Origin of the sequence: Cryobacterium sp. Y29, from assembly GCF_002929825.1 — a bacterium.
Taxonomy (GTDB): Bacteria; Actinomycetota; Actinomycetes; order Actinomycetales; family Microbacteriaceae; genus Cryobacterium.
In genome coordinates, this window is sequence record NZ_PJJN01000025.1 from 57,039 (window position 1) to 114,529 (window position 57,491).

General features: G+C 63.6%; 52 protein-coding genes and 3 tRNA genes (2 of these 55 cut by a window edge). 15 read left to right on the forward strand and 40 right to left on the reverse strand.

What is annotated here, in order from left to right:
• From CXY74_RS02460 to tilS, 20 genes are all read right to left on the reverse strand, one after another.
• Window positions 1-904: the beginning of an ExeM/NucH family extracellular endonuclease gene (locus CXY74_RS02460; protein ID WP_104198969.1), read on the reverse strand. It extends 3,824 nt beyond the left edge of the window; only the first 904 of its 4,728 coding nucleotides appear in the window; its start codon is at window positions 902-904; the stop codon falls past the left edge of the window.
• A 188-nt stretch (window positions 905-1,092) separates the two neighbouring features.
• Complete coding sequence (locus CXY74_RS02465; protein ID WP_104198970.1) at window positions 1,093-1,608, reverse strand: amino-acid N-acetyltransferase; 516 nt, start codon at window positions 1,606-1,608, stop codon at window positions 1,093-1,095.
• A gap of 204 nt (window positions 1,609-1,812) precedes the next feature.
• Complete coding sequence (locus tag CXY74_RS02470) at window positions 1,813-4,338, reverse strand: ATP-dependent Clp protease ATP-binding subunit (protein WP_104198971.1); 2,526 nt, start codon at window positions 4,336-4,338, stop codon at window positions 1,813-1,815.
• A 164-nt stretch (window positions 4,339-4,502) separates the two neighbouring features.
• Complete coding sequence (locus CXY74_RS02475; protein ID WP_104198972.1) at window positions 4,503-5,849, reverse strand: DUF2254 domain-containing protein; 1,347 nt, start codon at window positions 5,847-5,849, stop codon at window positions 4,503-4,505.
• Between the two features lie 114 nt (window positions 5,850-5,963).
• Window positions 5,964-7,427 (reverse strand): cardiolipin synthase, encoded by a 1,464-nt coding sequence (gene cls, locus CXY74_RS02480; RefSeq protein ID WP_104198973.1) that lies wholly within the window; start codon window positions 7,425-7,427, stop codon window positions 5,964-5,966.
• 6 nt (window positions 7,428-7,433) lie between these two features.
• Window positions 7,434-7,613, reverse strand: a complete 180-nt coding sequence (locus CXY74_RS02485; protein WP_104198974.1) for a hypothetical protein — start codon at window positions 7,611-7,613, stop codon at window positions 7,434-7,436.
• 34 nt (window positions 7,614-7,647) lie between these two features.
• Window positions 7,648-7,794 carry a hypothetical protein gene (locus CXY74_RS17470; protein WP_158252281.1) on the reverse strand — a complete coding sequence of 49 codons (147 nt, stop codon included), beginning with the start codon at window positions 7,792-7,794 and terminating at the stop codon, window positions 7,648-7,650.
• Window positions 7,794-9,317 carry a lysine--tRNA ligase gene (gene lysS / locus CXY74_RS02490; protein ID WP_104198975.1) on the reverse strand — a complete coding sequence of 508 codons (1,524 nt, stop codon included), beginning with the start codon at window positions 9,315-9,317 and terminating at the stop codon, window positions 7,794-7,796. The genes CXY74_RS17470 and lysS overlap by 1 nt, the downstream gene beginning before the upstream one ends.
• A 50-nt stretch (window positions 9,318-9,367) precedes the next feature.
• The gene (panC, locus tag CXY74_RS02495; RefSeq protein ID WP_104198976.1) at window positions 9,368-10,240 is read right to left on the reverse strand and encodes a pantoate--beta-alanine ligase; all 873 of its coding nucleotides are present in this window, start codon (window positions 10,238-10,240) and stop codon (window positions 9,368-9,370) included.
• Window positions 10,237-10,998 (reverse strand): Rossmann-like and DUF2520 domain-containing protein, encoded by a 762-nt coding sequence (locus CXY74_RS02500; protein WP_104198977.1) that lies wholly within the window; start codon window positions 10,996-10,998, stop codon window positions 10,237-10,239. The genes panC and CXY74_RS02500 overlap by 4 nt, the downstream gene beginning before the upstream one ends.
• Window positions 10,995-12,626, reverse strand: coding sequence for a PH domain-containing protein (locus tag CXY74_RS02505; protein ID WP_104198978.1), 1,632 nt, complete (start codon window positions 12,624-12,626; stop codon window positions 10,995-10,997). Before CXY74_RS02505 ends, CXY74_RS02500 begins: the two co-directional genes overlap by 4 nt.
• Complete coding sequence (locus tag CXY74_RS02510) at window positions 12,623-13,168, reverse strand: PH domain-containing protein (protein WP_104198979.1); 546 nt, start codon at window positions 13,166-13,168, stop codon at window positions 12,623-12,625. The genes CXY74_RS02505 and CXY74_RS02510 overlap by 4 nt, the downstream gene beginning before the upstream one ends.
• Window positions 13,161-13,631 carry a DUF3180 domain-containing protein gene (locus tag CXY74_RS02515; RefSeq protein ID WP_104198980.1) on the reverse strand — a complete coding sequence of 157 codons (471 nt, stop codon included), beginning with the start codon at window positions 13,629-13,631 and terminating at the stop codon, window positions 13,161-13,163. Before CXY74_RS02515 ends, CXY74_RS02510 begins: the two co-directional genes overlap by 8 nt.
• On the reverse strand, window positions 13,628-14,167 hold the full coding sequence (gene folK, locus CXY74_RS02520; RefSeq protein WP_104198981.1) for a 2-amino-4-hydroxy-6-hydroxymethyldihydropteridine diphosphokinase: 540 nt from the start codon (window positions 14,165-14,167) through the stop codon (window positions 13,628-13,630). The genes CXY74_RS02515 and folK overlap by 4 nt, the downstream gene beginning before the upstream one ends.
• Entirely contained in the window at window positions 14,164-14,526 is a 363-nt protein-coding gene (gene folB / locus CXY74_RS02525; RefSeq protein ID WP_104126057.1) for a dihydroneopterin aldolase, read from the reverse strand. The genes folK and folB overlap by 4 nt, the downstream gene beginning before the upstream one ends.
• Complete coding sequence (gene folP, locus CXY74_RS02530; RefSeq protein WP_104198982.1) at window positions 14,523-15,371, reverse strand: dihydropteroate synthase; 849 nt, start codon at window positions 15,369-15,371, stop codon at window positions 14,523-14,525. Before folP ends, folB begins: the two co-directional genes overlap by 4 nt.
• On the reverse strand, window positions 15,368-15,937 hold the full coding sequence (folE, locus tag CXY74_RS02535) for a GTP cyclohydrolase I FolE (RefSeq protein ID WP_104198983.1): 570 nt from the start codon (window positions 15,935-15,937) through the stop codon (window positions 15,368-15,370). The genes folP and folE overlap by 4 nt, the downstream gene beginning before the upstream one ends.
• A gap of 6 nt (window positions 15,938-15,943) precedes the next feature.
• Window positions 15,944-17,953 carry an ATP-dependent zinc metalloprotease FtsH gene (gene ftsH / locus CXY74_RS02540; RefSeq protein ID WP_104198984.1) on the reverse strand — a complete coding sequence of 670 codons (2,010 nt, stop codon included), beginning with the start codon at window positions 17,951-17,953 and terminating at the stop codon, window positions 15,944-15,946.
• An 84-nt stretch (window positions 17,954-18,037) separates the two neighbouring features.
• Window positions 18,038-18,610, reverse strand: coding sequence for a hypoxanthine phosphoribosyltransferase (gene hpt / locus CXY74_RS02545; protein WP_104126061.1), 573 nt, complete (start codon window positions 18,608-18,610; stop codon window positions 18,038-18,040).
• 22 nt (window positions 18,611-18,632) lie between these two features.
• On the reverse strand, window positions 18,633-19,613 hold the full coding sequence (gene tilS, locus CXY74_RS02550; RefSeq protein WP_104198985.1) for a tRNA lysidine(34) synthetase TilS: 981 nt from the start codon (window positions 19,611-19,613) through the stop codon (window positions 18,633-18,635).
• A 44-nt stretch (window positions 19,614-19,657) separates the two neighbouring features.
• Between tilS and ppa the strand changes: the two genes are divergently transcribed.
• Window positions 19,658-20,149: an inorganic diphosphatase gene (gene ppa, locus CXY74_RS02555; protein WP_104126063.1), complete on the forward strand. Its 492-nt coding sequence runs from the start codon at window positions 19,658-19,660 to the stop codon at window positions 20,147-20,149.
• Between the two features lie 179 nt (window positions 20,150-20,328).
• On the opposite strand, the gene CXY74_RS02560 is transcribed toward ppa, so the two are convergent.
• Both CXY74_RS02560 and CXY74_RS02565 read right to left on the reverse strand, forming a co-directional pair.
• Window positions 20,329-21,804, reverse strand: a complete 1,476-nt coding sequence (locus CXY74_RS02560; RefSeq protein ID WP_104198986.1) for an NlpC/P60 family protein — start codon at window positions 21,802-21,804, stop codon at window positions 20,329-20,331.
• Entirely contained in the window at window positions 21,797-23,194 is a 1,398-nt protein-coding gene (locus CXY74_RS02565) for a peptidoglycan DD-metalloendopeptidase family protein (protein WP_233193176.1), read from the reverse strand. The genes CXY74_RS02560 and CXY74_RS02565 overlap by 8 nt, the downstream gene beginning before the upstream one ends.
• Window positions 23,195-23,460: 266 nt before the next feature.
• Between CXY74_RS02565 and CXY74_RS02570 the strand changes: the two genes are divergently transcribed.
• The 3 genes from CXY74_RS02570 (at window position 23,461) to CXY74_RS02580 (ending at window position 23,834) form a co-directional block, all read left to right on the forward strand.
• A tRNA-Glu gene (locus tag CXY74_RS02570) sits at window positions 23,461-23,533 on the forward strand.
• 85 nt (window positions 23,534-23,618) lie between these two features.
• Window positions 23,619-23,692: transfer RNA gene (locus CXY74_RS02575), tRNA-Asp, on the forward strand.
• A 69-nt stretch (window positions 23,693-23,761) separates the two neighbouring features.
• A tRNA-Phe gene (locus CXY74_RS02580) sits at window positions 23,762-23,834 on the forward strand.
• A gap of 86 nt (window positions 23,835-23,920) precedes the next feature.
• On the opposite strand, the gene CXY74_RS02585 is transcribed toward CXY74_RS02580, so the two are convergent.
• From CXY74_RS02585 to CXY74_RS02595, 3 genes are all read right to left on the reverse strand, one after another.
• On the reverse strand, window positions 23,921-24,205 hold the full coding sequence (locus CXY74_RS02585; protein ID WP_146070035.1) for a hypothetical protein: 285 nt from the start codon (window positions 24,203-24,205) through the stop codon (window positions 23,921-23,923).
• A 173-nt stretch (window positions 24,206-24,378) separates the two neighbouring features.
• A complete protein-coding gene (locus CXY74_RS02590) occupies window positions 24,379-24,954 on the reverse strand; it encodes a hypothetical protein (protein WP_104198988.1) in 576 nt (191 codons plus the stop codon).
• A 535-nt stretch (window positions 24,955-25,489) separates the two neighbouring features.
• On the reverse strand, window positions 25,490-26,539 hold the full coding sequence (locus CXY74_RS02595) for a dipeptidase (protein ID WP_104198989.1): 1,050 nt from the start codon (window positions 26,537-26,539) through the stop codon (window positions 25,490-25,492).
• Window positions 26,540-27,012: 473 nt separating this feature from the next.
• Between CXY74_RS02595 and CXY74_RS02600 the strand changes: the two genes are divergently transcribed.
• The 5 genes from CXY74_RS02600 (at window position 27,013) to CXY74_RS02620 (ending at window position 33,189) form a co-directional block, all read left to right on the forward strand.
• Window positions 27,013-28,560 (forward strand): sugar transferase, encoded by a 1,548-nt coding sequence (locus CXY74_RS02600; RefSeq protein WP_199183126.1) that lies wholly within the window; start codon window positions 27,013-27,015, stop codon window positions 28,558-28,560.
• Between the two features lies 1 nt (window position 28,561).
• Complete coding sequence (locus tag CXY74_RS02605) at window positions 28,562-29,815, forward strand: DUF1972 domain-containing protein (protein WP_104198990.1); 1,254 nt, start codon at window positions 28,562-28,564, stop codon at window positions 29,813-29,815.
• Window positions 29,812-30,585 carry a CDP-alcohol phosphatidyltransferase family protein gene (locus tag CXY74_RS02610; protein ID WP_104198991.1) on the forward strand — a complete coding sequence of 258 codons (774 nt, stop codon included), beginning with the start codon at window positions 29,812-29,814 and terminating at the stop codon, window positions 30,583-30,585. Before CXY74_RS02605 ends, CXY74_RS02610 begins: the two co-directional genes overlap by 4 nt.
• Before the next feature lie 115 nt (window positions 30,586-30,700).
• Window positions 30,701-32,179: a polysaccharide biosynthesis tyrosine autokinase gene (locus CXY74_RS02615; RefSeq protein WP_104198992.1), complete on the forward strand. Its 1,479-nt coding sequence runs from the start codon at window positions 30,701-30,703 to the stop codon at window positions 32,177-32,179.
• Window positions 32,179-33,189 (forward strand): glycosyltransferase, encoded by a 1,011-nt coding sequence (locus tag CXY74_RS02620; RefSeq protein ID WP_104198993.1) that lies wholly within the window; start codon window positions 32,179-32,181, stop codon window positions 33,187-33,189. Before CXY74_RS02615 ends, CXY74_RS02620 begins: the two co-directional genes overlap by 1 nt.
• Before the next feature lie 41 nt (window positions 33,190-33,230).
• On the opposite strand, the gene CXY74_RS02625 is transcribed toward CXY74_RS02620, so the two are convergent.
• The 4 genes from CXY74_RS02625 to CXY74_RS02640 all read right to left on the reverse strand — a co-directional run bounded on the left by CXY74_RS02625 (window position 33,231) and on the right by CXY74_RS02640 (window position 39,791).
• Window positions 33,231-34,310 (reverse strand): glycosyltransferase family 4 protein, encoded by a 1,080-nt coding sequence (locus tag CXY74_RS02625; protein ID WP_104198994.1) that lies wholly within the window; start codon window positions 34,308-34,310, stop codon window positions 33,231-33,233.
• The gene (locus CXY74_RS02630) at window positions 34,303-35,277 is read right to left on the reverse strand and encodes a glycosyltransferase family 2 protein (protein ID WP_104198995.1); all 975 of its coding nucleotides are present in this window, start codon (window positions 35,275-35,277) and stop codon (window positions 34,303-34,305) included. The genes CXY74_RS02625 and CXY74_RS02630 overlap by 8 nt, the downstream gene beginning before the upstream one ends.
• A gap of 78 nt (window positions 35,278-35,355) precedes the next feature.
• Window positions 35,356-38,934 carry a PKD domain-containing protein gene (locus CXY74_RS02635; RefSeq protein ID WP_233193177.1) on the reverse strand — a complete coding sequence of 1,193 codons (3,579 nt, stop codon included), beginning with the start codon at window positions 38,932-38,934 and terminating at the stop codon, window positions 35,356-35,358.
• 119 nt (window positions 38,935-39,053) lie between these two features.
• On the reverse strand, window positions 39,054-39,791 hold the full coding sequence (locus CXY74_RS02640) for a hypothetical protein (protein ID WP_104198996.1): 738 nt from the start codon (window positions 39,789-39,791) through the stop codon (window positions 39,054-39,056).
• A gap of 225 nt (window positions 39,792-40,016) precedes the next feature.
• On the opposite strand from CXY74_RS02640, the gene CXY74_RS02645 reads away from it, so the two are divergent.
• Window positions 40,017-41,090 (forward strand): glycosyltransferase family 4 protein, encoded by a 1,074-nt coding sequence (locus CXY74_RS02645; protein WP_104198997.1) that lies wholly within the window; start codon window positions 40,017-40,019, stop codon window positions 41,088-41,090.
• Window positions 41,091-41,172: 82 nt separating this feature from the next.
• On the opposite strand, the gene CXY74_RS02650 is transcribed toward CXY74_RS02645, so the two are convergent.
• A complete protein-coding gene (locus CXY74_RS02650) occupies window positions 41,173-43,032 on the reverse strand; it encodes a hypothetical protein (RefSeq protein WP_104198998.1) in 1,860 nt (619 codons plus the stop codon).
• Window positions 43,033-43,284: 252 nt separating this feature from the next.
• Between CXY74_RS02650 and CXY74_RS02655 the strand changes: the two genes are divergently transcribed.
• Window positions 43,285-43,803, forward strand: a complete 519-nt coding sequence (locus CXY74_RS02655; protein ID WP_104198999.1) for an adenylyltransferase/cytidyltransferase family protein — start codon at window positions 43,285-43,287, stop codon at window positions 43,801-43,803.
• Between the two features lie 91 nt (window positions 43,804-43,894).
• On the opposite strand, the gene CXY74_RS17475 is transcribed toward CXY74_RS02655, so the two are convergent.
• On the reverse strand, window positions 43,895-44,551 hold the full coding sequence (locus CXY74_RS17475) for a right-handed parallel beta-helix repeat-containing protein (RefSeq protein WP_158252282.1): 657 nt from the start codon (window positions 44,549-44,551) through the stop codon (window positions 43,895-43,897).
• A gap of 22 nt (window positions 44,552-44,573) precedes the next feature.
• Here CXY74_RS17475 and CXY74_RS17480 point away from each other — a divergent pair, with 22 nt between their 5' ends.
• Entirely contained in the window at window positions 44,574-44,846 is a 273-nt protein-coding gene (locus CXY74_RS17480) for a hypothetical protein (protein ID WP_158252283.1), read from the forward strand.
• Window positions 44,847-45,331: 485 nt separating this feature from the next.
• On the opposite strand, the gene CXY74_RS02665 is transcribed toward CXY74_RS17480, so the two are convergent.
• The 4 genes from CXY74_RS02665 to CXY74_RS02680 form a co-directional block, all read right to left on the reverse strand.
• Entirely contained in the window at window positions 45,332-46,192 is an 861-nt protein-coding gene (locus CXY74_RS02665; protein ID WP_104199001.1) for a hypothetical protein, read from the reverse strand.
• A gap of 303 nt (window positions 46,193-46,495) precedes the next feature.
• On the reverse strand, window positions 46,496-47,557 hold the full coding sequence (locus CXY74_RS02670; RefSeq protein WP_104199002.1) for an acyltransferase family protein: 1,062 nt from the start codon (window positions 47,555-47,557) through the stop codon (window positions 46,496-46,498).
• Window positions 47,554-48,624: an acyltransferase family protein gene (locus CXY74_RS02675; protein WP_104199003.1), complete on the reverse strand. Its 1,071-nt coding sequence runs from the start codon at window positions 48,622-48,624 to the stop codon at window positions 47,554-47,556. Before CXY74_RS02675 ends, CXY74_RS02670 begins: the two co-directional genes overlap by 4 nt.
• Window positions 48,621-49,877, reverse strand: coding sequence for an O-antigen ligase family protein (locus CXY74_RS02680; protein WP_146070037.1), 1,257 nt, complete (start codon window positions 49,875-49,877; stop codon window positions 48,621-48,623). The genes CXY74_RS02675 and CXY74_RS02680 overlap by 4 nt, the downstream gene beginning before the upstream one ends.
• A 283-nt stretch (window positions 49,878-50,160) precedes the next feature.
• On the opposite strand from CXY74_RS02680, the gene CXY74_RS02685 reads away from it, so the two are divergent.
• Entirely contained in the window at window positions 50,161-51,138 is a 978-nt protein-coding gene (locus CXY74_RS02685) for a hypothetical protein (protein WP_146070038.1), read from the forward strand.
• 109 nt (window positions 51,139-51,247) lie between these two features.
• A complete protein-coding gene (locus CXY74_RS02690; RefSeq protein WP_158252284.1) occupies window positions 51,248-52,525 on the forward strand; it encodes an oligosaccharide flippase family protein in 1,278 nt (425 codons plus the stop codon).
• Here the strand turns inward: CXY74_RS02690 and CXY74_RS02695 are convergent.
• Window positions 52,522-53,475: a glycosyltransferase family 2 protein gene (locus tag CXY74_RS02695; protein ID WP_104199007.1), complete on the reverse strand. Its 954-nt coding sequence runs from the start codon at window positions 53,473-53,475 to the stop codon at window positions 52,522-52,524. The genes CXY74_RS02690 and CXY74_RS02695 overlap by 4 nt on opposite strands.
• 50 nt (window positions 53,476-53,525) lie before the next feature.
• A complete protein-coding gene (pip, locus tag CXY74_RS02700) occupies window positions 53,526-54,482 on the reverse strand; it encodes a prolyl aminopeptidase (protein WP_104199008.1) in 957 nt (318 codons plus the stop codon).
• A gap of 88 nt (window positions 54,483-54,570) precedes the next feature.
• Here pip and CXY74_RS02705 point away from each other — a divergent pair, with 88 nt between their 5' ends.
• The gene (locus tag CXY74_RS02705) at window positions 54,571-54,957 is read left to right on the forward strand and encodes a TraR/DksA family transcriptional regulator (RefSeq protein WP_104199009.1); all 387 of its coding nucleotides are present in this window, start codon (window positions 54,571-54,573) and stop codon (window positions 54,955-54,957) included.
• Between the two features lie 16 nt (window positions 54,958-54,973).
• On the opposite strand, the gene CXY74_RS02710 is transcribed toward CXY74_RS02705, so the two are convergent.
• The 3 genes in view from CXY74_RS02710 to CXY74_RS02720 are tightly spaced (at most 16 nt apart) and all read right to left on the reverse strand, a layout consistent with a single transcriptional unit that may run on beyond the window.
• Window positions 54,974-55,669, reverse strand: coding sequence for a response regulator transcription factor (locus CXY74_RS02710; RefSeq protein WP_104199010.1), 696 nt, complete (start codon window positions 55,667-55,669; stop codon window positions 54,974-54,976).
• A complete protein-coding gene (locus tag CXY74_RS02715) occupies window positions 55,666-56,928 on the reverse strand; it encodes a sensor histidine kinase (RefSeq protein WP_104199011.1) in 1,263 nt (420 codons plus the stop codon). The genes CXY74_RS02710 and CXY74_RS02715 overlap by 4 nt, the downstream gene beginning before the upstream one ends.
• Window positions 56,929-56,944: 16 nt before the next feature.
• Window positions 56,945-57,491 carry the 3' portion of an ABC transporter permease subunit gene (locus CXY74_RS02720; RefSeq protein ID WP_104199012.1) on the reverse strand. The gene runs 308 nt beyond the window's last position, so the window shows 547 of its 855 coding nt (coding positions 309-855); the start codon falls outside the window, past its right edge — the gene reads right to left on this strand; the stop codon is at window positions 56,945-56,947.

Here is a 57,491-nt window from a genome sequence, read left to right on the forward strand (position 1 = left end):
GTGCCGATTTGGAGTACGCGAAGACACCGTGCGAAGCAGTGTGGCTGGCGAGGTCCAGATCACCACCGGTACCAGCGGTCTGCAGGTAGAACCCGTTGAAGCCTCCGGTCGGGTAGGCGGCTGTGACCACACCGGAGGTCTTGACGACGGTTCCAGCGAGCGGGCTCGTGTCGGTCGTGCCCTGGATCGCGTCGATCGCTGTCAGGTCGTCGGGCACCGGGGTCGGGTCGGGGTCTGGCCCCGGTTCAACCGGGGTTCCCGTGTCACCGGCCGTGTTCGTCGGCGTGGGCACGTTCGAGCGGAAATCAGCGGCGTTCACGTCGGTGTCGACAAACGTTGTGCGATTCACCGAGGTGGTGACGGATGCCGCGGCTGCGGCCGTTCCCTCAAACGTGTTTGAGGTTCCGTAGCCGATCAGGTCGAGAATTTGCGCCTGACCGGTGAGTGAACCCGTGGCGGGGGCATTCAGCGCCGTGGGCTGGTTGGCGAAGAAGATCGTGCCGGCGGCGGCGGCGAAGGAGGCGCCGATGGAGGCATCCGGCGTCGGCAGTACGGCACCGTTGGCGGCGTTCGAGCTGCCCTGCACGAGATAGTAGCCGCCGGCCGCGATCGTGCCGGTCAGGGCAACGACCCCGGTTGGGTTCGATGATCCGCCGGCCGATCGGTATTGAATCGAGGTTCCGACGAGGGACACATCGGCGTCAGTCGGATTGTAAAGCTCGACGAACTTGTTCAGGTAGGTCGCGCCCGAGCTTCCCCCGTTCAGGTACGCCTCATTGATGACGACTCCGGTACCGGCGGTATTGGCGTTGGCCGGTATGGCAATGATCGGAGCGGCCGCGAGGCTCACCCCGAGCAGCGTGGCGAAAACCAACCTGGAGCGGCGGCGAACGGCGGATGACATGGATCTCCTCATTCATAGGTCGTGTCATCGCACCCGGGGCCGTGCGATCGAAAGACCTCCCGGCCCATGGAGTGGCGGGTGCAATTAAGCGCAGCCTAGCGACGGCCCATGTCCGGGGGGTAAACACCGCCTACTTTGCTCGTATGAGCACCGTTTAATGCCCGATTCGACCGCTCCGGCCCAATTCGTCAGTTCAGTCGCTTCACCATACGGGTGTTGCCGAGAGTGTTCGGCTTCACCCGGGCCAGGTCGAGAAACTCGGCCACACCCTCATCGGGCGAGCGCACGAGCTCGGCGTAGACGGCCGGGTCGACGGTTTCGGTGCCCATGTCACTAAACCCGTTGCGAGCGAAGAAGCCCACCTCGAAAGTGAGGCAGAACAGTCGGCTGAGGCCGAGGCCCTGGGCATCCGCTTCGAGGCGTTGCATGATCGCGTAGCCGACGCCGCGACCGAGCCATTTCGCGTCGACGGCAAGGGTGCGCACCTCGCCGAGATCCTCCCATATGACGTGGAGGGCGCCGCAGCCGATCAGAGCGCCGGAAGCATCAACGGCCACCCGAAATTCCTGCACCGCTTCGTAGAACACGACACGATCCTTGCCGAGCAGAATGCGCTGCTGCACGAGCGGTTCGACGAGCGCTTCGATGCCGGGCACGTCATTCGTGCGAGCGCGGCGCACCGTGTATCCCGTTTCCAAATTCACTCTCCCAGTCTATTGATCCCCCTTCCACCGACTCTCCCCGCGCGTAACTCCTGCAATTCGTGTTCGCTTCGACCGGCAGCCCTTGGAAAGACGCGGAAGTTGACTCGATGCTCCAAAATTTGCAGGAGTTGTGCGCACGCAGGGCCGCCCCGGGTACAGAAAAGGCCCGGCAGACGAATCTGCCGGGCCCTTTCAACGAAACTTCTAGTCGCTGGTGATGGCCAGGTCGGGGGTGGCCGGACCGGTGCCGATCGCGGCGGACGTGTTCACTCCGACGCCGACCGGGTCAACCCTGGTCGTCGTGGTGAAGACGTACGCGCCATCGACGTAATCCACGTGCACGTGGTCACCGGCATTGAGCTCGCCCTGCAGGATCTTCTCCGACAGTCGATCCTCCACCTCGCGCTGGATCGCGCGACGCAGCGGCCGAGCACCGAGCGTTGGGTCGAAACCGACCTCGATCAGGTGTTCTTTCGCCGAAACGGTAACCTCGACGGTCATGTCACGGTCGAGCAGACGCACACCAAGACGTTTGATGAACAGGTCGACGATCTGCAGCAACTCGGGCTTGGTCAGCTGCGGGAACACGATGATCTCGTCCACGCGGTTCAGGAACTCGGGCTTGAAGTGCTTCTTCAGCTCATCCTTCACCTTGCCGGCCATGCGCTCATACCCGGTGGTGCTGTCGCCTTCCAGCTGGAAGCCGACCGGTCCGCCCGAGATGTCCTTGGTACCGAGGTTGGTGGTCATGATGATGACGGTGTTCTTGAAGTCGACCACGCGGCCCTGGCCATCCGTCAACCGACCCTCTTCCAGAATCTGGAGCAGGGAGTTGAAGATGTCGGGGTGAGCCTTCTCGATCTCGTCGAACAGCACCACGGAGAACGGCTTGCGGCGCACCTTCTCGGTGAGCTGACCGCCCTCTTCGAAGCCGACGAACCCGGGAGGCGCACCGAACAGGCGCGACACGGTGTGCTTCTCGCCATACTCACTCATGTCGAGCGAGATCATGGCGGCCTCGTCGTCGAACAGGAACTCGGCAAGCGCCTTGGCGAGCTCGGTCTTGCCGACGCCGGTGGGGCCGGCGAAGACGAACGAACCGGAGGGACGCTTCGGGTCCTTCAGGCCGGCCCGGGTGCGACGAATGGTTTTGGCGAGCGCCGAGATAGCCTCTTCCTGACCGATGACGCGCTGGTGCAATGCCTTTTCCATGAAGACCAGCCGCGAGGATTCTTCCTCGGTGAGCTTGAACACGGGAATACCGGTGGCCTGGGCCAGAACTTCGGCGATCAGGCCTTCGTCGACGACCGCGGTGGTCTTGACGTCGCCGGACTTCCACTTCTTCTCGAGGCGCAGACGCTCGCCGAGGAGGTTCTTCTCCTCGTCGCGCAGGCCGGCAGCCTTCTCGAAGTCCTGCTCTTCAATGGCGAGTTCCTTGGCGGCGCGCACGACGGCGATCTTTTCGTCGAATTCGCGCAGCTCGGGCGGGCTCGAGAGGATCGACAGGCGCAGGCGGGCGCCGGCTTCGTCGATCAGGTCGATGGCCTTGTCGGGCAGGAACCGGTCGGAGACGTACCGGTCGGCGAGGTTCGCCGCAGCCACGAGTGCACCGTCGGTGATAGACACCTTGTGGTGCGCCTCGTAACGGTCCCGCAGTCCCTTGAGGATGTTGATGGTGTGCGGCAGCGACGGCTCATCCACCTGAATCGACTGGAAGCGGCGTTCGAGGGCGGCATCCTTCTCGAAGTGCTTGCGGTACTCATCGAGGGTGGTCGCACCGATGGTCTGCAGCTCACCACGGGCGAGGAGCGGCTTCAAGATCGACGCAGCGTCAATGGCGCCCTCGGCGGCACCCGCACCGACCAGGGTGTGGATCTCGTCAATGAAGACGATGATGTCGCCACGGGTGCGGATCTCCTTGGTGACCTTTTTCAGGCGCTCTTCGAAGTCACCGCGGTAGCGGCTGCCGGCGATGAGCGAGCCGAGGTCGAGCGAGTAGAGCTGCTTGTCCTTGAGCGTCTCGGGCACATCGCCCTTGACAATCGCCTGGGCGAGGCCCTCGACGACGGCGGTCTTGCCAACGCCAGGCTCACCGATCAGCACGGGGTTGTTCTTGGTGCGACGCGAGAGGATCTGCATGACCCGCTCGATTTCTTTCTCGCGCCCGATGACCGGGTCGAGTTTGTTGTCGCGGGCCATCTGGGTGAGGTTGCGACCGAACTGGTCGAGCACCTGGCTGCCGGCCGTGTTGGCCGCCTGCTCATTGGCACCGACCTGCACCTGCTCCTTCCCCTGGTAACCGGAGAGGAGCTGGATGACCTGCTGGCGCACGCGGTTGAGATCGGCGCCGAGCTTTACGAGAACCTGAGCGGCGACGCCCTCACCCTCGCGAATGAGGCCGAGCAGAATGTGCTCGGTTCCGATGTAGTTGTGGCCGAGCTGCAGCGCTTCGCGCAGGCTCAACTCGAGAACCTTCTTCGCCCGCGGCGTGAAGGGGATGTGGCCGGTGGGCTGCTGCTGCCCCTGGCCGATGATGTCCTGAACCTGCTCGCGCACGGCGTCCAGCGAGATACCGAGGCTCTCCAGAGCCTTGGCGGCGACGCCTTCACCCTCGTGAATCAGCCCGAGCAGAATGTGCTCGGTACCGATGTAGTTGTGGTTGAGCATCTTGGCCTCTTCCTGGGCCAAAACGACGACGCGACGAGCTCGGTCGGTAAATCTTTCAAACATGTGATCGCTCCCTTGGCGCCAGGGCAGTTGGTGCCGTTACATTGAGAGTAGCCAGCCTGCGCCGCTTCCGGGCGTTTGTTCGCCCTAGGCGTGACGGATGATGCGCGCGGCCCCCACCCACGGGCTCCGTCGCCAGCACGCGACGCCGGCGCACACCCTCTGTCTCAGGGCACAGGCCAGATACCGTTGCCCGCTGCTGCCACTGCGTCACACTCGCTCCGCAGCCGCCGTTTCTCGTCATCCGAGAGATCGGCGGCCCCGATGGCGATCTGCACCGCGGCGACACTGTCCTGGATCACGCTGCTGTGTGGTCCGGGTCCGGCCACCCAGCTGAGTTCACGCAACATCCGCACGACGCGCTCCGCGGATCGAGGGTCATTCAGCGCGTACCGAATCATTTGGCGCATCACCTGGTCCAACAAGTGTTCGAACGTTGGAAAGTTCAGGATGACTCGGGGTTGGTCTTGCTCGTCGACGTGGAGCTTCGGACCGGTGTGGCGGGCGGCAAGCGTGCAGAGCACTGCCGAGATATGCCCAACGGCGTGTACGGCCGTCGTCGGGTCGTTGATTCCCGGCGAGAGGGCACGACTGGCGACGTCGAGCAGCTGTTGGAGGCCGAAGCCGGCGTCCCAGGTGGATGTTCGCTCGAATCCCTTCGACAGGCTGTTAGTGATCCCCTCGCTCAAATCGGTCAACCGCTGGCCGTCCAGGGCGCGCCCGTCAGCCGGCCACGCCCTCGCGAACGGCACGCCGGAGATGAGGGAATCCCCGGGCATGGCGTCGATGACGACGAAGGAGTCTGCTTTCATCGCAGCCGCACGGACGGCGTTGGCATCGACGCCCAGCAGAAAGCCGGAGACGTCGCTTTCAATCAGCGTCCCTCCGGGCCTTGAACCGGCCAAGCCGGTCGGCCGGGCGTTCCCGTGCCGGGGAAAGATTCGCTCGATGGCCTGGCCCGCTTCGTCGTGGACGTCCCGCAACATGGTCTCAACACGAATCTGGATTGCCAGATGGGCCAGGAAGAACACCAGGGCGATCACACTCGCCAGAGTCAGCCCGAAGCCGACCGTGATGGAGATCCTTGGAACGAAACCGTCTCCCTCGCTCGTCTCCACGCGGATGCTCCGGAGCACCGTGAGCGAGAACACGAACGTCGCGAGAAAAAGCGCCAACGTGTTGTGCACGAAGACGTCGCGGGAGAAGGTTCGCAGCAGTCGGGGCGAGAATTGGCTGCTCGCCAGCTGCAGAGTCACAACCGTGAGCGAAAACGTGAGCGACGTGACCGTGACCAAGGAGCCGGCAATGGTTTGCATCACGGCCTGGGCCGCCTCAGGCCCTCCACCGAACAGAAACCCCGCCACGACGACCGGAAGGTGGTCCTGGAACTGGCGGTCGAGGTAGGGCACCAACTGGCCCAGACATATGGCAGCCAGGGCCGCAACCAGGGGCACGGGCCACAGTTGCGTTCGCAGGGAATCCCTCAGATTGCCGACGCCGGTCGATGGGCTCATGTCAGGCGTTCCGGGGCAGTGACACGTTCAAAGCGAGGGTGCGAATCATGCCCTGAACCCTAGCGCTCCCCGAGCCGAACGGGGGGCATGAAATATCACGGCCAGCCGCCGCCACTACTGAACCGCGGAGGTCAGCCTGGCGAGGTTGTCGAGAATGGTGGAGCGCAGCGGCTGCTTGCGCCATTCTTCAAGGGTCAGCTCGCGGCTGTTCACGCGGTTCTCGTCTTCCATGACACGCAGGTTGCGCACAAACGACCGCCCGCGCACCATGAGCGATACCTCCATGTTCAGGCTGAACGAGCGCTGGTCCATATTGCTCGACCCGACGACGGCGACTTCATCGTCGATGGTGAAATGCTTGGCGTGCAGAATATAGGGCGCCTTGTACATGTAGATGTGCACTCCCGCGGTCAGCAACTCCTCGTAGTAGGAGCGTTGGGCGTGATAGACGACGGCCTGATCACCGATCTCCGACACGATTAACTCCACGTGAAGACCCCGCTGCACGGCGGTCGTGATGGCGTACATGATCGATTCGTCCGGCACGAAGTACGGGCTCGTGATGATGATGCGATCCTGCGCGTAATAGAGCAGTGCGAGGAACAGTCGCAGGTTGTTCTCGCCCTTGAACCCAGGGCCGCTCGGCACGACCTGACAGTCGAGCGCATCCGTGACCGGTCGCGGATGCACCGGCTCGATGTCGCGGGTGAGCAGCTCGTTGGTCTCGCTATACCAGTCGGTGATGAAGATGGCATTGAGCCCTGACACGATCGGACCCTCCAAGCGGGTCATGAAGTCCTTCCACTGCAAACCGCGACGAATATTGCCTCTCATGTTGTAGCTGCGATCGATGATGTTCTGCGATCCCATGAACCCGACCAGGCCATCGACGATGAGCAGCTTGCGGTGGTTGCGCAGGTCGGGCCGTTGCCATTTACCCTTGAACGGTTGCACCGGCAGCATGAGCTCCCACTTGATTCCGGCATCCGTCAATCGTTTCTTGGTTTGGCGAAAACCGGGCTTGCGCATGGACTGGATATGGTCCATGAGCACGCGCACGCTCACACCGCGCTTGTGCGCATTCTCGAGGGCATCGAAGAAGGGGGCGGTGGTGTGGTCGAGCGAGAGAATGTAGAACTCGACATGCACGTATTTTTGGGCCCGGTCGATGTCGGCGATCATGGTGTCGAAGGCCACTTGGTATTCACCGATCAGGCTCGCCGTATTGTCGCCGACCAGGGGCATCGCTCCGAGGTTGCGATTAAGCTCGACGACGGACTCCAACCAGCTCGGCCACGGGTGGTCGTGCTGGACGCGTTCCATGCCCTCGGTGCTGTCCAGGATGAACTGGTTGATCTCTTCCTGCATGGCGAGGCGTTTTCGGGGCAGAACGCGGTAGCCGATCAGCAAAAAAAGCAGTACGCCTACGTACGGAATGAAAAAGATGGTCAGCAACCACGCCATGCCCGACATGGGACGGCGATTGCGCGGAACCACGATGATAGCCACGACACGAACGGAAAAGTCAACGATCAAGGCCAACAGAACGGTGATGGTCAGGCCGTCGATGCCGAGCATCGGTACTTAGGTGACCGGTTTGTCGAGACCGAGTCGGGCGCGTTCTTCGGCTTCGATTTGGGCGTACACCTTACGTTCGGTGCGATCGGCGCGCAGGATTGAGCGCAGCATCAACCAGAACATCAGGCCAAGCGCAATGGTGGGCACGACCGAAAATACCGCGTTACCCCAAAAGTTCTCAATCACGTATTTAGTTTACGCGCAAAGGCTGGGAGGGCAGCTACTTGCTGAGCAGTCCGATGATGCCGCTACCTAAGTAGTAGACCCCGACGCCGCCGATGATTACCCAGATGGCGATGCGATTCATGGATGGAGACTTGCGCCCACCCTTGTCGGGTGTCAACTGATCGTCCGGCAGATAGCTCATTATTTCACCAGGGGGAAGAGAATCGTCTCACGAATACCGAGACCGGTCAGTGCCATGAGCATGCGGTCAATGCCCATACCCATACCCCCGGTTGGCGGCATGCCGTATTCGAGCGCGCGCAGAAATTCTTCGTCGAGGCGCATCGCCTCCGGGTCTCCCCCGGCGGCGAGACTCGCCTGTTCGATGAAGCGTTCACGCTGCACAACCGGGTCCACCAGTTCGGAGTAGCCGGTTGCCAGTTCAAATCCGCGCACGTAGAGGTCCCACTTCTCGACCACGCCGGCCACAGAGCGGTGCCCGCGCACGAGCGGGCTGGTGTCGATGGGAAAGTCCATGACGAAGGTCGGGCGTACCAGATCGCCCTTGACGAAGTGCTCCCAGAGCTCTTCGACGTACTTGCCGTGAATGGGGTGGTCGATCTCGATGCCTTCGCGTGCGGCGAGCCGGGCCAGGTCGGCGAGGGGCGTCTCGGGCGTGATCATGATGCCTGCGGCTGCCGACAGGCTGTCGTACATGCCAATGCGGTCCCAGTCGCCGCCGAGGTCGAACAGGGTGCCGTCGGCCCAGGTCACCACGTGCGAACCGGCGATCGCGAACGCGGCATCCTGAATCAGCTTCTGGGTGAGATCGGCGATGGAATTGTAATCGCCGTACGCCTCATACGCTTCGAGCATCGCGAACTCGGGCGAGTGAGTGGAGTCGGCGCCCTCGTTACGGAAGTTGCGGTTGATCTCGTAGACCCGGTCGATGCCGCCGACGACCGCGCGCTTCAAGAACAGTTCGGGGGCGATCCGTAAAAAAAGTTCGGTGTCGAAGGCGTTGCTGTGAGTTTGGAATGGCCGAGCGGATGCCCCGCCATGCATCGTTTGCAGCATCGGAGTCTCGATCTCGATGAAGCCTCGATCGGTGAACGTCGTGCGCAGGCTCGCCACCGCCTTGGATCGGGACAGCACGTTGGTGCGGGCCTGTTCCCGGCTGATCAGATCGAGGTAGCGGCTGCGCACCCGGGTCTCTTCGCTGAGTTCAGAGTGCAGGTTGGGCAGCGGCAACAGGGCCTTCGCGGCGACCTTCCAGTCGGTGACCATGATCGACAGCTCACCGCGGCGGCTGGAGATGACCTCGCCCGCCACGAACACATGGTCGCCGAGGTCGACGAGGTCTTTCCAGGCCGTGAGGGATTCATCGCCGACGGCGGCGAGAGAGACCATGGCCTGGATGCGGGTGCCGTCGCCGCTTTGCAGGCTCGCGAAGCACAGTTTGCCGGTGTTGCGTAGGTGCACGATGCGGCCGGCCAGTCCCACGGTGACGCCGCTGGTGGCATCCGCTTCGAGCTGGTCGAATTCGGCGCGCACGGCCGGAATGGTGTGGGTGACCGGAACCGACACCGGGTATGCGCCGCCGGCCGGGCTCGCAGCGGCCGCGTTCAGGCGGTCCCGTTTGCCGAGGCGCACGGCCTTCTGCTCGTTCATCTCCGCGTCGGAGAAGCCTTCGTCGTTCGAGGCTGGCGTGGGGTTCTGGCTCATGCGGTTCTCCGTTGGTGCTGTTGTTTCACAAAAAAAGCGGATGCTGCGACTCACCCGAGGTTGAGCGACACGTTGTCGATCAACCGGGTCCTGCCGACGCGTGCGGCCACGAGCAACCGCGCCGGCCCGCGATAATCGTCGTGCACGGCCAGCAGGGTTTCCGGGTGCACGATCACGAGATAGTCCAGTTTAACCAACGGCTGGGCGGCAATACGTGCATGCGCAGCAGCGCGGGCAGCGGCGGGGCCGGCCTCTGCCGCTTCCACAGCCGCGGTGAGAGCGGCAAACAGGGCCTGCGCGGCCGTGTGCTGCGCCTCGTCAAGGTAGCGATTACGACTGGACAGTGCCAGCCCGCCCGGCTCCCGCACGGTCTCGACGACCTCGATGGCGCTGCGCACGCTGAGCTCGTCTACCAAGCGCTGCACGAGAAAAGCCTGCTGGCCATCTTTCTGGCCGAAAACTGCGACATCCGGGGTCACGATGCCGAGCAATTTCGCCACAACGGTGAGCATGCCGTCGAAGTGCCCTGGTCGCGCAGCGCCCTCATAGAGTGCGCCGACTGGACCGGCGATGACGCGGATGCCGCTCCCCCCGCCCGGAAACATCTCCCGGGCACTCGGCGCGAACACGAACGAGACGTTCTCGGCTCCAAGAGCGGCGAGGTCAGCGTCGAGCGTGCGCGGGTAACTGTCGAGGTCTTCACCGGCGCCGAACTGCAGCGGGTTGACGAAAATCGACACCACCACGATGCCGCCCAGTGCGTGCGCTCGTCGCACCAACGCGAGATGGCCGGCGTGCAGGGCGCCCATTGTCGGCACGAGCACGATGCGCGTATCGCCACCGGTCAGCGCAGCACTGTCGCGGGCCCGCCCCAGACGGTCCTGCAGCTCGGCGATGGTATTCACTACTTGGATGGTGCTCATTCGACCTCCCGGTCGTCGTCAAGCGGATGCTGCCGCTGCTCTATTTCGTCGAACCCGGCGAGGTCCAGCCGTTTTGGGCTTGTGCGCGCGAGAGCGTTTTCCATCGCGGAGCGCAGCAGCGGACCAAGAATAGCCCCCGGATGTTCCAGACCGATCCCCGCGAGCAGGTGCGTGGCCTGCTCGACGATCGAGGTGGAGAAGGCGGTAGCGATCTGGATGGCTTCGGCGTAGCTGGCCCGGTCGGCCTCCGCGACGATGAGCGGTTCGCCGCCCATCTCCACGGCGAGCGCCTGCCCGATCGGCAGTACCGGGCCGGGGGCGGTCACGGCGAAGTAGCTGTCGGCAAGTCGGGCCAGGTCGAGGCTGGTACCAGTGAACGCCATGGCCGGGTGGATGGCCAGCGGAATAGCGCCGGCGGCCTGCGCTGGCGCGAGCACCGTGGTGCCGTAGCGAGCGGAGGTGTGCAGCACCAGCTGGCCGGGCTGCCAGGTGTGTGTTGCCGCGAGTCCCTTCACGAGGCTATCCAGCTGGGCGTCGGGCACCGCAATAATGACCAGTTCGCTGCGTTCGACGACCTCGGGCACCGTCAGGATCGGCACGAGCGGCAAGATGGCTTCGGCCCGATCACGGCTGGCCTGCGAGATCGCGGAGATGCCGACGATCGCGTGGCCTGCACCGGCGAGCGCGGCGCCGAGAATGGGGCCGACGTGGCCGGCGCCGATGATACCGACGCCGAGGCGTCCCGGTTTGGCGTTCATTGCGTTGCTTTCTGCGTTGGTGGGGTGGTGCGGCTCCAGTGGTGGCTGGTGTCGGCGAGCGCCGACCGTACCGCCCCGGTGGACATCCACTCGAACAGCACGAGGGCTTCGTCGACGTCGATGACGCTGAGTGAGGCGGTGACCGGGCCGGCGACCGTGTGCAGGGCAGCCGACGCGAGGCGCAGGCGACGACGAATCGCGCCCTGGCTGATACGCACTCCCTGCATTCGGGCCAGGGGCACCAGAATCAGGTCGCGAGAGAGTACGCCGCGCCGGATCAGGGCGACGCTGCCCGAGACCGCCCAGCCGGTGCGCCACCAGGAGAACGGACGCAGCCACACGGCCCGGGCGGGCGCATTGCTGTAGAAATCGGCGACGCCGGCGTCACGCTTGCGGCCGCCGAGCATGCCGTTTTCGATCAGGGCACGATGGGTGTCCGTGTCAAAGCCGGGCAGCGCGAGTTGCAGTACCTTTTCCACGTCGGCCAGGGTCCCGACCGGCAGCAACGTGGTTCCCGTCACCGCGGTCGAGCTGCGACCGGAGGCCTGCCCGGCCGTGTTGATGCTGATCTGCCACCAGCCGAACCGACGCCAGAGAATGGGCTGCGACACCTCGATAGCGTGGATACGCCCGGGAGGCAGGGTCTGGCTGCTGGTCGAGAGCAGCCCGTAGCCGACTCGTACGCCATCAGGGGTGCCCGCAATGCTGAAACGCAGCGTCTTGGTGATGCGGGAAAAGTAATACCCGACACTACCGATGAGGCCGGGCAGCACGGCCACGAGCACCCAGCCGCTGCTTCCGGCGACGACGCTGATAATCAGGCCGATGCCGGCCAGCAGCAGGAAGACGGTGAAGCCGCTGAGCACGACCGACCCGATCAGGCGGCGCGGTAGAATGCGCACCACCGAGTCCGGCCAAGCGGCATCCGGGTCCAGTTCCGGTGCCCGAAACTCCTGGAATCGCGCGCTCGCGAAGTCGCCGAGGGCGGAATGAGCAGCGGGCAGTCCGTCTACGGCCGACGCTTGGTCAACCGGCGCATCGGGCGCGGCGGGCTGTTTGGCCTGCCGCAGGCCGGAGGCGAGATGCAGGATGTCGCGGCGCAGGTCATCCGCATGTTTCGAGCCGAGGTAGGCGAGTTGCACGTTGCCGTCCTGCCCCGCGACGGTGATTTCGAGCCGGGCAGCGCCAAACAGCCGGGGAATCAACGGCCGGGTCAGGTTGACGCCCTGCACTCGGTCGAGGCGGGCTTTACGATTACTGCGAAAAATAAGGCCGCTGCGCACTTCGACGATTTCTCCGGTCACGCGAAAGGTATGCGTGCGCCAGGACAGGTAGAAGACCACCAGAATCACCAACAGCACGCCAGCGATGATGAGCAAAGCCCACCCAGTTGCTCCGCGCTCGTAGATGGTATCGATCGGATCGCCGCCGTAATTCTCTTCGCCGATGAACAGGTCGATGAGGCGTTCGCGCAGGTTGGCAATGATGAAACCGATGATGGCCACCATGAAAATGCCGCCGCGCAGCAGCGGTGTCGCCGGGTGGAGGCGGTGCCATTCGCCATCGGTGAGATCGGTGCGCGGTGCGGCGAGGTGCGGCCGTGCGCGAGCAACCGGTTCCTCGTTCACAGCCCCGCCCGGCGGCTCTCGGCCAGCTCCACCAGCCGGTCACGCAGGCTCTCCGCATCGGCCTCGGCCAGGCCGGGAATAGACACGCTGGCACTCGCAGCGGCCGTCACGAACTTGAGGTCGGCCAGTCCGAGCCAGCGGGCGACTGGGCCGCGAGTGATGTCGATGAGTTGCATGCGCCCGTAGGGCACCGCCACGAAACGTTGAAAGAGGATACCCCGGCGAAAGAGCAGGTCATCCGCGCGCAGCAGGTAGCCGATGGAGCGCACCCGGCGCGGTTCGAACACGAGGTTGATGATGGACACGGCGAGGACCACGATTCCGACCCACATCGCCCAGGTCTGATCGAGCAACAGCCAAAGCAGTGCCGCTGCGCCGCAGACCACGACGGCGTTGACGATGGTGCCGACGATCTCCACCACCACATACTTCGGAGAAACCCGCTTCCATTCGCCGGTCTCGGCCAGTTCGAGCCGATCGGACGATTCAGGTGCCGGTTCAGCCTGCTGCCCGGCGGACGGGTTGAGTTCGCGATCAGGCACGGGTGCCTCCCGAGTCGTCGGTGTCGTCGTCGGGAGGGAGGGTGCAGAAGTATTCGGCCACGAGACCGGCCGTGAGCATGAGGGCCGCGCCAATGGCCGTGCCGACCGCGAGCCACAATGACGTGACGGCGGGAACGACCGATCGGGTGAGAATGTACAGCACGATGCCGAGGGCTGCGCCAAAAAGCAGCGACGCCGAAAGCGAGGTCGCCTTCGACAATACGGCGACCCGCATAGCCCAGAACGGGTCGATGCGGCGCAGCGCCTTACGACGGCTGCCCTGGCGCACCTGCCATGCCAGGCTGACGATCACGACGCCCAGCAGAATCAGAGTCAGCGGCAGGGTGACGGGCGGGACCACGATCGGGGCACCGGAAGCCGCGAAGGCGATCTCGACGAGAAAGCCGACGACGAGACCGATGAGCAGAACGGCCAGCAACCCGGTCGCCTGTGAGCGCTTCATTGCCGTGTTCCGAGAGTCGGTGCGAGGGCGCCGGTATCCGGCGCGCGTCGCACCGTGTTGCCGGTTGCGGCCAGCAGGTCGCGCACCACCCCACGGCCGGGGATGGCGGCCCCGGGGTCGAGATCGAGCCAGGGTACGAGTACGAAATCACGTTCCGCCGCGCGTGGGTGCGGCAGGGTCAGACGGTCGTCGTCGATCCTCAGCTCCCCAAACACGATGAGGTCGATATCGAGCGTGCGGTCGCCCCAGCGGTCAGCGCGCACCCGGCCGTGCTCCGCCTCGATAGCATTGACAGCGTCGAGCAGGGTGTACGGGTCACCGCTGTAGTCGATGGTCAGCACCGCGTTGAGGTACTGCGGAGCGGTCTCGTCCACGCCATCGAGTTTCACCGCGGCGGATTCGTAGACGGGTGAGACGCCAACCAGCGTGGCACCGGCCAGGCCGGCAAGATCGTGCACGGCGTCCGCCAGCGTGGCCGTCCGGTCACCGAGATTGCTGCCGAGGGCGAGTACAACGCGTTCGCTGCGACCGGTCATGGCCGCGACCGGGTGATCTGCACGGCGACGTCGGTGAACGGAACCGAAATCGGAGCCTGTGGTTTGTGCACCGTGACCTGCACGCGCAGCGCCGGCGGGTGGGCCAGCACGACCTTCGCGATGCGTTCGGCGACGGTTTCGATGAGGTCGACCGGGTTGTGCGCCGCCGCCGCGGTGACCTCCTCCGCGAGGGTGCCGTAGTGGATGGTCTGGGTCACGTCATCGCTCGCGGCCGCCTGGAGCAGGTCGAGCCAGACCGTCACGTCGATGACGAAGTCCTGCCCGTTTTCTTTCTCAAAATCGTAGACGCCGTGGTGGGCGTTCACCCGCAGGCCGGTGAGGGTGATCGAATCAGTCATAGGTCTATTGTGACGGACGCAGCGCCCGGCACCTGCCTCGTACCCGGGGGCGTCCACTGGCGCACGCTGGCGAGCACGTTGAGGGCCGTGCGCGTCGCGGCGACGTCGTGCACGCGCACGGCCCAGGCTCCGGCCTGGGCAGCCAGCACGCTGATCACCGCCGTCGGCAGGTCACGATCCAGCACGGGCGCGTCCACCGGCAGCACACCGGCGAGAAAGCGTTTGCGCGACGCCCCGACCATAACCGGAAATCCCAGTTCTGCGAAGGCGTCGAGCCGGTTGATGAGTTGCCAGTTGTGTTCGGTCGTTTTGGAGAATCCGAGCCCGGGATCGAGCACGATGTTCTCCCGAGCCACTCCGGCGGCAGTCAAGGCATCGACGCGGGCGCTCAGTTCGGCGATGACATCGGTGACGACATCTCCGTAGTCGGAACGAGCGTCCATCTGCTGGGCATGAGCGCGCCAGTGCATGGCCACATAGGTCAGGCCGGTGTCGGCGGCGACGGCAGCCATGCCGGGGTCCGCGAGCCCGCCCGACACATCGTTGATGATGCTCGCCCCCGCTTTCGCGGCGGCGAGTGCTGTGGCGGCATTGAGTGTGTCGATGCTCAGGCGCAGTCCCTGACTGACGAGCTCCGTGACCACCGGAAGGATTCGGCGCTGCTCGTGTTCCGGCGCGACACGGGTGGCGCCGGGCCGGGTGGACTCGCCGCCCACATCGATCAGGTCGGCGCCCTGGGCGTGCAGCAGCAGTCCGTGCTCGATGGCGGCATCCGTTGACGCCCACTGGCCACCATCACTGAAGGAGTCGGGGGTGACATTGAGCACCCCCATGATGAGCGTCACCCGCCAGCCGAAATCAGCGCAATGATTTCGGCGCGGGCTATCGGTTCCATCAGGGTGCCGCGGGAGGCCATGGTCACGGTGGAACTCGCGGCTTGGCGCGAGCCACGGGTGCCGACGCAGCCGTGCACGGCGTCGAGCACGACCAACACGCCGACCGGGTCGAGCCCTTCCTGCAGTGCGTCAGCGATCTCCTCGGTCAGACGTTCCTGCAACTGCGGCCGGGCGGCAATGGTCTCCACCACGGCGGGCAGCCGTCCGAGGCCGACGACGCGATCCCGTGGTAGATACGCCACGTGGGCGGTGCCGAGAAACGGCAGCAGGTGGTGTTCACACATCGAGCGGAAGGCGATATCGCGCAGCAGCACGAGTTCACCGGTACTGCCTTCGACCGGAACGAAGTCTTGCAGCAGGTCTTGCGGATTCTGATCGAGCCCCGCGAAGAACTCGGCGTAAGCATCCGCTACCCGTCGTGGCGTGCTCTCCAGCCCGGCCCGCTCGGGGTCCTCACCGATTGCGGCGAGTATCTCCGAGACGGCCACCCGGATGCGCGCCCTGTCCACTGCCACGAGCGCCTAGGCGGTCGCGGGGCGGGGGTTGAGAGCCGGCGCCCGTTTTGGTTTGACGTGGGGTGCGTCACCGCTGGAGATGCCGCCGTCAACGGCGTCGCCTTCGATGGGGGCCTTCGGGGCGGGCATTGCGATCGGCGGCACGTCCGAGACGGGACGTTTGTCGCTGGAGAGCCACTGCGGGCGGGGCGGCAGCTGCTCGACATTGGCGAAGATCTCGGCGAGGGCGGTCTGGTCAAGCGTTTCATGCTCAAGCAGGGCCGTGGCGAGCTCGTCCAGGATCACGCGGTTCTTGATGAGCACCTCGTAGGCCTCGTCGTGGGCGTCTTCGAGCAGTTGGCGCACCTCGCGGTCGACGCTCTCGGCGACCCGCTCCGAGTAGTCGCGTTGGTGACCCATGTCGCGGCCGAGAAAAACCTCGCCTGAACCCTGACCGAGCTTGAGCGGACCGACGACGCTGCTCATGCCGAACTCGGTCACCATCTTGCGGGCGGTCGCCGTGGCTTTCTCAATGTCGTTGGAGGCACCACTGGTTGGGTCGTGAAAAATGATTTCTTCGGCGACACGGCCGCCCATGGCATAGGCCAGCTGGTCGAGCAGTTCGTTACGCGTGACCGAGTACCGGTCTTCGAGCGGCATGACCATCGTGTAGCCGAGGGCCCGGCCGCGCGGAAGAATCGTGATCTTGGTCACCGGGTCCGTAAAGTTCATCGCGGTCGCGACGAGGGCGTGACCTCCCTCGTGGTACGCGGTGATGAGCTTTTCCTTATCGCGCATGACACGCGTGCGTCGTTGCGGTCCCGCCATGACCCGATCGACGGCCTCGTCGAGAGCACGGTTGTCGATGAGTTGGGCGTTGGACCGGGCAGTGAGCAGCGCGGCTTCGTTGAGCACGTTGGCGAGGTCGGCTCCGGTGAAGCCAGGCGTCTTGCGGGCGAGCACTTCGAGGTTGACGCCTTCAGCCATGGGCTTGCCCTTGGAGTGCACTTCGAGAATGCGCTTGCGGCCGAGCATGTCGGGTGCGTCGACGCCGATCTGGCGGTCGAACCGGCCCGGGCGCAGCAGCGCCGGGTCGAGAATGTCCGGGCGGTTGGTGGCAGCGATAAGAATGACGTTGGCCTTCACGTCGAAGCCGTCCATCTCGACCAAAAGCTGGTTGAGGGTCTGCTCGCGTTCATCGTGCCCGCCGCCCATGCCGGCACCACGGTGCCGGCCAACTGCGTCGATCTCATCGATGAAGATGATGGCGGGCGCGTTCTCCTTGGCCTGGCTGAACAGGTCGCGCACCCGGCTGGCACCGACTCCGACGAACATTTCAACGAAGTCCGAGCCGCTGATGGCGTAGAACGGCACGTTGGCCTCGCCGGCCACCGCGCGGGCAAGCAAAGTTTTACCGGTGCCGGGAGGGCCGTAGAGCAGCACGCCCTTCGGAATGCGCGCGCCGACCGCCTGGAACTTGGCTGGCTCCTTGAGGAAGTCTTTGATCTCTTCGAGCTCTTCGATGGCTTCGTCAGCACCGGCAACATCGGCGAACGTGACCTGCGGGCTCTCCTTGGAGACGAGCTTGGCCTTGGACTTGCCAAACTTCATGACCTTACTGCCACCGCCCTGCATCGAGATCATGAGCCAGAAGAAGGCACCGATGAGCAAGACAGGAAGCAGGAAGCTGAGCACGCCCAAAATCCAGTTGGGCTGCGGCACCTCGTCGGTGAAGCCGTCCTTGGGGTTGGACGCAGTGACGGCGGTGATGATCTCTTCGCCACGCGGGGCGACGTAGTAGAACTGCACCTGGGTACCGAGGTCTCCGCTGGCCTTGGTCAGCGTGAGATCGACGCGTTGTTCGCCGTCGACGATGGTGGCTTCGGCGACGTTGCCCGACTTGAGGTAGTCGAGGCCCTCTTGCGTGCTGACCTCGCGGAATCCGCTCATGGTGATGAGGCTTGACCCCACCCAGACGGCGATGACGGCGAGGACAATGTACAGAATCGGGCCGCGTAGTAGCTTCTTGACGTTCATGGTGACCTCAGGCTAGCGCTCGATTACAGGGGAAAGCCGTGTGTTCGCTTTAGGGGAAACTCAGGCGTGGTGCGCAGACTGTGATTAGAGCGAAGGCGCGGCGACGGTGGAGTAGACGTGCGGGGCGAGAATACCCACGGAGCGTAGGTTGCGGTACTTCTCGTCGTAGTCGAGTCCGTAGCCGACCACGAACTTGTTCGGAATGTTGAACCCGATGTATTTCACGTCGATATCAACGCGTGCGGCATCCGGCTTGCGCAGTAAGGCGCAGATCTCTATGGATGCCGGACCGCGAGTTTTCAAGTTCGCCAACAGCCATGACAGGGTCAGCCCGCTGTCGATGATGTCCTCGACGATGAGCACGTTACGACCGGAGAGGTCGGTGTCGAGGTCCTTGAGAATGCGCACGACGCCGCTGGACTGCGTGCCGGAGCCGTAGGAGCTGACAGCCATCCAGTCCATGGTCACCGGGTGATGCAGTTCGCGGGCCAGATCAGCCATGACCATGACCGCACCCTTGAGTACTCCGACCAGCAGCAGGTCGGTGCCAGCGTAGTCGACTTCGATCTGGCGTGACATCTCGGCCAGGCGAGCCCGAATCTGCTCCTCGCTGATCAGGATCTCGGTGAGGTCGCCATCAATGTCGCGAGGTTCCATGTGGAAAAAGCATTCCTTTGTGTCAGGTGAGTCCAGGCGCGGAGAAAATCAAAATGCCATCCTGTCGTACAACTCTAATACCTGGCAGGCTGAGCGCCCCCTGTCCGTGCCACTGCGTCACAAGCGCCGCCACGGCCAAGGTCTGGACTCGATTCAGCCACACCCCGCACATCGCCTCGACTCCGAACCGAATCACTCGCTGCCTGACCGCCGCCGGAACAGACGCCAGCACGGACGTTGCAATCTTGCCGTTGGCAAAATGTTCCTGCAGCATCATGCGCGCCAGCTCGTCGAGAGCGTCCGAGTCCTCCCGCAGCGCATCGGCGGTGCGGGCAAGCGCCACCCCGACGCCAGGGCCGAGCTCGTTCTCGAGCAACGGCAGCACCGTCTCGCGCACCCGCACCCGAGCGTAACGCGGGTCGAAATTTTGCGGGTCGCTCCACGGCCGAAGGCCCGCATCGGCGCAGAATTGGCGAGTTTGGGCCCGACGGATGCCGAGCAATGGTCGCAGAATCGGCCCGGTTCGCGCTGCCATGCCCCGCAGGCTGGTCGGTCCGGAACCACGGGAAAGCCCGAGCAGCACGGTTTCAGCCTGATCGTCGAGGGTGTGGCCGAGCAGCACGCTGCTCGCCCCGGTGCGTTCGAGGGCCAGGTCGAAAGCCGCGTACCGTGCGGTGCGGGCGGCCGCCTCCGGGCCCGTTCCTGCGCTGTCGACCGTAACGCTCAACACCAGCACCGGGTCGAGGCCCAGCTGTCGGGCGACCACGGCAGCCCGCTCCGCGACCTCCGCTGATCCGGTTTGCAGATTGTGATCGACGATAATCGCTCCGGCACGGATACCCGCCCGTCCGGCTTCAAAGGCAGTCGCGGCAGCAAGCGCGAGCGAATCGGCGCCGCCGCTCAGGCCAACCAGAACGAGCCCCTTTGACGGGAGTAGCCCGCGCACGGCCCGGCGAATATCAGCCCGGGCCGGAGTCAGGCGCGGACGGTGGACAGATTCCATCCAGTAACGTTAGCGGCAGACTTTGATCAAGGGAGAAACCAGCCATGGCCGAATATGACGCAGTCATCGAAATCCCTCGCGGGAGCCGCAATAAGTACGAGGTAGACCACGAAACCGGTCGCGTGTACCTCGACCGCGTGCTCTACACGAGCTTCATGTACCCCACCGACTACGGCTACTTCGAGAACACGCTCGGCCTCGACGGCGACCCCGTTGACGTTCTCGTACTGCTCGACTACCCACTGTTCCCAGGCGTGGGTGTCTCCGTGCGTCCGGTCGGCGTCTTCAACATGACCGATGACGGCGGCTCCGACGCGAAGGTCATCGCCGTTCCGGCCGGTGACCCCCGCTGGGATCACATTCAGGATGTCCTCGACATTCCGGAATATACCCGCAAGGAAATCGAGCACTTCTTCGAGCACTACAAGGACCTCGAACCCAATAAGTGGGTCAAGACAGAGGGCTGGGGCGACGCGGCCGAAGCCAACCAGATCGTGGTCGACGGCATTGCGAAGCTGGCCGACGAGGGCCACTAACCCTCACCCCCGCTGAAGGCCCCCGGGTTGTCCTGGGGGCCTTTGTTCTGCTTGCGGCCAGGCCGACGGGCTAATTCAGCAAATTTTTCCGGCGGCTTGTGCCTATCGCACTGGTCCGGGGCCAGCGCGCGGATCTCCTGAATCAGCCTCGCGCGTCATCCGGCGGTCAGAAACCGGTCCTAGGCGGCGGGGCGGCCAACGTACGGCGCGACGGCCCACGGCGACCAGATACTGTGCACACGCACGTGCGCCGAGGGGTTGGGTGCTTCGAGGACCTGGCCGTTACCGACGTAGATCGCCACATGGTAGTAGTTGCCCGGGCTGCCCCAGAACACCAGGTCGCCCACCTGAACCTGGGCAAAAGAGACGAGATTGCCCTGCTGGGCCATGGTGTTGTACTGGTTCGTGGCTGAGTGGGTGCCGATATAAACGCCGGCGGCTGCATAGGCGGCCTTGGTCAGCCCGGAGCAGTCCCACGCGTCGGGGCCAGAGCCTCCGAAGACGTAGCGGTCACCGAGCTGGTTGCGGGCGAACGCGAGTGCTGCGTCGACGATGCTTGCGTTGGGTACCGCCGCTGGCGCGGCCGATGCAGCGGGCGTCACCGGCGTGGCTGGCGCGGCCGGCGCAGCGGGCGCGGCCGATGCAGCTGGCGCGGCCGGCGCAGTGGGCGCGGCTGATACAGCTGGCGCGGCCGGCGCAGCGGGCGTCACCGACGCGGCCGACCCGGAACCAAATCCTGAACCGGCCGCTGCCCCACCGCCACGAACGGGTTCCGCGGGCGCGGCATCCGCTATTGCAGCAGCGGATGCCTGCGCTTGTGCGAACGCTTGAGCCGCAGCGGCCGCGTCTTCGCTGACGTGAAAGCTGCGCTCGGCCTCTGCCGTGGTGTCTTTGAGCAGGGCGAGTTGTTCGAATAGTTCACTCGACTTGCGCTGCTGGGAGTCATAGGCGACCTCGGCAGCGTTCGAACTCGACGTGGCTGTGTCAAACGTTGTCTTGGACTCTTCGGTGAGCCGTTCGCGTTGCTCGGTCGCTGATGCCGCCTGCTCGCCGAGAGACTCCGCCGCATTCTTGTCCTGCACCGCCTCGGTGTAGATCTGTTCGGACTGTTCGCTCAGCTTGCTGGCCGTTCCCAGCTGGCTGAGCAGGTCATCCGCGCTGCTGCCATTCAAGAACAGGTTGAGCGATAGACCGCTGGCGCCTGACTTGGCGAGGTGTGCGGCGATGAGGCCGGCACGCATCTTCGATGTTGCGGCGGTTGCTTCGGCGGTTGCAGCCTGCCCGCTGAGGCTGGTTTCACGCAGGGTGGCGGCGTTCAGGGCGTCCTGCGTCACACGGTAAGCCTCGGCCGCAATCTGCGCGGTCGTGACGGCCTTCGCTGCCTGGCTCGCCAGACCGTCGAGCAGCTCGCCGAGAGTCGCGATCTCGGCGAGCTTGGTCGTCTCGTTCTGCTTGGCCGTCTCAACATCGTTCCAGCTCGGATACTCCGGGACGGCGAAGGCGGCCCCGCCGGCGGCGGCAACGGATGCTGTGACAGCCGAGACCGCGCCGATTGCCACGGCGGAAAGGAGTCGTTTCGACTTGGTGCGAACGCCTGCGCGCGTGCTGGAGTTGCTCTGTACGGAGTTGCCCTGTGCAGTGGTGCTCTCAGCCAAGTGATGCTCCCCGGTCGGCCATGAATGGAACGGGATTGATGCGGTTTCCACCAATCCAGACTTCGAAGTGCAGGTGGCAGCCGTTGGCTGCGCCGGTGGCGCCGGAACTGGCGATGACCTGCCCGGCCGACACTGACTGTCCAACACTCACGTTGTACCCCCCGTTGCGAATGTGGGCATAGCCGGTTGAGACGTTGTCGCCGTGGCTGATCTTCACGAAGTTTCCGTATGTGCCGAGGCGACCAGCCCAGGTGACGACGCCAGCATGGGCGGCATAGATAGGTGCGCCACAGCCGGTGCCGAGGTCGGTGGCGTAGTGAAAGCTTCCGCTGCAGTCACCACCGTTACAGATGACCGCCCGGGGGCCGTAGCCGCCGGTGATGCGGCCGCCGGCCGGAACGGCCCAACCGGTCATGCTCACCGATCCACCAGAACCACCCGAACCACCGGAACCACCCGAACCACCGCTACCGGCACGCGCCGCTGCCGCTGCGGCTGCCGCTGCTTGTGCCGCTGCTTGTGCCGCTGCTTGTGCCGCTGCTTCAGCCGCAACACGGGCCGCTTCGATCCGGGCGCGTTCGGCGACTCCGGCTTCATACCCGGCTGTTGTTGTGGCCTGGGCGTCGCGCATGAATAGCAGCTGCTGTTCGAGTTCGGCGCTCTTGGCTTCGGACTCGGTGAGCGCGTTCGCTGCTGCCTCGGCCGCAGCCTGGGCCGCGGCGAGCGCAGCCGCCGCGGCGACGCGCAGCGTCTCACGTTCCGCTTGGGCGACTTTGGCCTGGTCGCCGAGCGATTGGGCGTTATTGGTGGCCGCTTGTGCTGATTCGTAGACGTCGGAGCTGCGTTCAACGAGCTTGCTCATGTTGCCGAGTTTTGCCAGCAACAAGTCAGCATCGGCTCCGTCTCCTTCGCCCTCAAGGAACAGGTTCACGCTGAGATCGGTGCCGCCGGTGCGGTATAGCTGGGCGGCGAGCTGGCCGGCCTGCTTGGTAGCGGTATCCGCTGTGGCTTTGCTCGCATCGGCCTGTGTCTGGATATCTTCAGCACGGCGGGTGGCGTCGTCAAATTCCTGCTGCGCGGCCTCGAGTTCGCCGGCGCTTTTTTCGGCAGCGGCCTGGGTTTCTTGCACCTGCACCTGCAACCCGGCAATGAGATTCTCAATGGCGGTCACCTGCGCCGCGGCCGTGGCCGTGTTTGCCTTGGCGTTTTGTAGGTCCTGCCAGGAGGGGTACTCGACGGCGCTCGCTGGAGCTATCGGGCTTACCAGGGTGACCAACAGGGTCATGGCGGCCATGATGCTGGTCAATGTCAGGGTGTGCCTGGGCCACCGATTGGTTGCACGCAAGCGGCGGGTGGGCAGGTCAGTCTCGCGGCCGTCCACGGTTTTCATGCGAATCATTGTTTCCCAACAGGCTTATACCAGTTGCCACGTGCGCCGAGGCAGACTCTTCAGCGTAACAAGGTGGGCAGGATTCACCCAGTCTCCCCCGCGAATCTAACTTGCGAAATATCCGCTGGCCCGTCCATTTGCGGGCGCGCTGCGAATTGGTATCGAGAATTATTTGCCATTCAACCAAACGCTGCGCGTGCCGATTTGGCCTTCGCCCCACAAGACCGTATGCTTACTCTTCGGCAGCCATGAACATTGTGGCTCACGGCCCCATCGTTTAGCGGCCTAGGACGGCGCCCTTTCACGGCGTTAACACGGGTTCGAATCCCGTTGGGGCTACGCAAACTGCACGTGCACGAAGTAGCAAAATAAATAGAATAGTCTTACCAAGTGCCTCGCACACAGATTCACATTTTCACATCGAGGCCCTGTAGCGCAGTTGGTTAGCGCGCCGCCCTGTCACGGCGGAGGTCGCCGGTTCAAGTCCGGTCAGGGTCGCAAAGAAAATAGCCCTTTCGAAAGGAAGGGCTTTTTTTCTTAGAAGAGGCGCTTATTGCGCAGCTTCGGGGCCCTGTAGCTCAGTTGGTAGAGCGTTCGACTGAAAATTGAAAGGTCACCGGATCGACGCCGGTCGGGGCCACTAGAATCCTCGTAAGCCTTGTGCTTACGGGGATTTTTTCATTTCTACGAAGATTTTCAGTCGGCCGTCCCGCAAACCCCGCACATTCAGATCAGGCCATCGGGGCGCTGTCCCATCACTTCAGCAGCCCGCTTCGATCCCTTGATCGCATTCATGTGCACGTCTTGAGTCATGAACGGATTCTCGTGACCGAGGTAATCGGCTATCTCCGTGGCCGACAACCCCTCCTTGAGGAGCGTCGTAGACTCCCGCAGTACTTCGTGACGACGGCGGAGCAGCTCCAGCGTCTGCGCCGGCAGGGACGTAATGCGTCCTGACTTCGTATCTGGGGTGAGGTCAGCGGCCGGCGCGTACACGTGTGAGCGACTCACAGGACAAAAATCCCCCAAGGAGCGTGAGCTCCCCGGGGAATTAGTTTCTTGCTGATCGAGCGCGCCACTCGGGCGATCGGAGGTGATCTCACTTGGCATGATCAACCTCTCCGTCTTCGGGTTGCTTGTGATGGGTTGAGCCGGCGTGCACCGGCGCTGCTCACCGGCTACGGTTAGACGCCGAAACCGGGGCAGGTGCCCCAGAGTCCAGTTTTGTTGGACTTGATGAGCTGTTGACGGTCAAATTCTCCATCCTCTGAATCTGCGATGTAAGCAAGGCCTGCGTGGAGTATGTGCGACCAATAACCGGCCGAGCGAAGCCCCTCGGGGGACGAGATGAGGTCATCGTTATCGGTGAAGTACTGTTTCGTCGCTGCGAGGGCTTCGTCATAACCGCACTCGCCAACACTCGGTACGACGATGCTGCGCGATGTCCACAATTTGGCAGTCGTTTCTCCTGCGTATTTGGCATTTGCCGGTACGGTCGGGTCCGGCATGATGAGGGCCGTGTGGGTGTCGATGAACTCAACTAATTCCACGGCCATAGGACCCTCAGCAACGGCCTTGATAAAGGCTTCTTCACGATTCTTGGTTTCAGACGCATCTGCCGCGGCGCTGGACGTGGGGTGGACTCCGTCAGTGGATGGAGTTGCTGTGTCGTTTACGGATGGGGTTGTGGAGCAGCCGGCAAGCAGGATAGTCGCCAGGACCACCATGGTGGCAACGCTCACTTTTGTGGTGATCTTCATGGTGGGGTGTCGCTTTCTCTGTGAAATATGCGCGGTAATGAAGAATCAGCGCGGTGGTCGTCTTCGTCTTGCATCGCTCGTGGCGCCACAATTCCATTTGGGAGTGTGGTCGCGATTGGGCGTCGCGGTGATGCGTCCGAGCTCCAGGTGTAGGCGGGATCTGCCACGCCTACACCTGAAGCTCGGAAAAACTAGTGCGAGGGATTCACTCGCTCACGCGCACTCTGTCGCGCCACCCTTCTCACGGATGCTTGCGCGACATCGGTTGTAAATCAACAGATGCGACAGACCAAGCGGAGGAAGTGCACGGGTAGAGAGCGTGTGGGGTAACACGTGAGACCCTCGCGGGTACCCGGATCAGCCTCCACTCGTGGACGCTCGGGGCGATTAGGGGTAATAAAACGGCGGACTACTACCGACGGACTCGAGAAAACAGAGCTTGAGGCTGACTGCGTCGTTCCGATCAAAATGTCGTCCAAGCCAGAGCGGCCCTGCGTCGTCCGGGGCCACGTTCAGCGACCCGATTCAAGTGACCCTAGGCCACGAAGGCGCGGTAGGCGGGGTCGTTTGCGCGAAGAACACGCAGAACGTTCTGGGAACCAAGCTTGGTGAGGTCGGCATCGCTCCAGCCGCGCCGTTCGAGTTCAGCAAACAGGTTGGGGTATTCCGACACGTCGGCAAGGCCGACCGGCATGTCGGGGCAGCCGTCGAAGTCACCGCCGAGACCGATGTGATCGACGCCGGCCACATTGCGGGCATGCTCAACGTGGTCAGCCACATGCGCCACGGTAACCTGCGGCTTCTCCCCCACCGAACCATGGTCTTCCCAGTCGCGGTAGTCGGCGGAGAGGAAGGCCGGCACGAAGGTGATCATCTGCACACCATCGTTGGCGGCGAGCTGGGTGAGAATCGCGTCGGGCACGTTGCGCGGGTGCGGATTGAGGGCGAAGCACGAGGAATGGCTGAACAGAATGGGGAGCGTTGTGGCATCGAGGGCGTCCTGCATGGTGGCAGCGGAGACGTGCGAAAGATCGACCATCATTCCGATGCGGTTCATCTCGGCGATGACGGCCCGGCCTCGATCGTTGAGACCGTTGTGAGTCGCCACATCGACGGCCGCATCAGCCCAGTCGGTCGTCGAGTTCCAGGTCAGGGTCATGTAGCGCACGCCGAGCCGCGCATACTCGCGAAGCACCGCGAGCGAGTTGTTCATCTGATTGCCGCCCTCGACCCCCAGTAGCGACGCAATCCTGCCGGCGTGTTGTGCGCGTTGAACGTCGTCGGCGGTCACGGCCCGCTCGAAATCGTCGGGGTAGGCCGCAATCAGGCGGTCAATGAAATCGATCTGTTCCAGGGTGGCCTGCACGGAATCGGCGCCCGTGAAATCGCTATGCACCCACACCGACCAGAATTGGCCCTGCACCCCACCGAGACGCAGCCTGGGGACATCCGTCTGAACTTGACTGCGCTCCGAATCGTATTCGGCGTCCAGCCCGGCAACCGAGTAGTGGCGATGCTCGCGGCAGGCCCAGGCAAGATCGTTGTGGCCATCAATAACGGCAAATTTCGGACTTCTTACGGTCATGTGAACTCTTCCCGGCAATCGATGCGCTCAGGCCAGCCTAGGTCTTACACCACCAGGCATTTTGTGCGCCCAAGCCACCCGGCACTGCGGCGCTCAGTTTTGAGTTTTTTGCCCGCAAAACCGGGGCTGAAGTGCGGCAATTCCAAGCGGCCGGGACACCCGCCGCTGCAACATCCCCCAAGCAAGGGGTTTTCACCCCAATTGAGGTTACAGCGCCACCGACTGGAATCGGGGTAGTCTCTGCCAGTAAGTTGCTGAGAAAGAATCATCTTCAAATGCCGCGCTCCGCCACCGACAAGTGCCAGCATCGTCACCTTGTCACCATGACCACCTGTTCCTGTAAACCCGACTGCAGGGAATGAAAAAGTGATTTTCACTTGTAACCCGCCGAACCCCCTCGGCGACCCCTTACTCACCCCCGCACCGGCCGTACCTGGCGCAGCTTCTACGCTCGACTGCAGGAGGAACGACGCATGAGTGAATCAGATTCTCCCGCGTCCTCTGCCCAGTCCCTGCCGCTTGGGCACACCCCGAAACTGCGGCTCGTCGACCAGGCCACGTCGGCACACGCCGATATCGCCGTCGACACCGCTTCCTCTGGGTTGATCTGGGCGCGACGGTACCGCACCAAGCTTCGACTGACCGATGTCACCGTCATCGTTTTCGCTGTCGGTGTGGCATTGGTGTTTCGGTTCGGCGTTGATGGCATTCCAGCCGTACCGGGATCGTTCAGCGCCAATTACTGGCTCCTGTCGCTGCTAATCGTAACGACCTGGCTCATGACCCTCGAACTTTTTCACACCAGGGATTCCCGAATCGTCGGCGTCGGCGCGAGTGAATACAAGCAAGTCATCAACGCCAGCGCTGTGACCTTCGGCATGCTCGCCATCGTCTTTCTGATCTCCAACATCGACATCGCCCGGCTGTACTTTATTCTGGCGCTCCCCCTCGGCATCGTCGTGCTGGTTCTGGAACGGTGGCTGTGGCGCAAATGGCTACTGCACCAGCGCAAGTTCGGCCATTACCTCTCTCGCGTGATCGTCGTAGGAAACCGCGACGACGTGGAATACGTCGTCAGCCAGATCGACAACAAGTCCGGCGCTGCCTACTACATCGTTGGCGCTGCCCTGGAAGACGGCATCGGTGATGAGATCTCGGCTGGCGAACGCATGGTGCCGATCGTGTCCGATTTCGCACATGTCGCCGCTGCGGCAGCCGCCATGGGCGTCGACACCGTCATCGTGGCCGGGCAGCCCAGCGGCGGCAGTTCCTACATTCGCAATCTCGGCTGGGACCTCGAAGGAACGTCAGCGGAGCTCGTTCTCTCCAGCCGGCTAACGGATGTTGCTGGTCCCCGAATCCACTTTCGCCCGGTAGACGGCCTCCCGCTGATCCACGTGGAAATTCCCCGATTCGAGGGGGGGCGCCACGCCCTCAAGCGAACCCTGGACATCGTCACGACGTCCCTTGCCCTGGTGTTCCTGCTGCCCGTGCTCGCGGTCATTGCCGTGCTCATCAAGCTGGACAGCGCCGGCCCCGTACTGTTTCGGCAGGAACGCTGCGGCCGCAACGGACAAACCTTTCGCATGATCAAATTCCGCTCCATGGTGAAGAACGCGGAAGACGATCTGGCCGGCCTACTCGACCAGAACGAAGCTTCCGGGGTGCTGTTCAAGATTCGCAACGACCCCCGGATCACCAAGATCGGTCGCGTGCTGCGCAAGTACTCGCTCGACGAGCTACCCCAGCTGTGGAACATTTTCGTGGGCGAGATGAGCCTGGTCGGACCCCGCCCGCCACTGCCCGAAGAAGTGCAGGTCTACGAAACCCACGTGCATCGCCGCCTGTACATCAAGCCCGGCCTGACCGGCATGTGGCAGGTCAACGGACGGTCGAATCTCAGCTGGGAAGACAGCGTTCGACTCGACTTGTATTACGTCGAGAATTGGTCCCTCACCGGCGACCTGATGATCATCTGGCGCACCTTCAAGACCGTCATTCAACCAGTAGGGGCGTATTGACATGACCGCGGGCATCGAACACACTGCGCCCACCAACCACCGGCGTCTGAGCATCGCAATGATCGGTACCCGCGGAGTGCCCGCCGCCTACGGCGGATTTGAAACTGCCGTCGAGGAGATCGGTCGCCGCCTCGTCGACCGTGGCCACGACGTCACCGTCTACTGCCGCCGCGCCGCCCAGCCGGTGCCAAAAGAGTACCTCGGCATGAAACTCGTAGAGCTGCCGGCACTACGCCACAAGATTCTCGAGACCCTGAGCCACACCGGACTGTCGGTCTTCCACGCCACCCTGCACCGTCCGGCCGATGTCGCGTTCGTCTTCAACGCCGCCAACGCCCCATTTGTGCCGCTGTTGCGCCTCCGCGGAATCCCCAGCGTCGTGCACGTCGACGGCCTGGAATGGAAGCGCGACAAATGGGGTGGCGCGGGGAGGCGCTACTACCGCTGGGCCGAGGAAGTATCGGTGCGCGAAGCTGATGCCCTCATCGCTGACGCACAAGGCATCGTCGACTATTACCGGGACGAATTTTCCATTTCAACCGAATTGATCTCCTACGGCACGCGAATCTTGCAGGACACCCCGACCGATCGGCTCGCCGAACTCGATCTTCGCCCCGGCGGCTATCATCTCGTCGTCGCCCGGTTCGAACCAGAAAACCACGTCGATGTCATCGTGGAAGGATATCGGGCCAGCGCTGCCCGCCTGCCACTCGTCGTCGTCGGCTCTGCGCCGTACGCTGCCAACCACATCACCCGTATCAGCGACCTCGCCGCGTCTGATTCCCGCATTCGCATGCTTGGCAGTGTCTGGGACCAGGATCAGCTTGACCAGCTCTACACTCATGCCAGCACCTACCTGCATGGTCATTCGGTCGGCGGAACGAACCCGTCGCTGTTGCGGGCAATGGGTGCCGGCACCAAGGTCATCGCGTGGGACGTCATCTTCAATCGTGAGGTCCTCGGTGTCGACGGTGCCTACTTCGTGCGGGCGGAGTCCCTGAGTGCTTTGCTCGAAGATGCCGAACTGAACGCCGAGCGCGTGGCCGAAGTTGCCGCGGCGCTGCAACGACGCGCTGCGGAACTCTACAACTGGGACAGCGTCTCGGACAGTTACGAACAACTCGCCCGGCGCGTGGCCGTCGGCTACAGCACTCACCGTCAAAGCACCGGCAGGGCCGGAGTATCGATGTGGAGCCTGTCCGACACCCTGAGCAATCAACCATCAACCGCACTATCCAGGGGGATCACCTCATGACCAGCACCTCGGCCCGAATCGCTCGTTCGACCGAAACGTACTCTGACACCGTGCGGCGTCTGTCCTCCGCTCAGAAGACCGCGGCCCGCGGCGCGCCACTCTATTCCGTCTACGTGAACCGCCGCGTCGGGCGCTACCTCGCGGCGGGCGCGTTTCGTCTGGGCCTGACCCCCAACAACGTCACTGCCGTCAGCGCTGGCTTCACGTTCTGCGCGATCGGACTACTGGCGATCGGTGAGCCGAGCTGGTGGCTCGGACTCGTCGTGTGGCTGCTGCTCGCCATCGGGTATGCCTTCGACTCGGCCGACGGCCAGGTCGCCAGGTTGCGCGGTGGCGGTTCCCCCTCGGGGGAATGGCTCGACCACGTCGTTGACTCCATCAAGATCTCAACCTTGCATCTAGCGGTGCTCATCACGATGTTCACACATTTTCCACTCTCCAGCTCGACTTGGCTGCTCGTGCCCGTCGGGTTTGCGGCCGTGGCTGCCGTGTCGTTCTTCGCAATGATTCTGAACGACCTGCTCAAAGCCAAGCACGCGCCGACGGCGCCGCCTTCCACCGCTCCCCGCTCCCCGCTACGGTCTGTTCTTGGGCTGCCGACCGACTACGGCGTGCTGTGTCTCGCCTTCGTGTTGCTGGGCGCTCCGTTGGTGTTTTTCGGCCTGTACAGCGTGCTTTTCGTGGCCAATGCGCTTTATCTCGCCTTGGCGCTGGGTAAATGGTTTCGCGATATGACCGCGCTGGGACGCCTGGAAGTCGCCCGACCTTAGCCGCCATCTGCGGTGACAACGTAACGACTTCGCCCTGTGCCTCGTTCTGGGGATGCGTTTTCACCCATTCAGAGGTGAGTTTTGATCACCTTGATTGTAGTGTAGGCGCAACCGGATGGAGAAAGCTGTGGAACCGATCGACTATCTGAGGACCATCACGAGGCGGTGGTTGCTCATCGCTATTGTGGGCCTCCTCGGCGGCGCGGTGGCGTGGGGCTACGCGGCCACCCTTCCGGCGCAGTACCAGGCAACCAACAGTGTCTTCGTGACGAGTGACCGGGGTGAGACGACCAGCGAGCTGCTGCAGTCGTCAACCTTCACTCAAAACCTTGTGCAGTCCTACGCGCAACTCGCCACGACACCAACCGTTCTGGGGCCGGTGATCAGCAAGCTCGGATTGAATATTTCCACGCAGGCCTTGGCCTCCCGCGTCACCGCGGAGATTCCCATCAACACGGTGTTTATCAACATCACCGTTACTAGCCGGTCGTCGACGCAGGCCGTGGCCCTCGCTGATGCTATCTCCGATTCCCTCGCCACTGCGGTAGGGAATCTGGCGCCGAAAGGGCCCGACAACTTGCCGTCGATCACGGTCGAGACGGTTTCTCCGGCTCAACTGCCGGGCAGCCCGTTTGCACCGAATACGCAGCTGATCGTCATCACCGGATTGCTGATCGGGCTCGTTCTCGGCGTGCTGTACGCACTGTCCCGCGAGGTGTTCGATACCCGGGTGAGCACGGAGAAGGACCTCGATCGGGTCTCCTCCGATCCCCTGCTTGGAAAAATCGGTCGCAAGAAGCGCACCGATCCAGCAGGCCTGATCATGCGAGTGATGCCACACAGTGCCCTGGCTGAGGCGTACCGGCGGGTGCGGGCCAACCTGGAATTCATCGACGTGGACAGCCCGCCACGCAGCGCAGTGGTTACGTCCGCGGTGACGCGTGATGGCAAATCCACGACCGCAATCAACCTTGCCCTCGCCATGGCGGAACGTTCGTCGCGCGTACTCCTGATTGATGCCGACCTACGTCGCCCGTCGATCGCCGAGCTGTGTGATCTCGAAGGCGACGTCGGACTGACGACTGTTCTGCTCGGCGATGTCGGACCCGACGACGCCATCGTGCGCTGGTCGAATGGCCTCGACGTGTTGCCCTCCGGCGCTGTGCCGCCCAACCCCGGACAGTTGCTCGGTTCGGCCGCAATGAAAACCCTGATGCAACGCCTACTGCTCGAGTACGACTTCATCGTCGTCGATTCCCCGCCACTGCTGCCAGCCACCGACGCCCTCGGTCTGTCACATCTCACCGACGGCGCCATCGTCGTCGCCCGTTACAAGACGACCACCCGCCAACAGTTGGCCACCACGCTGGAGTCGCTCGAAGCTGTCAATGCGCGCATTCTCGGCATCGTTCTCAACCAAGTGCGGGAGCGTCGAGCTGAAGTGTACTACGGGCCGCTCGCCCCAACAACTCGCACTGCCGCGCTGACTCCGGAACCGACCAACCGGGTCACGGCTACTCGAGCGCCTCGCGCCACCTTTGATGAGACGGGGCGTCGCAGCTCCCGCACGTCGGAATCGACACGGTCGTCATAGTGCGGGTCCTCCAATCTTTTCCGGAGGGTCGCACTACGACGAATCCCTACCTGCTGCAATTGAGCCGGTCGCTCAGCCCATCCGTCGAGGTGCTCGGCTTCACCTGGCGCCGAGCGCTCACCAGCCGTTACGACGTGTTCCACGTACACTGGCCGGAGATTCTCGTGCAGGGCCGGACACCTGCCCGGGCGCTAGCTAGACGTATGTTGTTCCGCCTTTTTCTGGTGCGGCTGCGTCTGCGTCGCACCGCGGTGGTGCGTACGCTGCACAACGTGCGGAGCCATGAGCTCTCACCGCAGCATGACCAACGTTTACTTGAGCGGTTCGACCAGCGCACCACCCTGTGGATCAGGCTCAATTCATTCACACCGGTGCCCGCTGACGCGCTCGAACACACCATCCCGCACGGCGATTACCGAGACTGGTCCGGTGACCTGACGACGGGCGCGCCCGTGCCAGGTCGATTGCTCTACTTCGGACTCATTCGCCCCTACAAGGGTGTGGACACCCTGGTCCACGCTTTTCGCCAGCTGAGCACCGCCGCCCTGGACGATCCCTTGCCCACGCTGCATATTGTCGGTGCTCCCCAAACACGCGACCTGGCAAAGCGGCTGCAGCTCACGGCGGCCGGCGACCCGCGCATCGAGTTTATGCTGCGCCACGCCAGTGACTCCGAACTGGCCGACGCCATCCACGCAGCCGAACTGGTCGTGTTGCCCTACACCGAGATGCACAACTCCGGCGCAGCTCTGCTGGCCCTCTCGCTCGACCGGGCAGTATTGGTGCCAGAGAACGCGGTAACCACCGCTCTGGCCAACGAGGTTGGCACTGATTGGGTGCTCACCTACACCGGACCGCTGTGCGCAGAGGTTCTGGCCGATGCCCTCTCGCGCGCTCGGCGGCCTCGGAGCGCCCCCGCGCCCGACCTCTCGCGCCGCCGGTGGTCGGTCGGAGCCGCCGATCACGTCGCAGCCTATGGCCGGGCCATTCAGTCAGTCCGCTCGCGCTGAAGCCAACGGGATCGGCTGGCCCACGATCGGCGGCTGAGCGCTCAGGCGCCAACAAATAACCAGGCGTCGGCGGCGAGCCGGCCATCGATGGCCGGCAGATCCTCGGCTGCGGGGCGAGGTGCCAGCAGCGCGCGCACGACGGCATCCGCCAGCAGCTGCGGCGTGCAGCCCGGCGCGACCGCTTCGTGGCCGTGCTCCTCAAGCCAGGACGCAAGCCCGGTTTCGGTCGTGGTCACAATCGAGCAGTCGTGCGCGAGACCCTCGACGATCGGCAGACCGACCTGCTCACGCCACGTGGCGGTCGGCTGGCTGGGCAGGGCCAGCACGCTGGCGCGACGCAACTGTCGGTGAATCTCGCTACGTGGCGGGTCGATGACAAGCTCGATCGTTGGGTCGCTGGCGACAGCCTGCCGCGCCTGATTCTCCAGCGCACCCTTACCGATCAGGGTAAGGCGAGCCTCGGGCAGCGCTTTGGTCACGAGGGGCCAAGCCGCGAGAAGGCTCGGCAACCCTTTACGCTGGGCGAACGCTCCAAGAAAAACCACCCGGTTCACCTCAGGGTCGCCGTCAGCGCTGCAGGTGCAGGGGGCTGGCAACGCCGGAATAACGACCGAGACGGCATCCCGGGCAGGTTCGGGCAGGGCTGTGCGGTACGTGACGCGCGCCGCATCCGTTCCGAAAACGATGCGGTCGGTCTGACGCCAGACGAAGCGGGCGGCAACGCCGTTGAGACCGCGACGCAGTCGCGCCCGGATCTCGAGTTGGCGTTGGAACGGGTCTGCGTTTTCCAGGGCGTAACACACGATGCTTGCTCGGCTACCGCCGATCAGCGCACGCAGGCGGAGGGCACTGATCGCTAGCGTGCTGGCCCAGACGCTCGAGAGCATGAGCGGTTCACCAATTTCCAGCGTCGTGACCGTGGAGTGAGCCAGCAACCACGCGGCTCGCACGGGGTGAGCCTGCACGAGCACGAGGCCCGTCGCCAGTTCCTCGTGAAAGTCATACCTTTTGATTCGGAACAGAATGGCGGCCGGCGGCAACTCATGTGCTCGTTCCAGGTGGGCGCTGCGCAGCGTACGGTACAGCCGTGCCCGGTCGGTTCGAATTCGACCGCTAGCCACGCTTGTACTCGTGGTAGACCGAGCCCACGGAACCTGCCAGCATCCCGGCACCGCGGGCGGCTGTGCGCAGTCCTCGGGCGCGCAACGGGACCTGCCCGACGAGGGATCCAGCAATGTATCGCACGATCCCGCCGCACAGCCGCGCGGCGCCACGCGCTTGCAAGCTCATCCGCACCAGCACCCGTTTGGCACGGTCAGTGTCGTCGAGGTTGATACGACTCCAGGTGTTACCCATGCGAAATGCCCGTTGCAGCACCCACTCCCGGGTAAGCCGATCCGCCGGAACTATATCGATGACGATGGCTTCATCGCACCAGATCATCTGCCCGCCGCGCTGGTGCAGCTGCCGGGTGAACAACGAGTCCGACCCGCCTGACAGCCCGAACCGTTCGTCAAAGCTGAGCTCCAACCGACGCACCTGGGCCAGATCGAGCAGCAGATTATTCGTTGCCGCGAGCGATACCGGTGTGCCTGTAGTGAACCGGCGGCGCTCGAAGAAGCCACCAGCCCGAATCCACTGGTCCGGTTCGATGTCGTACTGCGACAGTACCGGGCCAACGACAGCCGCGGGCCGATAGGTCGAATAGGTATCGAGCAACTGCACGAGCCAGTGACTGCTGGGTCGTTCGTCATCGTCGATGAAAATAAGCAGGTCGGCACCCTGGCCTTCCTGCAGCGCTCTATTGCGCGCCGAGGCGATACCCGGGGTGGGCTCGTGCGCGTATCGGATGGGCGTCCCCCCGGTCGATGCGGGCTCCCCAGCTTCGACCCACCTGGTGTCGGTCACGAGGGTGCGAGCTCCGGCATCAGGATCGTTGTCGATGACGATGATCTCCACCGGTGCCAGCACCATGCCGGCCTGATCGAGCAGTTCCGGCAGGAGCTCCTCCAGGTCGGCCGGGCGTCGATAGGTCAGCACCGCGATCACTACGCGCGGGTCACCTGTGGACCGATTGGCAAGTGACATGGCCAATCCCTTCTGTAGCGGTGAGAAAAGTGCTGTTCGCGCCGTGCTTGAACGATGAGGTCGAGACCGGGCCGCCGTTCAATTGGCTCGCTTCACGATCAAGTCATCGAAGGTCGCGGTGACGGGCGTCACTGTGGCGGTCGACCCCAGATAGAAGGCCAGACCAACGGCACCGGATGTCTGCATCGCAGCCGTCGAATCCGTCACCGTGGTCTGCCACGCTGAGGGTTCCGGCGCGCCGAGGGCCCAAACTTTGGCACGAATTGTCGTCGGAGCGGAGCCGATGACCTGAACGCGCAGTTGCAGCGCGCTTCCGGTTGTGTAGGTGAGGCCGGAAATGTTCTGGGCCTTCAGGCTGGTAGCACCACGCATGAGTTGCAGTTGCACAACTCCGGTCGACAGATTCTTCATGCGCACCCGATAGTCGTCCGTGCCGACCCGCCGGCCGATCAGCGAGGTGTACGCGCCGGAACCGGTCGCATCCTGCTGAAGGGTCGTTGTGACGAGCATGTCGGTGTCGAGCAGGGACACGCCCGACAGATAAGCATTGACGGTGGCTCCGGCGGCGGCCTTGAGGCGGCCGACTCCACCACTGACCGAGTAATTCGATGCCGTACCGGTCGTCGTCCAGGCTCCCCCGGTGTCGGCGGCGCCCAGGCCGGTTGCCAGGCTGCGGGAGAACGCGTCGGCAGCCAGCGGTGTGTTCGGGTCGGCTGCCGGAACGACAACCGTCTGCCTGGTTTGCGCGGTGGCTAAGGAATTGTCGGTCACGGTAAGGGTCACGTCGTAGGCGCCCTCGACCGCGTAGCTGTGCGAGGCGGTCACGCCGCTGCCGGAGCTCCCGTCACCGAAGCTCCAGCTGTAGCCGGTGACGGTGCCGTCGCTGTCGGCGGAGGTGGAGGCATCCACCGCCACGGTAAGCGGCGTGGCTTGATAGCTGAATGCTGCTGTTGGCAGCGCATTGGCCGGCGGTTCGGTGGCATCAACCGTGCGGGTGGTAACCGTGCTCGCTCCCGCGTCGTCGGTGACGATGAGAGTGACCAGGTAGCTGCCGGCGGCCGCGTAAGAGTGCGTTGCGGTGGCTCCGGTTGTGGTGCTGTTATCGCCGAAGTCCCAGGCGTAACCCGCGATGGTGCCGTCGGAGTCGGTCGATCCGGTGGCATCAACGCTCAGGTTGCGGTATGTGATCGCGCTGCTGAATGACGCCGTCGGTGCCACGTTGGCGGGCGGTCCGAATCGGCCGATCGAGTTGTGCCGGGCGATGGCACTAGCCCCAAGGGCCGTGTTATAGACGGCCACTTCGTCGATGTCGGCCTCAATATAATCGCTGGTCGGTCGGCTGGTCCAACCGCTGAGGTTGTCGCCGCCTATGCGCCAGTAGCCCTGGACCGGCGCCGCCGACGTCGTGTCGGTGCGCTGGGCGGCGAGGGTGCCGTCGACGTAGAGGGACATTCCGGCAGCGCCGACGGACGCGACGATGTGATGCCATTGGCCGTCGTTGTATGCCGCGGTCGTGTTGACCGTGCGCAAGATGCCCGGCTTCACACCGAACCAGAGTCGTCCGACGTTGTCCATATAGATCTGGCGATCGTAGGCGGTCGAGGCGCCGGTGGCGCTGTTGCCCAGCCCGATGATTTTGCCGCCCTTCGTGGTGGTGGTCTTCACCCAGGCTTCCACGGTGAAAGCACCGCGAGGAGTTTCGAAAGCGGATGATGCCGCCGTGCCCACGGTCGTGCCACTGAAGCGGGAGGCTGTGCCCGAGTCTGCAGCAAGCGCGCCCGGTACGTTGCGGATGACGCCGGTGCCTGCGGTCTCGTTTGAGGCTGCTGCCCAGTCGTAGGCTGTCGTACCACTGGATTCGCCGAGAGGCCAGTATGACGAGGGCGAATCGCTCTGCACGGTCTTGGCGTAGGCGCTGTAGCCACCCGAACCCGATACGGTCACGCTGGTCGGACCGCCGGTTTTGACATTGCCGAAGGAGTCCCGTACACGCACGCGGTAGACGTAGATCTGCCCGGATGTGAGTCCGGTGTCGGTGAAGCCCATCGCCGGTCGGGACCAGTCGGTCGACAGACCGGTCACAGTGCCAACGGAGACACCGTCACGCAGCACCTCGTAGCTGAGCTGTTCGTTATCACGGTCGTAGGCGGCCTTCCATCCAATGCGGGCGGTGCCCGCCGAAAGGGAGTCCACGGTGGGCACGAAAGCGGATGACGCGAAGGCCGCGTTGGCCACGCGTGGGCCTTCCTTATTGGGCGCGATTGCCGTGCTGGCGAAGCGCACCAAGCCCTGTTGGCCCTTGTTGTTGACGTTGGTGAATTCACCGCCATAGAGCAGGTACCGCCCGTCGCCGGTGATGGTCCACGGCCCCTGGCCTTGACCGGTAAACGTGCCCGAGTTGATCTCGGGGTAGAATGTCAGGATGCTCGGACTCGGCTTGCCGGTGAAGCTGGCATAGCTACCGACGGCATTGGGAGTGAGCGTGCCGGTCGCAGCCATGGAGAAGGTGAGAGTGCGGTGGTAGGAGCGTGGTGTGGTCTCGACCGGGCCGCCCATGTTGCCGCAGTAGTGCGTGTGACCGGTGGTGTACACAACGTTGCCGAATGGCACCGCCGAGTAGGTGTCGCCGTGACAGTCTTCCATCCAGATGAGGGAGCCGTCGCTCCAGCTCACCCGGAAGGTGCCCTCGAAGTTTGCCCCGCTTCCAAAGTCGTAGCCGGTGCCGAAGGCGCCGGCGGCCGAAGAGGTCAGGCTGGTGATGGCCCCGTTGACGCCGGCATTGCGAATCAGGGCGTTGACGGCCCAGGGCAGGGAAGCGCCGGTGACGGCATCCGTCGCGGCCATCCCGTAGCCGGGGGCGCCGCTGCCGTTGTACGAGGTGAACGACCCGCCGATAAGAACTTTGGTGCCGTCCGGCGAAACCGCCATGGTGTTGACCGACCCCCCGACCGGTTCTCCGCTCCATCCACGCAGCGCGCCATTTGAGGCGGCGAAAGCAGCGATTTGATTACGAGCGACGCCGTTGGCCGTGGTGAACACCCCGCCCACGTACACGGTGTCACCGAACGTTGCCAAGCTCTTCACCGAGGCGTTCACCGTCGGTGCCCAGGAGGAGATAAGGGAGCCGCTGACAGTGTCGAACGCAGCCAGGCGGTATCTGGCTACCCCGCCAACGGTCGTGAAGAACCCTCCGGCGTACAGCCGGGTACCATCGGTCGATGCCACGAGAGACCGTACGGCTCCGTTCAGGTCTGGATTGAAGCTCTCGACCAGCACGCCGGTGGACAAATTGTAGGCGAGCAGGTTGTTGCGGACAACTTCGTTCACACCGGCTGCCGAGCCGGCCGGCCGAGCCCGTGTGAACTCGCCTCCGGCATAGACAGTGTTGCCGACAATGACCTGGGACCAGACGACACCGTTGATCTGGGTCGTGGGCAAGGCATCGGCAGCGACCGTGAGCGGTGTGCCAGCATCCACCGGGCTGGTGTCCGCCTGCGCCATCAGAGGCACCGTCACGAGGCTCGCGAGCACCGCGACGATGGTCACCAGAGTGGCCCAGCCCACTTTCAGCGACCGAGTGGCATTCGGTCGGATCGTGTCACTGGACGTGGCCATGATCGCGTTGACGTGCGGGCGAGATGCAAAAAGAAGTCGCACGATGATTCCTTACTCAAGACGAGGTGCCGGGCCGTCGGGTAGCCACCGCATTCTTCGGAGTATAGTGAGAATCTTTCATAACTGCCTGCCCCCTATCCGGGGCACGACCACAGAGCCACTCAGCGCGGGGCTGCGCCCTCAAACAGCACGATCGGCACGCCCGCAGAGTAATCTACGGCGATGCGCACCTGGTCGCGCTGGTCACCCGGCACCGCGAAAACGAAAACCCCCTGCTGGGTCGCTCCCGCAGCGACCGATTCCGGTAGCGGCGCTCCACCCGACGCCGTCAATTCAGTCGCCGGACTCTGCTCAGCACCGAAAAACAGGTTGACCACGGTTGAGGTCAATGGCACAACGTCGGCCGTGTCATTGCGCACGGTCACAGCAAACCGCAGGGAAGGCCCGCCCACCTCGCCCGGACCGCGCGCGACCCCGTCGACGGCTTCGAGTGTGCCGATGCTGAACACCACACCCGGAACGGCCGCGGCGGAATCGGTCAGCGGCACCGGCGCCTGCGCGGCGGGCGGAGCAGGTTCGGCAGGCGGAGCAGGTTCGGCAGCAACAGCCTCGGTCGGCGCGGGCGTCGCGGCAGTCGGACCCGGTGTGGGTGATGGGTCGGGCGATGGCACTGCGGTGGGCGTTGCCGTCATCCGCGGGCTCGGCGCAGGACCGTTGCCGTTGTTTGCAGCCGTGTTCGGGCCACCATTGTTCGATGCGGCGACACCGGCGACCACGAGGACGACGATGAGTACTGCCAGCGCAGCGGATGCAACGATCCACCAGACACGCCGCCGAGAAATCGAATTCCCACCCACGGTGGGACCGGTGTTGTCATCGACGGGGTGGCGCACTGCCATGGTGAAACTCCAGGTTGCTCGGCTGGTCGCACGATCGGGTTGAATTCTTTGGTGCAGCTACTGACGCCGTGCGCCATTAACGCGGTGCAGCTATTAATACACGGGACGCACCCTCATTCCTAGGGGGCGACTGCACCCCGAACGGGGGCACGCACTCAGGCTGTACAGTGTGGAATTCCGGCACTTACCCGGCAACATACCAAACACCCGACCGAGGCGACAGACATGAAATTTGCCATTCTGCACGGCAGCAATGATGCCTACGGTGCCAGCAAGGTGCTCTGCCAGGAAGTAGAGTGCCTGGTCAGCCTCGGGCACGAGGTACTCATCGTTGTTCCACACACCGGTCCGTTGTCCACAGACCTGGCCCGGTTCGGCGCAGCGGTTTCGGTCGTCATCGATCCGGCGCTGGTAGTGCTGCGCCGAAGCAAATTGACCGACCTGCTACATCCGCTCACCCTGCGGCACGACGTGGCGCTCGCCGACGTCGTGGTTTTGTGGACCCTGGCCCTGAGCGCCTATATTCCTCTGCTCCGTCTGCGTCGCCGACGCTTCTATGTCTCGGTGCACGAACTGCTCCTGGGACGAGTCGGTGGCCTGCTTGTGCGCACATTGCTGGCACCCGGCACGTTTCCGGTGTGCGCATGCAGCCGGGCCACTGCCGAGTGGCTGCACTCCCAAGGCGTTGGGTGGGACCGCCTGACGGTTACGTCTCCGGTCTTCAGCGCCGTTGAGGCGATACCGGTGCGTGGTGTGCACGACCCCCTGACGCTCGCCGTCGTTGGACGCGTCAATGGGCACAAGGGGCACCTGGAGGTGGCCACGGCATTTCAATCGACGGCGTTGTCCGGCCGGGATTGGCGGCTCCTGCTCTTTGGTGCGCCATACTCCGGACAGGATGATGCTCTTCAGGACGTGTTGGCACTGGTCAGTCGTGATCCGCGCATCGAGTACCGCGGAGAGGCGGCCTCGGTGGCGGCCATCGCCGGCGAGATCGACGCCGTCGCCTGTTTTCCGTCTACACCTGAGCCGTTCGGGTTGGTACCGATCGAAGCCTGGCGGGTCGGCCTGCGATCGGTTGGCTTCGCGGACGGCGGCGCGGGAGAAGTCCTTCCGGTCGTCGGCGGCATTGGGGTGCCGCGCTCGGATTCCCCTGACCGGGACATCACCGCCGCACTCCTTGACTTATCCGTGACACTGAAAGCACACCCTTCACTGCCAGAACCAGCCGCGGTCAACAGACTTTTTTCCCAGGAGCGCCGTCGTGACCTCATTGCACGGGTCATCACCAGAAGTTAGCGACAATACAGAGCAAACCCCAGAGGGACCACTCGATTAGCGGGCGGCCCCTTCAGGGGTGATGGACGACGAGCTCACCGCTCTAGGCGGCTGGCACCTCGGGCAGCGGCACTGGCGCGTCAATCGGCATCGGTTTGGTTCCGGGGTCCTGCTGCACCTCGGGTTCCGGCACGACATCCGGCAGGGGAACTACGTCGGGAACTACGTCGGGCGTCGGAACCACATCCGGAGTCAGCGTTGCGTCGGGGGCATTCGCCGGCGCATCCGGCGTGATGGTCTGGTCGGGAGCCGTCTTGTTGGCCGCGCCGGTCGCCTGGATGCTTGCCGACGATCCGGTCACAGTATTGCCGAACGGATCGGTCGCCCGCACTTGGTAGGTGTAGGTTGTGCCACCCGATCGCCCAGTGTCAGTCCAGCTAATGCTGGGCCGAATCCAGTCCGCTGACAGCCCGGTTTGCGTGCGCACCACGACCCCGTTTCGGAGCACCTGGTAGGTGAGCTGTGCATTGTCTCGGTCGTAGTTGGATTTCCAGGTCACATTCACCGAGTTCGCGCTGGGGGTGCTGAGCGTGGGCTGAAAGTTGGCACCCGTGGCCTTGGGACCCTCCTTGTTCGGCGCGATCGACGAGACAGCGAAGCGCACGAGCCCCTGTTGGCGTTTGTTATTGACAATCGTGAACTCGCCACCGTAGAGAACGTACTGGGAGTTCGCCGCGAGGTTCCACGGCCCCTGACCCTGCCCGGTATAGGTGCCGGTGTTGATGTCGGGAAAGAACGCCAGCAGGGTGGGGCACGGCCGGCCCCCGAAGTTGAAGTAACTGCTGCCCGTTTGATTGGGGGCAATCGTGCAGCCGGCGGCCTTGGTAAACGTCAGGGTGCGGTGGTAGCTGCGCGGCGTCGTCTCGGGGGGGCCGCCGATATTGCCGCAGAAATGGGCGTGGGCGGTGGTGTAGACAACGTCGCCGACCGGCACAGCCGAATACGTGTCACCATGGCAGTCTTCGATCCAGACGATGTTGCCGCTGCTCCAGCTAGCCCGGAAGGTTCCCTCGAACATGGCACCGGCCCCGAAATCATAGCCGGTACCGTAGACGCCGTCAGCGTCAGAGGTGAGCGAGAGGATGGCCCCGTTGGGGCCGGCATTCTTGATCAGCTTGCCAATGTTCCAGGTCACTCCGGCGCCCGTGCTCGAGTTCGTGGCGGCCATCCCGTAGCCGGGAGTGGTTGCCCCGTTGTACGAGGTGAATGACCCGCCAATGACGACCCGGTCGCCGTTGGGTGAGACCGTCAGCGCGTTGACCGCACCATTGGGAATGGTGCCCTTCCACGCCCCCACGGCACCGGTCGGGCCATTAAACGATGCGGCCCTCTGGCGGCTTTGGCCGCTGGTCGACGTGAAGCTTCCGCCGGCATACACCGTGCCGCCGAAGGCGTCGAGGGCACGGACGGTGCCGTTTGCCGTGGGCTTCCAGTCGGACAAGAGCGCACCGGTTGTTGCACTGAAGGCGGCGAGCCGCGAGCGGGCGACGCCTCCGACAGTACTGAAGCCACCACCGACATAGATGCGGGATCCGTCAGGGGAGGCGGTAATCGCCCGCACGACACCATTCACACTGGGATTGAAGGATGTCATCACCCCGGTCGACAAGTTGTAGGCCATGAGATTGTTGCGAGAGACCTCGCTCGTTCCGGCAGGGGCTCCCGAGGGACGGGCCTTGGTAAATTCACCGCCGACGTAGACCGTGTTTCCCACGATGACCTGCGACCACACGACGCCGTTGATTTGCGCTGTAGGCAGGGCATCCGCTGCAACGGTCTTCGGAGTGGAGGCGTTGGGGGGTGAGGTGTCGGCCTGGGCCGCTCCCGCCCCAGTAAAGATCGCACCGAAGAGTACGGCGAGGGCGACAATGGCTGGCACGGGGGAACGGAAACGCCACAACATAAAGGAGCCTCATTTTCTAGTTGCGGTGGCCTCGAGACGACCCCGCAGTTGGTGAATTATACTCAGTTTCTTGTTTCCTCCTACCCGCAAAGTGCAGGTTGCCACAATCGCCAGCAGCCCGGACATGAACGTGGCAAGCGGCGCCCTAGTCAGGCCGGTCAATAGACGTTACGATTCCTCATTACCTCCCCTGATCTTCTATTCGTATCCTGCCGCGCTCGCGGGGTAGCCTGAGAGAAATCTGAGCATTTTATGGCCGCAGGACAATCACTTTCCCCCGATTCAGGCTCCAACTCAACAAGGCCTCTTCGCATCGGCTATGCCGCGGGCGCTTTCGACCTTTTTCACGTGGGCCACCTCAACATTCTTAAACACGCCAAAAGCCAGTGCGACTACTTGATCGCTGGCGTCGTGTCCGATGAAATGCTGGAGCTGACCAAGGGCGTCACCCCGGTGGTTCCCCTGGTCGAGCGCCTCGAGATTGTGCGTCATATCTCATTCGTCGATGAGGCCGTCGCTGAAGTCGTGCAAGACAAGTTGGAGACGTGGCGCCAGCTGCGCTTCGACGTTTTCTTCAAGGGCGACGACTGGCGAGGCACCCCTCGCGGTATGCACCTGGAGCGCGAGTTCGCCGCTGTCGGCGTTGATGTGGTCTATTTCCCCTACACAGTGAACACCTCGAGCACGATACTGCGTCGGGCCCTGGATGCGTTGACGCGACCGGATGCCGCTTCCCGCTGGCAGACCCGAGCGATCGACGGCACCTCCTAGAGCCGATTGGCTCCCAGAACGGCGGGAGGGCGGGGTCCGCGTGCAGTGCACGAGGAACCCGCCCTCCTTTCTCGTTTCCTGGATGCGCCGATTATCCGGGGTGAATCACGACCAAGGTGTCATCTGGCGTGTAGTAGTTGTGCGCCATCTGCACCTTCGTGGACGAACGCGCAATCACCGCGCAATCGTCGACCCGAGTATTGCGACCAAAAATATTGTCAGCGATGACTACTCCCTGCAGGGGGCCGTGGGATTTCTCGGCAAGGTTGATCGAGCATCCGCCGCCATCGGCCACATTATCTGTGATGGTGAGATTGGACACGTCGCCGCGGTCCTGAGTGACCTGCACGGAAGCATTCCAGGCACCGGTCAACCGGTTGCCGTCGATGCGAATGTTTGATCCTTCCTGAATTTGTATGGAATCGTCGTGGCTCGGCGTGCCTCCCTGATTTGGGTCCCTGTCGTAGTGCAGGTTGTCGTGCACCCAGGAGTCCGTGATCGCGACGTTTCCGCCAGTGAGGTGGATACCGTCGATGACACCATGGATGTTGAGGCGTTTTGCCTCAAAGTTGTAGCCGTAGATGCCCTGAACATCGGGTGACGGCGTGGAGGGAAACAGCTCCGTGTCGATGATACGCAGATTTTCGTAGCCGCCGAGATTGCTGATAAGGGCCATCGGACCACTCAGGTCTCGCCCGCGCACGATCGAATTTTTGATTGTGACGTTGGGAGCTTCGATCCTGACCATGCCCCGAATGTCCAATCCGTCAATGGCGGTGCCCGCCTCGGTGATAGTTAGGTCGCCGTTGTGCACCGTCAACCTGGTGCCCGCTGGCACGCCGGTGTTGCTGCCGTTCGGCGTGCCTCCCGTTGAGGGCAGTGTCGGCGCCGGCACTGGAGCAGGACTCGGTGCCGGAGCCGGGCTCGGCACTGGAGCAGGACTCGGTGCCGGAGCAGGACTCGGTGCCGGAGCCGGGCTCGGCACTGGAGCAGGACTCGGTGCCGGAGCCACAATCGGTTCGGGAGTGGTCGGAAAGAGTTGAGCCAGCAGCCAGCGCAACTGCGCCGGAGTCAGGCCCATTCCGAACGCAGTGCCGGCCGCGGGGGGCGCTGCGGGCTCGCCCCGCACTGGAGTGATTGTATAGGCGGGTGCTATCTCTTCCGCAGCTTGAGCGGGAGCGATTCCCCCAAAAGCACCGGTCAATCCGAGTACCACAGCGGCGACTGCCGTCGTGCGTGCGCGGCGAAACGGGGAACGAGTTCTCTGTGCGGCGGGTAGGCCGTGGGTCAGTTTCGGGTTGAGTTTCATTTAGGTGATTTCGTGTCCTGCACACGCTTCGGGGCGTGTTGGGCGGGGCAGCTGAGGGGAGCCGCCTGTCATTGGTACAGCATTCCGTGTCGATGCGGTTCGGTCAAACGAGAAGCTGTGAAGCCCCTGAGGCGGGCGCTGCGTAGGCCGCGCGCTCTTTGGCTTTGGCTTTGGCTTTGGCTTTGGCTTTGGCTTTGGCTTTGGCTTTGGCTTGCCGGGTTAGCCCGCATGCACCGAAACTGTCAAGCTATCGGGCGTGTAGTAGTTTCGCGCGGTGCTGATCTTGGTCGTACTGGGCGAGATGATGGCACAGTTGGCCACCTTGGTATTGCGTCCAAACTTGTTGTCGGTGACGACGGTGCCGTAGATCGGACCATATGACTTCTGGGCCACGTTGATAGTGCAGGCGCCGCCGTCGGCGAAGTTGTTCGTGAAGGAGAAGTTCGAGACGTCACCGGTGTCCTGCCTGATCTGCACTCCGGCGTTGTGGGAACCGCTCAGGGTACTTCCGTACACCTTGATATTGCTGCCCTTTTGAATCTGGATGGAGTCATCATGGCTGGGCTTTCCGCCCTGATTCGGGTCACTCGTGTAGTGCAGGTTGCCGTGCAACCAGGAATTCGCGATCGTGACGTTACTGCCGGTCACGTGAACACCATCAATGACGCCGTGGATATCAACGCGGGTCAGCGTGAAGTTGTAGCCGTAGATGCCATTGATATCGGGGGACGGCTGTGACGAATACAACTCCGAGTCGATGATCTTCAGACCCGACCGCCCGCCGAGGTTATTGACCAGCGCAGCGGGAGCGCTAACACTTCGTCCGCGAATGATCGAGTTCTTGATCGTCACGTTGATCGCGTTGATCTTGACCAGACCGCGAATGTCCAAGCCGCTGATGACGGTACCGGCCTGAGTGATATTGAGATCGCCGTTGTGCACCCTCAGGGTCGTACCGGAAGGAACTCCGGTACTACCGGCACTGGCGGTGGCAATCCGAACGACGCCTCCGGTCGAGGCCTGAGCCGGGGCCGCCAAGCCAGCCAGCGGAATGAGAACGGCGAGGGTAGCTGCGGCCACGAAAGCTGGGGGTCGTGTGCTGGCATTGCGCCGCGTCCGAGTGCGTGGCAGACGGACTGCATTCATCAGATCGAGACGAGTCAGGGCTGGACGAGGTGGGTCATAACGATGTACGGCGGGGTGGTGCTGGTGTACGCCGCGAGAATACTGCGGGGTCAGGGTGAGCGGTCGCCGATGAGAACGTGAGATATGGTCGGTCATGAATTCATTTCGGGTGGTGCACGCTCGGGTATGCGGGTGAGACAACTGTAGGGCGTCGCCGATAGCTACTAGAGTGTTACCCGAAAATGAAATTACGTCAAATTAGCGTTGTGTATTCGTTGAGCTCACTGTTCGCTGCCGAACGATGACCCAGGATTTAACCGGCACAGTGAAGATGCCCGGAACGGTGTGAAACCGCCAATGGAGCACCAGAGCGACCGCGATCGAACCGGCGCACAGCAGCAGCGGTAACAGCGTCGCCACCACGACCGGATCGGGTGGTACGTCGAAGGCAACCAGAATGGCCGCCAGCGCCGTCATGGGAAAAGTGTGTACGAGGTAGATCGGCAGGGTGCGGGAGCCCAGCGAACGCACAAAATCGAAGGCGGGTATCCTCGCCAGCACAACGGCGACGGTGATGCCGACAACGACGGCGAACGCACTTAAGACCAGCAACACGAATGGAACCTTGGTGAGCGTCAATTTCGTGGTGATCACGACCAGCGCAACATAGCCGAGGCACAACAGGGCAACATGCCACCAGCGCACGTGTGGGACGCGGCGACGTACCAACGGCCCAAGATAAATAGCGGCGATGAAGAACACAACGTACTTGCCCATTTTGTCCCACGGCGAGCCGGTGTGCAGCACTCCCGAACCGAACAGCACCGCGATGACAGTGGCTAGAGCGACTTGCACGGCCGGGGCCCATCGCCGCATCAACCAGGCCAGCGTGAAAAACAGCGGCAAGGCGTAGATGAACCACAGGTTGGAACCGGGCCGTACGAAAAGGGTGATGAGGTTGGCCCAGGTGGCGTTGGGCGCTCCCGACGGGCTGATCGGGGGGAGAGCGAGCAAGAACAGTGTCTGTAGGGTTACCCAGGCTACGTAGAGGTACAGGAGCAGCGATATCCGCTTGCGAAATAACTGCCAGTAGGGCAGGCGGATGGCCGACGCGGCCAGAATTCCCGACATGAAAAAGAACAGGGGCATGCGAAACGTGTCGAACAGTGGGTTGAGCGGGGCGAGCGCACCGGCCAGCCCGACCTCATCGAGATACATGATCGAGTGGTAGAGCACGACCAGGGTGATCGCGATCCCCTTCGCGACGTCGATCCAGGCTTCCCGGGGTGCCACTTGAGCAACTGACGGCGCCCGGGTCATGTCGACTCCTCGGTCGATCGGGACGGACGAATCAAGCGAAAGAGACGCTGGTCGAACTCGATGATGACCGGCGGCGGCTCGTAGGCGAAGCGCAGTGCACTTCGCGACGCGAATCGATTGAGGGAGAGGGCGAGGAGTACGGCCGTGACCGCGAGAATGGGCGGCAGGATGGGCGCAATGACGGCGACGGCAGGGAAGGAGACCGGCAGGGAGAGCAGAAAGGAGATCAGGATGACAATGGGTGTGTGCGCCAGGTAAATGGGCAGGGTGACGCGCCCGATCGTGCCGAACCAGCGCACGCCGTGCAGGGTGCGGCTAAACGCAATCCCGCCGACGACACCGACCAGACAGTTCAGAAAATACAAACCGAAGACGTCGCGCAGCCCGAGCAGCGCGATGGTGGCGGTGACGGCCACCCAGACCAACATGGCAGTACCCACGAGCAGCCGGTTATCGACCGTACCGATGCGAATGATCCAGCTACGCAGGTAGATGCCGCCCAGAAAGAAAAAGTAGTACTTGAGCGACCCGGACCAGCCCACGTTGGCCGTCTCCAGCCCGCTCAGGGCCACGACGGATACAGCGCCGGCGATGACGAGTTGCAATCGAGGGTCGACTCTACGGCTGAGCTTGGCCACGACGAAGAAGATCGACAAAGCCCAGATGAACCAGAGTTCGAACCGGGGCAGCACCGGGGACACGATAAGGCCCAGCACAGCTTGGCGAAGGCCGAAGCCCTCGCCCTTCATGGTCTGACCGAGCAAGAAAACGATCGAACCGATCACCTCCCACAGCAGGAAGACCCAGAGGTAGAGGCGCACCTTGACCGTCCACAGATCGCGCCACGGCTTGAGGAGCCATTTGGGGGCGAACAGACCCGACAGAACAAAGAACAAGGGCATGCGCATCGAGGACAGTGAGTCGTTGATTTCGCGCCAGAACGGAATATCGAAACCAGCGCCAATCAGCCAGTTCGCTGAGTGGAACAGGGCGACGAGCAGGATAGCGATGCCCCGGCCGGTATCCACCCAGCCAACGCGTTCGGCCGCGGGTTTGCTGGCGCTCATCGTCGACGCCGCACCATCGTGGGCCGAAGTGGTCCGGAGCGCTGCAGAGCGGCATCCCCTTCGGTCGACACCCTGCGGGTGATGAGGAGTCCGAGAACGAGAACGAGCAGCACGGATGAGCTGAAAAACGGGCCGAAGAACATGAACCAGACGGCTTTGATGCCGAGGTACAGCAGCACGGCGCTGGCGGTGTTGGCTGCCACGTGTACGCCGATACTGCGCACGATGAGCACGAGAATGAGAAGGGCGAGCACAAGCCCGGGAATGCCGAAGGCCGCCCAGAAGTCACCGATGACCGAGTGCAGTTCGATGTGGCCGCCGAACATGTAGTTGTCGACATAGCCGTTATTCGGCTCGTAGTTGATCGCAGCCATGCCGGTCTTGGCGGCCAGTATGTCTTCTGGATTAGGTACGGTGCCAACGCCGAACCCCCACGGCTGATGCTGCATGAGCGCGATCGTCGCCGCGAGTTCGGGGCGCCCGCCGAGGATGAGCGAACCGGTCTCGTTGAGCTGGGCGAGGGTACGCTGCTGGGTGGCTTCACCGAGTGCGCCGTCAAGAATGAGCGACTGAATCACGTTGAAGACGATGAGACCAAGAACGCCGAGTCCGAGGAGGGCGCGCAGCGCCGACTTGCCGCGCGTGGGTCGGGTCGGACGCATTTGCCAGGCGACCAACAGGACAGTCAGCAGCATGAACGCGAACGCGGAACGGGCATCCGTCAAGGTAGCCACGACGGTGAGTCCCAGCGCGACGGCCAGCTCCAGCCAGCGGCGGCGCAACTGCAGCGTGATTCCGAGCAGCAGAATCGTCAGGGCTACCGAGTAGCCGAAACGCCATGGATTCGCCGCGTACAGCTCACTCGACGGCGAGACACCGAGCAGGATTCCAGCACCGAACCAGATGGCGATTTGGGAGTCGGGCAGAACGGTGCGCGCCCAGAGCACGAATCCGACGCCGGCGATCAACCCGACGAGACCGGCGATCGACCCGAACGCCTGACCGAGACTCGCCTCGTGCGTGGGCGCAGATAGGACGGTGAGCCAGATACCCGAGCCGATCGCGACCAGGCCGCCGACCAGGAGCAGCCGAGCGCCCCAGTATTGGCGCAGAATCGGGAACCAAACAGGGAAGAGAGCCACACAGACCACGGCGCCCACAGTGACGCCTCGGTCGATGTCGATGCGCAGCGCGACAACGACCAGAACAACAACGGCAATGAACTTATTGACGAGGGGCGGGGTCTGGTGCACGAAACGTCCCGCGCGGGTGCGTCGGAGTGGCACCGGAGCAGGACGCACCGCAGTGATATTGGAGCGCACCTGAGAGATCAATAGCAACCACCACCCGGGCCGCACAGGGACGATTCGGGCATCAGCCCCTGTTGCGCAGCCGCATCGTGCATAAGAATAGACGGCCCGGTATAAAAGAGACAAGGGCGAACGCTCTCAAGCTGAGGGAAAATCATCCCCCGAGGAGGGGGCGCGGGCGTAGGTGTCACGGCCTGTATAGTGGCGATTTCGTGAGAGATATTCATTGTGCAACCGGAAGCAGCTTGTGGTCATCAATAACGTGGTCATCAACACCATCCATCGACTGGTCACCGATCTGCGCCGAGACCCCGCCGCTCTCGCGCAGCGGGCCAGAATCAAGCTACGCCTCGTGGGCCTGCGCGTGACCAACCGGCTCAGCCGCCGATCAGTGACAGGATCGGGCAAAGTGGTGGTAAACCTGACCTCGTTCGGCCATCGGATCGCCCTTGTGCACTTTGCCCTCGAGACCATCGCCGCCGGGCGAATCCGCCCCCGGCGCCTCATTCTCTGGCTCGATGACGCCGCGGCGCTCGCGCACCCACCGGCCACACTGCGTCGTTTGCAGCGGCGAGGCCTGGAAATTCAATCCTGCCCCGACTTCGGACCGCATAAAAAACAGTTTCCATACGCCTCTTCCACACCGACGCTCCCACTGGTCGCCGCCGACGACGACGTCTTATATCCGCGCACCTGGCTGGCCGAACTACTCGAGGCGGCCGCCCGGCATCCGCTGGAAATCACCGGGCAGCGCGCCCACACGGTCACCTTTGACGGCGATCGGGTGGCGCTCTACTCTCGCTGGGTCGCGGCCCGCGGGACCGCCGCGAGTTATCGAACGCTCTGCACCGGCGTCTCCGGGATCTACTACCCGATCGGCCTGCTCGATGCGCTGCGCGCCGAAGGTGATGCCTTTCTGCGGGTCGCTCCGCGGGCGGACGATTTGTGGGTCTATTCCGTCGCCGTACGGCACGGCATTCGCGCCCGTCAGGTGGGTGAAGGGCAGGCCGAGTATCCGGCCATTCCGGGTTCGCAGCGGGGCACCCTGTACCGGCAGAATGTGACCGAGGGCGGCAATGATGCCCAGTTCGCGGCGTGCGTGGGCGACAAAGAACGAGAGCGGATACTGCGCGATGACCCCCGTGATTCGCTCATGTTGCAGGCGAATCCCGCCTTTCGAGTGGTGAGCAGCGATGACACCTAGACGACCCCGAGGGCCGATGGCCGCCCAGCGGGCCACCGACGGTGCGGTCGAGCCTTCAGCGGGCTCCATCTCAGGTCGGACGGCCGCCCCGAATTCGGTGTCGCGCAACATGACGATTGCGCTGATCGGAAACGCTTTCCCTCCCCTTGTCGCACTGTTTTCCGGTCCGATCCTGGCCCAGGCACTCGGGGTCGACGGTCGTGGTGCTGTGGCCGCGGCGACCGCGCCGCTCGCCCTCGTGGTCACGGTAGCAACCTTTGGTGTTCCCGAAGCCGTCACCTGGGCGATCGCCCGCAACCCCACCCTGGCCCGCAACGCCTCAAACCGGGGCGTGCTCATTCTGGTTATCGCGGGGCTGCTCGCCATGGGCGCCGTCGCTTTGTCAGCGGCCTGGCTCAGCGGTGGCGACCCGACCGTGCAGCAACTTATTCTGGTGGCCTGCCTGGCCATTGTGCCCAATTTGCTCGTCGGCGTATTCCGGGGAGTAGCATCCGCTACCCAAAGCTGGCGGCTGGTTGCCCTAGAGCGCATAGTGACCTCGTCACTGCGGCTCGCTGTTCTCATTCCGTTCTGGCTCACCGGCAACCTCACGCCGCTCGTGGCGACGATCGCGGTGGCCGCGATGCCGGTGACCGGGCTGTTCGTCTACATCGGGCGCATGCGCAGTCTCGACCCACGAGCCTTTAACGTTCCGCGCGAGGCGCGCACGGCCGGACTACTGAGCTATGGACTGCGCATCTGGGTCGGTTCGCTGTCAGGAATTCTGCTGTCCAGGCTTGACCAGGTGCTGATGACACCGTTCGCCGGTACCTATCAGCTCGGGTTGTACGTGGTCGCGGTGAGCGTGAGCGAACTACCGCTGATCATCAACCAGGCGGTGCGGGACGTGACTTTTGTGACCGATGCTGCTGATTCCGTCGACGCGCGTCTCGCCTCCTCGGCTCGCATCAGCACCATGCTGTGCGGGCTGGCCGCCGCGTTCCTCGGCATCAGCATGTTGTGGTGGCTGCCTTTTCTGTTCGGCGAGGATTTTCGCCCCGCACTGCCGGTGGCCGGTGTGCTGCTCGCTGCAGTGGTGCTCGGCACTCCCGGGTCGATCGGCGGCTCCGGCTTGAGCGCCCGCGGACGCCCAGGACTGCGCAGCGTGTCGCTTCTGATCGCCTGCCTGGTGAATATCAGCATGTTGATCGTCTTGGCACCACCGTTCGGCGCAATGGGAGCTGCGCTGGCGACCCTGGCCGGCAACCTTATTTCAAGCAACCTGAATTTGTGGTTCATGTATCGCAAATTCAACATCAACCCGCTGCAGTTCTACGGCGTGCGACGCACCGACTTCGTGACTCTGCTCGAGTACGCCAAGCGGTTCACTCGGCGGCGCAAGCGCTAGGTCGTTCTGGTTGGGACAGGCGTCGGCGTGGAGGCAGGTACCGGCCGGTAAGCGAGGCCGTCGCGCAGCCCGCGGGCCGCAGCCAGAAGCGGCTGCAGCGAGCCCAGCAGTTGCCGTCGTCCCCCGCGGGAAACGACCTCCCAAGCCGCCGGTACGCTGCGTCGACGCCATCTTCGGCTGTCGTCGGCGGTGAGGTTGCGAGCCGCGTAAACCAGGCGGTTGCGCACGTTGTAGTAGTAATAGGAGTACGACTTGGCCTGGCCGGCGCTGTGCTGGCCGGCTCCCTGAGTGCCGCCCTGCGCGTGAGTAGCGTATGCGTCGGCGCAGACCGTGACCTCTCCCCCGGCCAACAGCACCCGGTGTGAGAGTTCGACGTCTTCCCAGTACAGAAAATAATCGTCGCTGAACCCGCCGACCCGGCGCCAGAGGTCATCACTGATGAGCAGGCACGCGCCGCTCAGCCAGGGAGTGACCCGTATGCCCGGGTGATCCCCGCGCTTGCGGGTAGCGCGCACGCGCCCGTCGTCGAGGTACAGATCGCTACCGTCGAACCACACCGTACCGTCCGGCCGCAGGATGCGGGGCGAGACCAGGGTGAGCGGATGCAGGATGACGGCCTCGAGCAGGCGGGCGACCTGGTCGGCGGGGATGGTGGCATCCGGATTCAAGAGGAGAAAATGGGTGCGCCCATTCTGCTGTGCCCGCGCGACGCCAAGGTTCATCCCGCCGCCGAAGCCGCGGTTAGTCGGCGACAGTACGTGCTGCCAGCCCTCGCGCTCGGCGATCACCGCCACCCTGGCCTGCTCCGCGACGTCGGTGAAATTGTCGACGACCACGATGTGCAGGCCCGGTGCCGATCGGGACAGCGGTTGGAGGTTCTCTTCGAGCAACGCCGCCGACCCGAAATTCACCACCACCACGGCGAGGGAAGCGAAGTTCGAGTCGGTCATGCGGTCAGTATTGCAGATCCGCGAGGACTGCCTGACAAATTCTCAGTGGATTAGGCTGCGAAGCGGTCGGTCGCCACAATAATGGCGTCGAGAATGCCGGGCTGGTCGAAGGCGTGGCCGGCATCGGGAATGAGGCAGAATTCGGCTTCCGGCCAGTTCTTGTGCAGCTCCCACGCGGTGAACGCTGGGGTGCACATGTCGTAACGGCCCTGCACGATGACGCCGGGGATGTCGGCGAGGCGGGAGGCGTTGTCGATGAGCTGGTTGGGGGTGAACCAGCCTTTGTTGGCGAAGAAATGGTTCTCGATGCGGGCGAAGGCCACCGCAAAAGCGGGGTCAGAGAAGCGGACGATCTTGTCGGGTTCCTGCAGCAGGGTGATGGTCGAGGATTCCCAGGTGGCCCACGCCACGCCAGCACGTTCGCGCACGAATTGGTCGGGGTCGTGCAGCAGCCGGCCGTAGGCCTCGATCAGGTGGCCGCGTTCGTTTTCGGGAACGGGCGCGAGGAAGGACTCCCACAGGTCGGGGTAGATCGCGGCGGCACCGCCCTCGTAGAACCAGTCGAGTTCAACCGGGCGCAGGGTGAAGATGCCGCGTACGACGAGTTCGGTGACCTTCTCCGGGTGGGTCTCGGCGTAGGCGAGGGCAAGAGTGCTGCCCCACGATCCGCCGCACACCAGCCACCGGTCAATGCCGAGGTGCTTGCGCAGCTTCTCCATGTCAGCCACGAGGGTCCAGGTGGTGTTGACGCCCAAGTCAACGTCGGGCTCGCTCGCGTGCGGGGTGCTGAGACCGCAACCGCGCTGGTCAAATAGGATGATGCGGTACTTCGCCGGGTCAAAAGCCCGCCGCTGGTTCGGACCGGACCCGCCGCCCGGGCCGCCGTGCAGATAGACCGCCGGCTTGCCGTCTGGGTTGCCGGAGGCTTCCCAGTAGATGGTCTGGTTGTCGCCGACATCGAGCATGCCGGTTTCGTAGGGTTCGAGCTCGGGATAGAAGGTACGCATGCGACGAGCCTATTCCCCCGATCGGAGGTTGATAGATTTCATAAATCCACCGTGGGGACTAAGTGATCGGGGCGTGCAACGATAGACCATGGCGAGCACCTCTCTCTCGGATGCCGAGCTCCGTCGCTCCGACAAGGCCCTCAGGGATCAGCGTGCCGTAACGGCGACCGAGCTGAACCGGCTGGCAGAATCGCTCACGAGCGTGCGTGAGGCGCGCAGCGACGGATCGGCCGACGATGAGCACGACCCAGAAGGTCCGACTCTCTCAGGTGAGTGGTCACGAATTGTCGGTGTCCACGGCGAGTTCACTGAGAAAGTCGCTGCAATCGATCGTTCGCTTGCCCGAATCGCTGACGGGAGTTATGGCACCTGTATCCGATGCGGTCAGCCCATCGGGGCCGCCCGACTGTCCGCCCTGCTGACAGCGGAGCTGTGCATCGACTGCGCCAGACTGGTCGAAGGCCGCGGTCGGTGACGAACCCGGCCGACGGTCACTGTCCGACGAGGCCCCGTTCGTAGGCCAGAATGACCGCTTGCACCCGGTCTCGAAGGCCGAGTTTGTGCAGGATTCGGCCGACATGGGTCTTCACTGTCGATTCGGAGAGAAAAAACCGCTCGGCCAGTTCCGGGTTGGACAGTCCCTCGGCGATAGCGAGAAAGACCTCGGTTTCCCGCTCGGTGAGCTGTGCGAGAGCCTGGGCTGCGCATCCGTTTTCGGCGTCGGCCTGTGGCAGCTGGGTGCCGAAGAGGTCGAGCAGGCGACGGGTCACCCGTGGTGAAACGGATGCCTCCCCCGAGACGACCGTGCGAATGGCGCTGATCAGCTCCCGCGGTTCGGAGCTTTTCAGCAGGAAGCCGCTCGCGCCGGCGCGCAGGCCGCCGAAGGCGTACTCGTCGAAGTCGAAGGTGGTGAGAATGATGATGCGGGTGTCCGGGTGGGCCGCCATGATTTGTCGCGTGGCCTCGATGCCGTCGAGCCCCGGCATGCGCACGTCCATGAGAATGACCTGCGGGCGCGCACTCGTGGCGAGCGCGATCGCCTCCACGCCGTCGGCTGCTTCAGCGACGACGCTGAAATCGTCTTCGGCCTCGAGCACCATGCGAAAGCCCACGCGCAGGAGCGCCTGGTCGTCGACGAGCATAATGCGAATGGGTTCGGGCGGTGGGGTTGGTTCCGGTACGGTCATCGGCGCTCCTCGACTAATGGTGATTCGTCCTCAAAGGCCATCGCGGCGTGCACGCGCCATCCGTCGTGGATTCCTGCTCCGGCTTCAAAGTCGCCGCCATAAATGGACACCCGTTCCTGCATGCCGATCAAGCCACGGCCGAACGCACGCGCGCCAGCGTCCCTGCGTTTCCGACCGTTATCGCTGATGGTGACCTCGATAGTTCCGGGGGCCGAGTGCAACTCCACCACGACCCGTGTGGGTGTATCCGCGTATCGCAGCACATTGGTGAGCGACTCTTGCACCAGCCGAAAAATTGTCAGCTGCACGCTCGGATTAGCCGGTTCTCGGCCGCTGCGTTCCAGGACGACGGGCAGTCCGGTCGACCGGAAGGATTCGACGAGGTCAGCCAGCTGGTCGATTCCCGGCTGCGGCGAACGCGGGGCCGGCTCGGTACCGACATCGAGTATGCCGAGCAGACGCCGCATCTCGGTCATCGATCGGCGCCCGGTGCTGGCGATGTCGAGCATCGCCGCACGGGAGCGCTCAACATTCTTGGGCGCGATGGCATGGGCACCGTCGGCGAGCGCCACCATAACGGACAGGCTGTGGGCGACAACGTCGTGCATTTCGGAAGCGATGCGGGCTCGCTCGGACAGGCGTGAGAATTGAGCTTGCTGGTCGCGTTCACGGGTCAGCTGCGCGGCCAGATCGACCAACGAGATCACGCAACGTCTGCTGTTTCCCACATTGACGCCAACCAGGGTCGTAGCCAGCATCATGATCCCGATCTGGATGGCGACTGGAATCCACGGCACATTGGCCGGATTATCAGTCTGCCAGGCGGCCAGACTCGCCAGCAGCGTTGACGCCCCAGACCCGATCCACGCGCTGCGCGCATCGGAGTACACCGCAACCGCGTAGAGCGCGAGGAGCTGGGCGACGAGATTCGTTTCGCCATAGTCGGTGAAGGTGAGCAGGCTGATCCAGGTGATGACCAAGACGAGCCGGGGCATCCGTCGTCGAAAGATTAGGGCGACGGCCAGGACCAGCGCGATGGCAACGTTCAGTACGATATCGCCGAGTGGAGCAGGCTCGGCGGCCAGCCCGTTGCTTACGAGAGTGAGCCCCATCGGTACCACGTAGATCGCTGCGATCAGCGCGTCGGCCACGTGCGGATGTCGACTCCAAAACCGCCGCACCACACCGGGCGGAGTAGGCAACGCCACCACTCTCCCCGGCGCGAAGTCGCGCGCGGGAAGAGAGGTGTTGGTGCTCATTCTTCGATGGTACGGGTTAGGCGTCGCGTCGTTTGAGCAGCAACGCGGCTATCCCGAGGCTCACTGCCACCCACGCGAGTACGATCAGGAGCGCCTCCCAGGATTCCACCATGGTCGGGGCGATCATCTCGGAGCCGGCCACGGTGAACAAGAACGGCATGAGGTCGGCAACCCACTCGACGAGTAGGGAAAACAATGACACAACCGTCGGCAGGAGCAGTATGATGCCCAGCACCGTCGCGATGCCTCCGGCGCTGCTGCGCACGATCGTGCCGATACCTACCGAGAACACCGCGATGAGCGCGAGGAACAGCACGTTGCCGAGCAATGGCATGATCACGTCGACGTCGAACAGGCTTGCAGTGACGTCCTGGGATCCCAGGATGGGGGTGGCTACGAGGAACGCGCTGAGCACACTGAACAGGCCCACGAGAAAGGTGAACCCGAACACCACGATTACCTTGGCCCAGAGCGCGGGCAAACGGTCCGGCACCGCGGTGAGCGTCGACTTGATCATGCCAGTGGAGTATTCGCCGCTGATCGAGAGCACGCCAAGAACAGCG

Bases quoted from the DNA above. Each gene is read 5' to 3' on its own strand.
- CXY74_RS02470 (WP_104198971.1), bottom strand. From the start codon at position 4,338: ATGTTTGAAAGATTTACCGACCGAGCTCGTCGCGTCGTCGTTTTGGCC.
- CXY74_RS02475 (WP_104198972.1), bottom strand. From the start codon at position 5,849: ATGAGCCCATCGACCGGCGTCGGCAATCTGAGGGATTCCCTGCGAACG.
- cls (WP_104198973.1), bottom strand. From the start codon at position 7,427: ATGCTCGGCATCGACGGCCTGACCATCACCGTTCTGTTGGCCTTGATC.
- CXY74_RS17470 (WP_158252281.1), bottom strand. From the start codon at position 7,794: ATGAGCTATCTGCCGGACGATCAGTTGACACCCGACAAGGGTGGGCGC.
- lysS (WP_104198975.1), bottom strand. From the start codon at position 9,317: ATGAGCCAGAACCCCACGCCAGCCTCGAACGACGAAGGCTTCTCCGAC.
- panC (WP_104198976.1), bottom strand. From the start codon at position 10,240: ATGAGCACCATCCAAGTAGTGAATACCATCGCCGAGCTGCAGGACCGT.
- CXY74_RS02500 (WP_104198977.1), bottom strand. From the start codon at position 10,998: ATGAACGCCAAACCGGGACGCCTCGGCGTCGGTATCATCGGCGCCGGC.
- CXY74_RS02515 (WP_104198980.1), bottom strand. From the start codon at position 13,631: ATGAAGCGCTCACAGGCGACCGGGTTGCTGGCCGTTCTGCTCATCGGT.
- folK (WP_104198981.1), bottom strand. From the start codon at position 14,167: ATGACCGGTCGCAGCGAACGCGTTGTACTCGCCCTCGGCAGCAATCTC.
- folB (WP_104126057.1), bottom strand. From the start codon at position 14,526: ATGACTGATTCGATCACCCTCACCGGCCTGCGGGTGAACGCCCACCAC.
- ftsH (WP_104198984.1), bottom strand. From the start codon at position 17,953: ATGAACGTCAAGAAGCTACTACGCGGCCCGATTCTGTACATTGTCCTC.
- hpt (WP_104126061.1), bottom strand. From the start codon at position 18,610: ATGGAACCTCGCGACATTGATGGCGACCTCACCGAGATCCTGATCAGC.
- tilS (WP_104198985.1), bottom strand. From the start codon at position 19,613: ATGGAATCTGTCCACCGTCCGCGCCTGACTCCGGCCCGGGCTGATATT.
- ppa (WP_104126063.1), top strand. From the start codon at position 19,658: ATGGCCGAATATGACGCAGTCATCGAAATCCCTCGCGGGAGCCGCAAT.
- CXY74_RS02565 (WP_233193176.1), bottom strand. From the start codon at position 23,194: ATGAAAACCGTGGACGGCCGCGAGACTGACCTGCCCACCCGCCGCTTG.
- CXY74_RS02590 (WP_104198988.1), bottom strand. From the start codon at position 24,954: ATGAAGATCACCACAAAAGTGAGCGTTGCCACCATGGTGGTCCTGGCG.
- CXY74_RS02595 (WP_104198989.1), bottom strand. From the start codon at position 26,539: ATGACCGTAAGAAGTCCGAAATTTGCCGTTATTGATGGCCACAACGAT.
- CXY74_RS02600 (WP_199183126.1), top strand. From the start codon at position 27,013: ATGAGTGAATCAGATTCTCCCGCGTCCTCTGCCCAGTCCCTGCCGCTT.
- CXY74_RS02605 (WP_104198990.1), top strand. From the start codon at position 28,562: ATGACCGCGGGCATCGAACACACTGCGCCCACCAACCACCGGCGTCTG.
- CXY74_RS02610 (WP_104198991.1), top strand. From the start codon at position 29,812: ATGACCAGCACCTCGGCCCGAATCGCTCGTTCGACCGAAACGTACTCT.
- CXY74_RS02615 (WP_104198992.1), top strand. From the start codon at position 30,701: ATGGAGAAAGCTGTGGAACCGATCGACTATCTGAGGACCATCACGAGG.
- CXY74_RS02630 (WP_104198995.1), bottom strand. From the start codon at position 35,277: ATGTCACTTGCCAATCGGTCCACAGGTGACCCGCGCGTAGTGATCGCG.
- CXY74_RS02640 (WP_104198996.1), bottom strand. From the start codon at position 39,791: ATGGCAGTGCGCCACCCCGTCGATGACAACACCGGTCCCACCGTGGGT.
- CXY74_RS02645 (WP_104198997.1), top strand. From the start codon at position 40,017: ATGAAATTTGCCATTCTGCACGGCAGCAATGATGCCTACGGTGCCAGC.
- CXY74_RS02650 (WP_104198998.1), bottom strand. From the start codon at position 43,032: ATGTTGTGGCGTTTCCGTTCCCCCGTGCCAGCCATTGTCGCCCTCGCC.
- CXY74_RS02655 (WP_104198999.1), top strand. From the start codon at position 43,285: ATGGCCGCAGGACAATCACTTTCCCCCGATTCAGGCTCCAACTCAACA.
- CXY74_RS17475 (WP_158252282.1), bottom strand. From the start codon at position 44,551: ATGGTCAGGATCGAAGCTCCCAACGTCACAATCAAAAATTCGATCGTG.
- CXY74_RS17480 (WP_158252283.1), top strand. From the start codon at position 44,574: ATGGCGGTGCCCGCCTCGGTGATAGTTAGGTCGCCGTTGTGCACCGTC.
- CXY74_RS02670 (WP_104199002.1), bottom strand. From the start codon at position 47,557: ATGACCCGGGCGCCGTCAGTTGCTCAAGTGGCACCCCGGGAAGCCTGG.
- CXY74_RS02675 (WP_104199003.1), bottom strand. From the start codon at position 48,624: ATGAGCGCCAGCAAACCCGCGGCCGAACGCGTTGGCTGGGTGGATACC.
- CXY74_RS02690 (WP_158252284.1), top strand. From the start codon at position 51,248: ATGACGATTGCGCTGATCGGAAACGCTTTCCCTCCCCTTGTCGCACTG.
- CXY74_RS02695 (WP_104199007.1), bottom strand. From the start codon at position 53,475: ATGACCGACTCGAACTTCGCTTCCCTCGCCGTGGTGGTGGTGAATTTC.
- pip (WP_104199008.1), bottom strand. From the start codon at position 54,482: ATGCGTACCTTCTATCCCGAGCTCGAACCCTACGAAACCGGCATGCTC.
- CXY74_RS02705 (WP_104199009.1), top strand. From the start codon at position 54,571: ATGGCGAGCACCTCTCTCTCGGATGCCGAGCTCCGTCGCTCCGACAAG.
- CXY74_RS02710 (WP_104199010.1), bottom strand. From the start codon at position 55,669: ATGACCGTACCGGAACCAACCCCACCGCCCGAACCCATTCGCATTATG.
- CXY74_RS02715 (WP_104199011.1), bottom strand. From the start codon at position 56,928: ATGAGCACCAACACCTCTCTTCCCGCGCGCGACTTCGCGCCGGGGAGA.